At 64.2% G+C, this 40,668-nt stretch carries 35 protein-coding genes, 1 pseudogene and 2 riboswitches (1 of these 38 running past the window's edge); of the genes and pseudogenes, 15 read left to right on the top strand and 21 right to left on the bottom strand.

Annotated features, from left to right (window positions below; genetic code table 11):
- Positions 1-647: N-acetylglucosamine-6-phosphate deacetylase (locus OCW50_RS15090; RefSeq protein WP_262298135.1), on the top strand; the 647-nt coding region annotated here is incomplete at its 5' end.
- A gap of 406 nt (positions 648-1,053) precedes the next feature.
- Here the strand turns inward: OCW50_RS15090 and OCW50_RS15085 are convergent.
- The 6 genes from OCW50_RS15085 to OCW50_RS15060 all read right to left on the bottom strand — a co-directional run bounded on the left by OCW50_RS15085 (position 1,054) and on the right by OCW50_RS15060 (position 7,503).
- On the bottom strand, positions 1,054-1,911 hold the full coding sequence (locus tag OCW50_RS15085; protein ID WP_262298134.1) for a calcium-binding protein: 858 nt from the start codon (positions 1,909-1,911) through the stop codon (positions 1,054-1,056).
- 90 nt (positions 1,912-2,001) lie between these two features.
- Positions 2,002-2,202, bottom strand: coding sequence for a CAP domain-containing protein (locus tag OCW50_RS15080; protein ID WP_262298133.1), 201 nt, complete (start codon positions 2,200-2,202; stop codon positions 2,002-2,004).
- A gap of 426 nt (positions 2,203-2,628) precedes the next feature.
- Positions 2,629-3,675, bottom strand: coding sequence for an XdhC family protein (locus OCW50_RS15075; protein WP_262298132.1), 1,047 nt, complete (start codon positions 3,673-3,675; stop codon positions 2,629-2,631).
- A 38-nt stretch (positions 3,676-3,713) separates the two neighbouring features.
- Positions 3,714-6,014, bottom strand: a complete 2,301-nt coding sequence (locus OCW50_RS15070; protein WP_262298131.1) for a xanthine dehydrogenase family protein molybdopterin-binding subunit — start codon at positions 6,012-6,014, stop codon at positions 3,714-3,716.
- On the bottom strand, positions 6,011-6,994 hold the full coding sequence (locus tag OCW50_RS15065; RefSeq protein WP_262298130.1) for an FAD binding domain-containing protein: 984 nt from the start codon (positions 6,992-6,994) through the stop codon (positions 6,011-6,013). The genes OCW50_RS15070 and OCW50_RS15065 overlap by 4 nt, the downstream gene beginning before the upstream one ends.
- Positions 6,991-7,503 (bottom strand): (2Fe-2S)-binding protein, encoded by a 513-nt coding sequence (locus tag OCW50_RS15060; protein WP_262298129.1) that lies wholly within the window; start codon positions 7,501-7,503, stop codon positions 6,991-6,993. The genes OCW50_RS15065 and OCW50_RS15060 overlap by 4 nt, the downstream gene beginning before the upstream one ends.
- A 256-nt stretch (positions 7,504-7,759) precedes the next feature.
- Between OCW50_RS15060 and OCW50_RS15055 the strand changes: the two genes are divergently transcribed.
- Positions 7,760-8,338 carry a TetR/AcrR family transcriptional regulator gene (locus tag OCW50_RS15055; RefSeq protein WP_262298128.1) on the top strand — a complete coding sequence of 193 codons (579 nt, stop codon included), beginning with the start codon at positions 7,760-7,762 and terminating at the stop codon, positions 8,336-8,338.
- A 92-nt stretch (positions 8,339-8,430) separates the two neighbouring features.
- Here the strand turns inward: OCW50_RS15055 and OCW50_RS15050 are convergent, their stop codons facing one another.
- The 4 genes from OCW50_RS15050 to OCW50_RS15035 form a co-directional block, all read right to left on the bottom strand.
- Entirely contained in the window at positions 8,431-8,916 is a 486-nt protein-coding gene (locus tag OCW50_RS15050) for a transglutaminase-like cysteine peptidase (RefSeq protein ID WP_506323696.1), read from the bottom strand.
- Positions 8,917-9,260: 344 nt separating this feature from the next.
- The gene (locus OCW50_RS15045; RefSeq protein WP_262298127.1) at positions 9,261-9,701 is read right to left on the bottom strand and encodes an Ivy family c-type lysozyme inhibitor; all 441 of its coding nucleotides are present in this window, start codon (positions 9,699-9,701) and stop codon (positions 9,261-9,263) included.
- Between the two features lie 258 nt (positions 9,702-9,959).
- A complete protein-coding gene (locus tag OCW50_RS15040; RefSeq protein WP_262298126.1) occupies positions 9,960-11,192 on the bottom strand; it encodes an anion transporter in 1,233 nt (410 codons plus the stop codon).
- The gene (locus OCW50_RS15035; protein ID WP_262298125.1) at positions 11,192-12,478 is read right to left on the bottom strand and encodes an MFS transporter; all 1,287 of its coding nucleotides are present in this window, start codon (positions 12,476-12,478) and stop codon (positions 11,192-11,194) included. Before OCW50_RS15035 ends, OCW50_RS15040 begins: the two co-directional genes overlap by 1 nt.
- 162 nt (positions 12,479-12,640) lie before the next feature.
- Positions 12,641-12,729: riboswitch (glycine riboswitch) on the top strand.
- 467 nt (positions 12,730-13,196) lie between these two features.
- On the opposite strand from OCW50_RS15035, the gene OCW50_RS15030 reads away from it, so the two are divergent.
- From OCW50_RS15030 to OCW50_RS15015, 4 genes are all read left to right on the top strand, one after another.
- Positions 13,197-15,614 (top strand): penicillin-binding protein 1A, encoded by a 2,418-nt coding sequence (locus tag OCW50_RS15030; RefSeq protein WP_262298124.1) that lies wholly within the window; start codon positions 13,197-13,199, stop codon positions 15,612-15,614.
- Positions 15,615-15,630: 16 nt separating this feature from the next.
- Positions 15,631-16,230 carry a penicillin-binding transpeptidase domain-containing protein gene (locus tag OCW50_RS15025; protein ID WP_262298123.1) on the top strand — a complete coding sequence of 200 codons (600 nt, stop codon included), beginning with the start codon at positions 15,631-15,633 and terminating at the stop codon, positions 16,228-16,230.
- Between the two features lie 34 nt (positions 16,231-16,264).
- The gene (locus OCW50_RS15020) at positions 16,265-16,912 is read left to right on the top strand and encodes a trimeric intracellular cation channel family protein (RefSeq protein WP_262298122.1); all 648 of its coding nucleotides are present in this window, start codon (positions 16,265-16,267) and stop codon (positions 16,910-16,912) included.
- A gap of 136 nt (positions 16,913-17,048) precedes the next feature.
- Positions 17,049-17,137: riboswitch (glycine riboswitch) on the top strand.
- 451 nt (positions 17,138-17,588) lie between these two features.
- Positions 17,589-18,245, top strand: coding sequence for a L,D-transpeptidase (locus tag OCW50_RS15015; protein WP_506323697.1), 657 nt, complete (start codon positions 17,589-17,591; stop codon positions 18,243-18,245).
- A gap of 584 nt (positions 18,246-18,829) precedes the next feature.
- Here OCW50_RS15015 and OCW50_RS15010 read toward each other — a convergent pair.
- Positions 18,830-19,414 carry a helix-turn-helix domain-containing protein gene (locus tag OCW50_RS15010; RefSeq protein ID WP_262269695.1) on the bottom strand — a complete coding sequence of 195 codons (585 nt, stop codon included), beginning with the start codon at positions 19,412-19,414 and terminating at the stop codon, positions 18,830-18,832.
- A 193-nt stretch (positions 19,415-19,607) separates the two neighbouring features.
- Between OCW50_RS15010 and OCW50_RS15005 the strand changes: the two genes are divergently transcribed.
- Complete coding sequence (locus OCW50_RS15005; protein WP_262298120.1) at positions 19,608-20,108, top strand: fasciclin domain-containing protein; 501 nt, start codon at positions 19,608-19,610, stop codon at positions 20,106-20,108.
- Between the two features lie 111 nt (positions 20,109-20,219).
- A complete protein-coding gene (locus tag OCW50_RS15000) occupies positions 20,220-21,005 on the top strand; it encodes an SDR family NAD(P)-dependent oxidoreductase (RefSeq protein WP_262298119.1) in 786 nt (261 codons plus the stop codon).
- Between the two features lie 178 nt (positions 21,006-21,183).
- On the opposite strand, the gene OCW50_RS14995 is transcribed toward OCW50_RS15000, so the two are convergent.
- Both OCW50_RS14995 and OCW50_RS14990 read right to left on the bottom strand, forming a co-directional pair.
- Complete coding sequence (locus OCW50_RS14995) at positions 21,184-22,158, bottom strand: quinone oxidoreductase family protein (protein ID WP_262298118.1); 975 nt, start codon at positions 22,156-22,158, stop codon at positions 21,184-21,186.
- 193 nt (positions 22,159-22,351) lie between these two features.
- Positions 22,352-23,305, bottom strand: a complete 954-nt coding sequence (locus OCW50_RS14990) for an alpha/beta hydrolase family protein (RefSeq protein WP_262298117.1) — start codon at positions 23,303-23,305, stop codon at positions 22,352-22,354.
- 91 nt (positions 23,306-23,396) lie between these two features.
- Between OCW50_RS14990 and OCW50_RS14985 the strand changes: the two genes are divergently transcribed.
- A complete protein-coding gene (locus OCW50_RS14985; RefSeq protein ID WP_262298139.1) occupies positions 23,397-24,290 on the top strand; it encodes an AraC family transcriptional regulator in 894 nt (297 codons plus the stop codon).
- A 39-nt stretch (positions 24,291-24,329) separates the two neighbouring features.
- On the opposite strand, the gene OCW50_RS14980 is transcribed toward OCW50_RS14985, so the two are convergent.
- Positions 24,330-25,049, bottom strand: coding sequence for a Crp/Fnr family transcriptional regulator (locus tag OCW50_RS14980; RefSeq protein ID WP_262298116.1), 720 nt, complete (start codon positions 25,047-25,049; stop codon positions 24,330-24,332).
- Positions 25,050-25,507: 458 nt separating this feature from the next.
- On the opposite strand from OCW50_RS14980, the gene OCW50_RS14975 reads away from it, so the two are divergent.
- Positions 25,508-26,467, top strand: coding sequence for a helix-turn-helix domain-containing protein (locus OCW50_RS14975; protein ID WP_262298115.1), 960 nt, complete (start codon positions 25,508-25,510; stop codon positions 26,465-26,467).
- Positions 26,468-27,047: 580 nt separating this feature from the next.
- On the opposite strand, the gene OCW50_RS14970 is transcribed toward OCW50_RS14975, so the two are convergent.
- From OCW50_RS14970 to OCW50_RS14955, 4 genes are all read right to left on the bottom strand, one after another.
- Positions 27,048-28,034 carry an ABC transporter permease gene (locus OCW50_RS14970; protein WP_262269685.1) on the bottom strand — a complete coding sequence of 329 codons (987 nt, stop codon included), beginning with the start codon at positions 28,032-28,034 and terminating at the stop codon, positions 27,048-27,050.
- The gene (locus OCW50_RS14965) at positions 28,031-29,131 is read right to left on the bottom strand and encodes an ABC transporter permease (protein WP_262298114.1); all 1,101 of its coding nucleotides are present in this window, start codon (positions 29,129-29,131) and stop codon (positions 28,031-28,033) included. Before OCW50_RS14965 ends, OCW50_RS14970 begins: the two co-directional genes overlap by 4 nt.
- Positions 29,124-30,653, bottom strand: a complete 1,530-nt coding sequence (locus OCW50_RS14960) for a sugar ABC transporter ATP-binding protein (protein ID WP_262298113.1) — start codon at positions 30,651-30,653, stop codon at positions 29,124-29,126. The genes OCW50_RS14965 and OCW50_RS14960 overlap by 8 nt, the downstream gene beginning before the upstream one ends.
- Positions 30,654-30,734: 81 nt before the next feature.
- On the bottom strand, positions 30,735-31,865 hold the full coding sequence (locus OCW50_RS14955) for a sugar ABC transporter substrate-binding protein (protein WP_262269682.1): 1,131 nt from the start codon (positions 31,863-31,865) through the stop codon (positions 30,735-30,737).
- 956 nt (positions 31,866-32,821) lie between these two features.
- Here OCW50_RS14955 and OCW50_RS14950 point away from each other — a divergent pair.
- From OCW50_RS14950 to OCW50_RS14930, 5 genes and pseudogenes are all read left to right on the top strand, one after another.
- Positions 32,822-33,697: pseudogene (locus OCW50_RS14950) on the top strand (AraC family transcriptional regulator); the annotation flags it as partial.
- A gap of 195 nt (positions 33,698-33,892) precedes the next feature.
- The gene (locus tag OCW50_RS14945) at positions 33,893-34,969 is read left to right on the top strand and encodes an ABC transporter substrate-binding protein (protein ID WP_262298112.1); all 1,077 of its coding nucleotides are present in this window, start codon (positions 33,893-33,895) and stop codon (positions 34,967-34,969) included.
- 82 nt (positions 34,970-35,051) lie between these two features.
- The gene (locus OCW50_RS14940; RefSeq protein WP_262298111.1) at positions 35,052-35,867 is read left to right on the top strand and encodes an ATP-binding cassette domain-containing protein; all 816 of its coding nucleotides are present in this window, start codon (positions 35,052-35,054) and stop codon (positions 35,865-35,867) included.
- Positions 35,864-37,123 carry a sugar ABC transporter permease gene (locus OCW50_RS14935; RefSeq protein ID WP_262298110.1) on the top strand — a complete coding sequence of 420 codons (1,260 nt, stop codon included), beginning with the start codon at positions 35,864-35,866 and terminating at the stop codon, positions 37,121-37,123. The genes OCW50_RS14940 and OCW50_RS14935 overlap by 4 nt, the downstream gene beginning before the upstream one ends.
- 21 nt (positions 37,124-37,144) lie before the next feature.
- Entirely contained in the window at positions 37,145-37,873 is a 729-nt protein-coding gene (locus tag OCW50_RS14930) for an SDR family oxidoreductase (RefSeq protein ID WP_262269678.1), read from the top strand.
- Positions 37,874-38,367: 494 nt separating this feature from the next.
- Here OCW50_RS14930 and OCW50_RS14925 read toward each other — a convergent pair whose 3' ends face one another.
- The 3 genes in view from OCW50_RS14925 to OCW50_RS14915 are tightly spaced (at most 31 nt apart) and all read right to left on the bottom strand, a layout consistent with a single transcriptional unit that may run on beyond the window.
- Positions 38,368-39,105: a glycerophosphodiester phosphodiesterase family protein gene (locus OCW50_RS14925; RefSeq protein ID WP_262298109.1), complete on the bottom strand. Its 738-nt coding sequence runs from the start codon at positions 39,103-39,105 to the stop codon at positions 38,368-38,370.
- 31 nt (positions 39,106-39,136) lie between these two features.
- Positions 39,137-40,027, bottom strand: a complete 891-nt coding sequence (locus OCW50_RS14920; protein WP_262298108.1) for an ABC transporter permease subunit — start codon at positions 40,025-40,027, stop codon at positions 39,137-39,139.
- Between the two features lie 7 nt (positions 40,028-40,034).
- Positions 40,035-40,668 carry the 3' portion of an ABC transporter permease subunit gene (locus tag OCW50_RS14915; protein WP_262298107.1) on the bottom strand. The gene runs 374 nt beyond the window's last position, so only the last 634 of its 1,008 coding nucleotides appear in the window; the start codon falls outside the window, past its right edge — the gene reads right to left on this strand; it ends in the stop codon at positions 40,035-40,037.

Raw genomic sequence — 40,668 nt, 5'->3', positions numbered from 1 at the left:
GCCGCACCCTGGTGACGCTGGCGCCCGAGCGCAACAGCCTGGAGGCGATCGCGCGGCTGGCGGAAGCGGGCGTGCTGGTCTGCGCCGGCCATACGGCGGGCGATTATGCCACGGTCATGGAGGCGGTCCGCCACGGCCTGCGCGGCTTCACCCATCTCTACAACGCGATGCCGCCGCTCGCCGGCCGCGATCCGGGCCCGGTGGGCGCGGCCCTCGACAGCCCGGACACCTGGTGCGGGCTCATCGTCGACGGACGCCACGTGAGCGACGCCGCCCTGCGGGTCGCCATCGCGGCCAAGGGCCACGAGCACATGATGCTGGTGACCGACGCCATGGCGGTGACCGGCACGGACCTGACCGGCTTCGAGTTGCACGGCCGCACGATCTACCGCCGGGACGGACGGCTCACCACGGCGGACGGGACGCTCGCCGGGTCCGACCTCGACATGGCGGGCGCCGTGCGCAACAGCGTGGAGCGCCTGGGCCTTGCCCTGCCGGACGTGCTGCGCATGGCATCGCTCATCCCGGCCCGGTTCCTGCGCCTGGACCATGAGATGGGCCGCATCGCCCCGGGCTATCGCGCCGACCTGGTTCTCCTCGACGAGGCCCTGCAGGTGAAGCAGACCTGGATCGGCGGAATGACTTAGGGCTGCCTCGAAAACGTGACTCGGCCCTAAGTATGCCACGCGTTGGCCCGCGCCTTGCGTAAGGAGAGATCGATCACCTCCATAGTCCGGGCCACATCCCGTGCCGGAGAGACAGCAACACGATCGACAATCGCCCTTGCCTCCTCCCAGGCCGGGCCGCGGGCTCTCCGGAGAGCGTTGAGGTCCAGGCCACGGAGGAGTGGCCGCCCGACTTGCGGGCCTTCAGATCACCCGCCGCCTTGTGGAGCGACTGGCTGCCGATGAACGTGAAGGCCCGAGTGCCAGAACTCTTCGTATCACGTCGACGCGTTTGAGGGTGCCGCCAGCGCTCCGGATGCGCTGCGGCGCTTGGTCGGCGCCGCAGTGCGAACGCGTTCCGTTCTGCGACGGAAGGGGAACTCGACCCTCAGAGGATGAAGTCGTCGGTCGAGGGCATCTGCCAGCCGGGCAGCTTGATCGCGAAGTCGGCCTTCCCGTCGCCGTTCGTGTCGCCGGAGATGTATGTGTCGCCCCAGTTGCGCCCGTAGACGACGCCGGGATGGTAGTAGTGGAGTTCGCCCGGCACATTGTGGAACCGCTCCGTACCGATGAACGTGAACGCCTGATCGCCTGGGAGCTTGGTCATCGCGTCGATGGCGGAAAGGTCGATCCTGTCCCTGCCCTGAAGGGTGTAGGGATCGTCGAACGAGTTGAAGTCCTCGATGATGTCGCCCTGAGCATCCTCCGCCGAGTTGAACACGAAGGTGTCGCTGCCCCTGCCGCCCGACAGGTGGTCCTTGCCGCCCATGCCGTTCAGGATATCGTTTCCTCCCGAACCCCATATGTGGTTGGACCCGGCGTTGCCGGTGATCCTGTTGTTCAGGTTGTTGCCCGTAGCGCTCACGCCGGCCGATCCGGTGAGGGTGATCCTCTCCACCTGCTCACCGGCCATATAGGCCCCAACGGAGGAGTAGACGTGGTCGTATCCCTCGCCGAGCCTCTCGCCGATCTGGTCGTTGACGCTGTTCATGTGGTAGATGTCGTTTCCGGCACCACCATACATCACGTCCACTCCGTCCGATCCGCGGATCACATCGTCGCCGTCGGTGCCGAGGAAGGTCCCGACCTTGTCGTACGACTCTGCCCGCTCCGCGTCGGTCGGTTTGGCAAATGCTTGGGTGAGAAACACGACGCTCTCGCCGTCGAGGGTGCCTTGTCCGAGAACGATCCCTGTCTCGTCGAACGAACCGCTGAGAATGTTGGCCCGGTCCAGGGGCGACTTCATCAGGTCGTCGAACAACTGGCGGGTCGTCGTCTCGGACAGGGTACCGCTCAGGTAGGCGACGTTCTCGCCCTGATCCAGCCATGCGTAGCCTTAGTTCGTCAGCCGCTCGCCGGCACTTGAATCGTTCCAGCCTGTGTGGGAAACCGTGTCCGCGCTGTCCATCCACCGGTTGTGGGAATCGGCCGCGTACATGAGTTCGCTGTCGACGATGAACGGCCGGATCCCGGCGACCGCGCGGGCATCGTTGACGAGTTGGAGGAAGTAGGCCTCAGCGCTTGATGGTACCCGCATCTTCTGTCCCCTTTGTCTGCCGGGTTAACGGCCCCGGTGACGACCGGGGCTGCTCGTCTTAAAATATGAAGTCCGGGTCCGTGAAGACGTGTTCGCCGGTTGCTTTGGGATCGTACCGGTAAAGAGGGGGTGCGTGATCAAGCCTACGGGGGAGAACCCCGGTCATCAGAAAGCCAAAACCCCGGCGCCGCGATGGGACAGCTGCACGGGGGTCGCTGGATCAAGGCCATCTGAGCAAGACCTTGTGGCGAGGATGGCATGGCATGATCAACGGACGCCTCATGCAGAACGAGGCCGCCATTCGCTCAGGAAAACGATGCGGACCGCCGAGCCTGCATTCGAGCATGTACTCCGAAGGGCGCTGTAAAAACTGACCTCGTCGGGCAGCCCAGCGGCTATACTCAGCCGATGTGACATCCCCTTCGTTCACTGAGGTGGCACTTGGCGCACCGATGCTTGTTCTGTGGCGACAACGAGCCGGTAGCGATCAACCACCTGGGCGAGCGCTGAAAGGGCCAAGGTCATGGGATCGCGTGCAGACGGGATCAAGCCGAGTGGCGCCGTGATGCAGGCTAGGTCCTCCTCTGAGGCCCCGCGTTCGCGCAGCTGCTCCAGGCGGCCCGCATGGGTCCGACGGCTGCCCATTGCGCCGATGAAGAACCAAGGCTGGGTGATCACTCGTTCGAGAAGCGAGTGCTCCCATGCATGATCGTGAAACAGGAACACGACCGCACTCCAGGGATCTGCCACCAGGGTCGGTGACGGACCCGAGCTCGAAAGAAGGTTCGTATTGGCTCCTAATCGGACGCCAGACGCTATCAGACGCTCATCCGGTGTCAGCAGCGCCACCTGGGCTCCGGAGGCCAACCCGAGTTGGATCAACGCCAAGCTCTCGACACCATGGCCGACGACAACCAGCCTGAGCAGTGGCGCGTACCACGAGACGAACGCCTCACCTCGCCAGCCGGTCCGGAGCTGGCCGTTCTCTGCCAGGACGAGCAGGCCGCCCGATATGCTTTGAGACAGAGTGAGTGGCTGCCTCGCCTCAAGGCATGAGACCGCCCGTCGTATGGCCTCCGCATCGGACATGGGAAGAAACAGCAGATCCACGCCCCCGCCGCATGGGAGCCTGATGTCGATATAGGGAGAGCCGGCACCGTAGCGGACTTGCCGCGGCCGCCCATCCCGTATGGCCTCCATGGCCTCGGCGACAACGGCGGCCTCAATGCATCCGCCCGAGAAGGAACCAGCAAAGCGACCGTCCTCCGCCACACCCATGAGCGTCCCGACGGGTCGGGATGAGGAGCCCGTGAGACCCGTGATCGTGACCAAAGCGGCGCGCTGACCGCGCCGATCCGCCTCCGCCATGAACCGCAGGATCTCGAGCGGAGTTGCGGCGCCGGCAAACGCGGGCGCTGCTGGTGCATCATCCGGCAGGTCTGTCCTCCAAAGGACAGGTGCGCGTTCAACCATTGCCCGATCCCATTGAGCGAGCCCGAGAAAAGATCACCTCACAACAGGCTTTCCAGTGTGATCGGAAGGCGCCGGATACGCTTGCCGGTTGCGTGGAACACGGCGTTCGCAATGGCCGGCGCGACACCGACAATTGCAAGCTCACCCACCGCCTTTCCACCCAGCGGTGTTGCGTCAAAGTCGGGGATTCCGACCGAGATGGTCTCGATGTGCGGGATGTCGGCGTTCGTTGCGATCCGATAATCCGCAAGGTTTGCGCTCAGGATGCGTCCATTGCGCGGGTCAGTGATGCCTTCCTCCAGCAGCGCCATGCCAATCCCCATCACGATGCCGCCTTTGAACTGGCTGTCGGCAAGCTTCGGATTGTAAAGCCGCCCGGCATCGAGCGCGGAGACGACGCGCGACACGCGGATTGTACCGAAATCCTCGTCCACCCTCACCTCGACGAAGTGGGCGCAGAACGAGTGCCGGGATTTCGGGATGCTTGTCCCTCTCTCCATTCCGCCCAAGGTGGTGAAGAACTTCAGGCGTTCGGCGCTTGACCGCTCCTTCCGCGGCAGCGTGTCACGGGTGACCTCAAGAACATCCCGCCCGGTCGCCGCCATCAGTTCGGCAATGCTGATCCCCTCGCCGCTCGGCGGCGCGATTCTTCCGCTATCGATGATCAGGGTGTTGGCGCGGTCCCGCAGGGGCGAATTGGGATCTGTGAGGCCGAGCGCAATCAGTTCCTCCCGTGCTGCGAGCGCGGTCGTATGGACGGCGGCGGTCATCAGATTGGCAAGCTGGGAGCCGCCGGCCACCGGTGCGCGAGGCAGGCGCGAGTCCCCGAGCCTTGTCGTCACCTGTTCAACAGGGACGCCAAGGGCGTCGGCGGCCGTCTGCGCGAGGATCGTGTACGTGCCCGTCCCCATGTCGATGGCACTTGACAGCACCTCGACCGAGCCGTCGGCGAGGATTCTCACCATCGCCTCTCCAGGGCTCGAATAGACCGGGTGCGTTCCGCAGGCCATGCCCCAGCCGATCAGCTGACGGCCGTCCCGCATCGATCGCGGCACGGGATTGCGTTGCGCCCAGCCGAATGCCTGCCCTCCCGCGGCATAGGCCTCCCGGAGGCGCCGCGACGACCACGGCTTGCCGGTTTCAGGATCGACATCCGGCTCATTGCGCAGACGCAGCTCCACTGGGTCGAGCCCAAGCTCGATGGCGAGTTCATCCATCGCGCATTCGAGTGCGAAAGCACTTGGGTTCTTTCCCGGTGCGCGGAAGGCACCCGGGGTCACGGTGTGCACCGGCACGATCCGCTGGCGCGAGCGGAAATTCGGAACGGCATACATCATGGACGTGACGACACCGAGCGTCTCGATGAACGTTGCGTTCGCGGCGGTTTCATTCGACCCGTCGTGATCGATGGCGAGAAGCTCCCCGTCCTTTGTGGACCCGAGCTTCAGCGTCTGCCGCGTGGCCGGCCGGCCGCCATAGGCGGTAAAGGTCTGCGGCCGTGATACGGCGAGCTTGACCGGCCGGCGCAGCATCCTGGCCGCAATAGCGGCCGCCGCGGAGTGCGGCAGCGCCTGGCCTTTGGAGCCAAATCCGCCACCGACGAACGGTGAGACGACGCGGACATTCTCGAACGGCAGACCGAACCACGTCGCGTAGTGGTTGGCCATGCCGTCGACCCACTGGCTCGGTTCATAGACGGTGAGGCGATCGTCGGCCTCCCAGTGGGCGATCAGACCGTGCGGCTCGATCGGGACATTATACTCTCGAGGCGTCTCATAGGTCGCCTCGATCACCACGGGCGCTGCTGCGAGCGCACCGTCCGGGTCGCCCCAATCCTTGTCCAGAGGAACAGGATTGCCGTGACCGGCCCGCGGATCATCGTGTGTTGCGATGACCGGCCCGGGCTCAACTTCGACCCGTACGAGGTGTGCTGCCGCCTGTGCCTGCTCCAGGGTGTCCGCGACCACGGCCGCGACAATCTCGCCGTTGTGGTGGATATCAGTGGCGAACGGGGTGTAATCGTCGCCGTCCGGCTCATTGCCAAAGAAGTCCGGCTGCGACTTGAGCATCAGGCTGTATCCGGCATCAAGCACGAGGCGCACGCCCGGACTTGCCTCTGCGGCACTCCGATCGACCGCCACAATCCGCCCGGCCCCAACCGTGGACTGGACAATCACACAATGGAGAAGGCCTTCCAGCCGATGCTCCAGAGCATACGTCGCGGTGCCCTGAACCTTCTGGGGGCCGTCCGTGCGGACGATCTCACGGCCGAGCGGGCCGCCGGACGGAGACCCGTCCGAGGCATCGCCATGTTTCACCCGGGGTTCGATGACGGTCATTGGATGCCTCCAGCCTTCAGAATTGCCCGGGCGACGACGCGCGGCACAAGTTCGATCTTGTAGGCGTTGCCACCATGGGATGTCGCGCCATCGACGGCAGCGAGGCTCGCCTCGCGGACAGTGCCTTCATCCAAGCGGCGGCCACGCAGGGCATCCTCGACCGCTGTGGCACGCCATGGCTTCGTGGCGACGCCCCCAAGCGCCACACGGATGTCTCGGATCGTCACGCCATCGGCCTCGAGGTCCAGCCCGACAGCCGTACTCGCAGCCGCGAACTCATAGGATTGGCGGTCGCGGACTTTCAGGTAGGTGGAGTTCGCGGCAAGCGGCGTTGCCCGGACCGCCACGGATGTGATGATTTCGCCGGGCTCCAGGATAGTCTCCCGCTCGGGCGTCGCGTCCGGCGTCAGGAAGAACTCCTCGATCGGAATGGTGCGGGTGGTGGTCTGGATGGCCGCTCCCAAGGCCGTCAGTGCAACGGCAAGGTCGCCAGGGTAAAGTGCAATGCAATGGTCGCTGGTGCCGAGAACCGCATGATCGCGGGTGATCCCGCCGATGGCTGAACAGCCGGAGCCTGGATTGCGCTTGTTGCAGGCCGGAAAGCCGGCTGGATCGCGGAAGTACGGGCAGCGGGTGCGCTGAAGAAGATTTCCGCCAATGGTCGCCATATTGCGGAGTTGCCCCGATGCGGCCAAGAGCAAGGACTCTGCGATGGCAGGAAAGTGCTGCCGAATGCTCGGATCATCAGCCACGCGACTCATGGTGGCGAGTGCTCCGATCATCGCTCCGTTCTCGCCCACGGTGATCATGTCCAAGTCGGGAAGCCGTGTCAGGTCGATGACTGTTTCCGGACGTGCGACCTCGCATTTTGCAAGGTCGAGAAGCGTCGTGCCGCCGGCCAGCAGCATCGCGCCGGGACGCCGGGCAAGCGTTGCGGCCTGTTCAAGGCTGGTTGCGCGGGAGTAATCGAAGTTCATCATGCCGCTGCCTCTGCTGCCTCTGCTGCCTCTGCTGCCTCTGCTGCCTCTGCTGCCTTGCGCACGGCCGATACGATATGGGGATAGGCCCCGCAGCGGCAGAGATTGCCCGCCATGAACTCACGGATCTCATCGTCGGAGCCGGCTTGTCCCTCGCGAATGCACGCAACCGCCGACATGATCTGGCCTGGCGTGCAGTAGCCACATTGAAAGGCGTCCTCTTCCATGAAGGCCTGCTGGACGGGGTGCGGGGTGCCGTCCGGTCCGGCCAGTCCCTCAATCGTCGTGATGGCGCAGCCCTCGGCCTGAACCGCGAGCGTCAGGCAGGCGAGAACCCGCTGCCCGTCGACATGCACCGTGCATGCGCCGCACTGGCCTTGATCACAGCCTTTCTTGGTGCCGGTCAGGTGAAGGTGCTCCCGCAGGGCATCGAGCAGTGTCACGCGGGGTTCCAGGGTCAGGGTCCTCTCCTCCCCATTGATATCCAGTTTCACTGGTCTCGCACTCGCCATGAGCTACCTCCCCTTGGGAACGTAGGTTCTCCGCTGTGCTCCAGGGATCGACCGCCCTCCGCCTTGCCTGCCGATGACAGGGGGGCATTTGAGTGCCATAAGATCCGTGGAAGCTCTACCTAAACGGAGGCCTCTCCGTTTCGATCGAGATAGAGGCCGCGAATCCGGGATCAAGGCCGGTCCAAAGAAATTCGTAGAGAGTTGAGAACGGGCGGGTTTGGTGCGGTCGGACAGAAATCCTCAAGAGACGGCCCCGATGGAGGCAAAGCCATTGCGGGCGGATGCGCGGCGCAACCGCGACCGACTGATCGCGGTTGCCGCCAAGGCCTTTGCAAGCTCCGGCGTCGATGCGTCGCTCGAAGCAATCGCCCGCGAGGCCGGTGTCGGGTCGGGCACGCTGTACCGTCATTTCCCCACCCGCGAGGTGCTGATTGAGGCGGTCTACCGCCGCGAAGTGGAGGGGCTGGTAGCCGCAGCGGAGGAACTGGCCCGAACCAACGAACCCGATGAGGCCCTGGCTGAATGGATGCAACGTTTCGTTGGATACATGGCGACCAAGCGTGGGATGCGCGATAGCCTGCGCCTTCTCCTCGAGTCGAATTCGCCGCTCTTTGCGCAGACGTCCGGAGCCGTCCCTTTGGCGTTCAGATCACTCATGGAAAGAGCAACTCAGGCGGGTACGATCCGGCCGGATGCCAACAGCGCCGACGTCCTGCATGCGCTCTCGAGCATCTACTCTGCATCGGACGGGCCGGATTGGCAGGATCGCTCGAGGAGGCTCGTGAGCCTCATCATGGACGGCCTCCGCTATGGAGCTTCGCAACAATCAAAATGAAGATGCGAGGATCGTCTCCCGACGTCGTGCTCACCGCCCCCCTCACAGAGTGCCGGAGCAGCGGTAACTTGGCAGCGGTTACTTGGCAGCGGTTACTTGGCAGCGGTCGCGGTGGGTGCGATCTGATCCCCAAACCAGACCCAGGCCTTGCCGTCCGTTCCCTCACCCTTGACGTAGACGTACCCTGTTTGCCGCCAGGGCAGAACCGCATCCCTCTTGTTGTCCAGGATGAGATCGCCCCGATCCGTGCGCACCCTCAACAGCGCATGCCCGGCGCCCAGTTCATCGATGACAACCGTCATGCGCATTGCTCGTCGCGGCAGTCCCCGTTCAACCAGGAGCTTGCGCTTGAGCAATTGAATGTCCTCGCAGTCTCCAAGACCGTCGTCTGGATAATCCCAGCGATCCGGGACGCCCCAGTGATCCTGGTCGGCCACCGGCACGATCGTGAGGTTGACGTGCTTGTTGACCTCCTGAAGAGAGGCCCAGATGTCATCGGTCAGCGGAATGGTGTCCGGCTCGGAGGAGTCGATCGAGCACTCCCGGGGATGCTGTTCGCAGAACTGCATGAAGGCCAATGTCGGTCCGGCTTCTCCGGCAGAGCGAAGTTCCTCGCTGACGATGGGCGGAACCACCGGAGCGGGTTCGGGCGTTCCGGCGAGGACGGGGTGAGCGCCCCAGAGACACAGGAGAGCGGCGGCCTGGCTGGCCCGCCTCAGGACACGATCGACACACGTCTCCTCTTGGGCGCGACGCCCTCTCGGTGCATTCCGGCGCATATTCTGCTCGCGTGGCTTATGGCTTGGGCATTGGTCCACACGCAGTAGACCTGCACAGCGACGAGGCAGGAAGCACTTGAATGCCTGTTTTTGGTTCGCCACCCGCTGATAATGTGCGCTTTTGCCTGTTGATCAGGCAAGAGTCACTCCTGAAATTCCCTGGCCATGAACTGCCGCTCAGCCGGTGTCGGATGTCCGAGCTCCACGATCTGGCCGCTTGTCTCTCTCGCCTTGACCATCGCTACGGCACGCGATCCATCAGCCGCGACCAGGAAGGTGAGGTAATTGTCAGCGCAATCGTGCGGTTTGCAGATCGCACCCGTCAAGTACATCCTGCTGTCCACCGCCACCTGCTCAACTGGCATGCCGGTCCCATCAAACCGGCCAAACCAGGGCGTGCGCTTCAACCCGGCCGGCAGGATCTTCAGGTATGCCCTATAATGCGCGGGATTCTTCTTGCGCAGGTCCCACGGATAATGCGGGATGCCAGGAGAGGCCGCCTGGACGGAGATCCCCGGCCCCAGAAGCGATCCGGCGACCAGAAGGCCGGCACCCATAACCTGCCCGAGAAACCGAATTGCCATTGCCGCCCCTTCGCTCTCGTGCCGGCCTTTTGACCGTGCCACGGATCGTCCGGGAGTTTACTCCCGCCGCATCATCAATCTACGCCACATAGCCGGCTGATCCAGCCAAATTGCCGATAGAGTCAATGCCGAGGTCTGCATTGCCACGGACGTCGGTGGGGTCGGAGTTGCGCAATCCCTGACCGTGTCTCCTGTCCCCCTGACCATGGGACCTTTGCTCCGGAGCAGGTTGGTCGGCCTGGTCCTCGACGGCATGCGCTATGACCCGGACAGGCTCGACAACCACCATGCTCCGACCGCCAGCGTCAGCAGAGTCACCGGCACGCCGATGCGCAGGTAGGCGCTGAATCCGATCTCGACGCCAGCCGCGCGTGCCTTCTCGGCCACGATCAGGTTGGCGATCGAGCCCACGATGGTCAGATTGCCGGCCAGCGTCGAGGCCATGGCGATCACCAGCCATATCCGTTGCTGGTCAGGCAGTCCCTGGATAAAGGGCTTGAGCACGAGCACGGCCGGTACATTGCTCACCAGGTTCGACAGAGCGGCCGTGACCCCGGTCAGAACCCAGGTGTCGGCCAGTTTCAGGTGATGAACCGCCTCAATCAGGTCGGGCGACAGCAGGGCCTTCTCAGCCCCGGCCACCACGATGAACAGCCCGGCGAACATCAGCAGCAACGGGCCGTCGATCTGACGATACACCTTTCCCGGCTTCACCTGCCGCGTCACGAGCAGCAGCGCCGCCCCGGAAATGGCCGCCTTGGCGACCGGAATGCCGGCGAAGAACGCAGCGACCACACCCGCGGTGACGAGGATGGCCTTGCTCATCTGCGGCTTGTGGATCCGGGAGGCTCCCGGCTCGGCGGTGAGCCCCTTCCGGCTTTGGAACTCGTTCGAGCATAGAAACCTGACCAGGACCATGACGATCAGCAGGCCTGCGATCGCCACCGGCGCGAGGAAGGTCGCAAAGGCCGCATAGGGGATCTGGGAGATCACCCCGACGATCATGTTCTGGGGATTCCCGGTGATGGTCGCGACACTTCCCACGTTTGACGCCATGGCCACAGCCAGGAGATAGGGCACGGGCCGGCGGCCGAGCCGCGTCGTCACATCGAGCACGAGCGGCGCCATCACCAGACAGACGGCATCGTTGACGAGAAAGGCCGAGAGAACGCCTGTGGTCAGGACGACAACGGACAGCAAAACCACGGGTGAGTGGGCATGAGTGATCGCCCAACCGGTCACCAGGCGAAAGAACCCGGACAGCCGCAGATGCGCCACGATGATCATCATGCCGAGAAGCAGCGTGATCGTGTCGAGATCGACAGCCCGGTAGGCTTCCTCGGGTGTGAGAACACCCGCTGCAAGCATGCCTGCGGCCCCAAGCAGGGCGATGCCGGCGCGGTCGAGGCGAAGCCCCGGAATGCGCCCGAGCGCAACGCCGCCGTAGGTCAGGATGAAGATGGCCGCACTGGCCAGGCTGCCGATCTCCATCACCGGGTTCCGCTCGGCAGAGCCTTTGTGTCGAGAGCCGTCTGCTCTGCGGTCGCATCGGGGACCGGGATCCTGGTCTCGGGCATCATCGTCCAGAACAGGACAAGACCTGCTCCTGCGACACCGGCCAGCACCAGGAAGGCTGCCGAGTAGCCTGCTTTCACGACCAGGATGCCGGCGAGGGTCGTGGACAGCGAGGCTCCGATGCCCTGTGCCGTCGCGACCGCTCCCTGAGCCACATTGAACCGGCCGGTGCCCTCCATCAGATCGGACACGATGAGCGGAAACAGCGCGCCATACAGACCAGCTCCAATGCCATCGAGCAACTGCACGCCAACGAGCCAGTAGGGATTGTCGGAGAAGGTATACAGCACGCCACGGATCGGCAGAATCAGGAACCCGGCCAGGAACAGCGGCTTGCGGCCCCACCGGTCCGCCTTGTGGGCCACCAGCATGGCCATGGGCACCATCACGACCTGGGCGGCCACGATGCAGGCCGACATCAGGGAGGTGCCCAGGTTCCTGTCCTGGAGCGCCAGCTTCTGTCCGACCAGCGGCAGCATGGCGGCGTTTGCGAGATGAAACAGCGCGGCACAGACAGCAAAGATCAGCAACGGCCGGCAGGTGACCAGGATCTTCATCCCGGTAGGCTGGTCGCCCGCCGGGATCGTGCCGTCCCTGAAGCCCCGTGCCTGCTCATGATTGATCACATGGGCCGGCACCATCAGCACGCTGATCAGGCTTGCCAGTGCCATCGCGGCCATGAGGAAGAACACGACGATCGGGCCCCACAGGTACGCGGCCGCGCCAGCGGCGGCTGCCGCGAAGGCATTGCCGGCATGATTGAACGCTTCGTTGCGACCGGTGCGGCGGGCGAAGTGAGCGTGACCGACGATGCCCAGGGTGATCGCCGCGATGGCCGGTGCGAACACCGAGCCGGTGGCGCCTACCGCCGCTTGGGAGATCGCGACGGGCCAGAAGGACGAGAGGAAGGGCAGCAGCAGCGATCCGGCCGTGACCACAAGCGCCGCAATCACGATCACGGCCCGCTTGGCGTGCGTGGCATCGATCAGCGCTCCAGCGGGCGTTTGAGCCACGAGGGCCGCCAAGCCGGCCATGGTCATGATCAGACCGATTTCGGCTTCGTTCCAGTGCCGGATCGTCAGGAGATAGACAGCCAAATAGGGGCCTAAGCCGTCACGCACATCCGCCAGGAAGAAGTTCAGGGCGTCGAGCGAGCGCTCGACCCGGACCGAAGCTTGAACGGAACCAGCAATGTCAGGCATCGCTATCTCCTCGGGACGGCGCGGACTTGTCTGGAGGGGCCGGCACGCAAGGATGGGAACCCCCAAGGTTGACCACTGTTCCGGATCGGATCTGCGGCTTTCGTACCCGCCTGCCTTCTGCCAGCGAACACAATTCCGCCACAAACCGAGCTAGATTGACCGTGGCAATGAGCGGGAGAGAGCCAGTACGCTGGCCGCCGAAGGAGCAACCGCCCCGGAAACTCTCAGGCATCCAGGACCGCTTCGTTGCGCAACACTCTGAAAAGTGGAGCATCCTGCTCCCGCCCATGGTGAAAGTCGCGGCTGCCCTGCGCATCCCGACGAAGCTCTCAGGCCAATGACAGAGGGGGCTCCTTCCGCGGCATCGCCTGCGGACCGTGACGGAGCCCGACAATGCCCTTCCCCCGAATGCCCGCAAGCCATGATGCGTCCCGTTCGCCGTGGCGGCCGACGAGGAACCCGATGCGCCGGGTCCATCCCCGCCCGGATCGCTGACACACGCCGCGACCCGTCCCGGATCGCCGGTCGACCGTCCACGCGACAGGACTCGTGGCCCTGACGCCTCACGCACCGCGTGACGCGTGAACGATCACGGCTGCTTGTTCCCGCGAGCGGTCGCCGGCGGTCGTGCGGAGGGGATCTCCTTTCGTCTTCCCTCGTCATCGAGCGGGTGCCTTCGCGCAAGCGCAAGGACTTGCCCAAACCACGTGTGCCCGCGATGCGCTTCGTCCTCCGCTTCCTCGGCTTTGCCACGGCCCTGGTCTCACTCCTTCTGGTCAGCGGCTCGCTGGCCGTCGGAGCCCTGCTCTGGCATCTCTCCGCCGACCTTCCCGACCACGCGCAGCTCGCGCGCTACGAGCCCGCCGTGACGACGCGCCTTCATGCTGCCGACGGCAGGGTCATCGCCGAATATGCGCGCCAGAACCGTCTGTACCTTCCCTTGGCGGCCGTGCCGCAGCGCATCGTCGCCGCCTTCCTGTCGGCTGAGGACCGGCATTTCTACGAGCACAACGGTATCGATCCCAAGGGCATTGGACGCGCGCTGCTCGCCAATCTCGTCGGCAACGCAGGCCGGCCGCAGGGCGCATCGACGATCACCCAGCAGGTCGCGAAGAACCTGCTGCTGTCGCGCGAGCAGACCTACAGCCGCAAGCTCAAGGAGATCCTGCTCGCCTTCCGGATCGAGCAGACGTTCAGCAAGGACCGCATCCTCGAGCTGTATCTCAACGAGATCTACTTCGGCATGGGCCATTACGGCATTGCCGCAGCGGCGCTGGGCTACTTCGACAAGTCCGTGCACGAGCTGAGCCTGGCCGAGGCGGCCTATCTCGCGGCCCTGCCGAAAGGACCGAACAACTACCACCCCGTCCGACAGCCCGAGGCGGCGATGGCCCGCCGCAACTGGGTCTTGGAGCGGATGGCCGCCAACGGAGTCATCGCGCAGGACGATGCCGATGTCGCGATGGAAGAGGCGCTCGTCGTCAACCCGCGCTCGGTATCCCCCCATGAGGCCCAGGCGGGCTACTTCGCCGAGGAGGTCCGGCGCGACCTCGCCAACCGCTACGGCGAGGCGACACTCTACGAGGGTGGCCTCTCGGTCCGCACGACCCTCGACCCGAGGATGCAGGCGGCAGCCCGCAAGAGCCTTGTCGACGGCCTGGTCCGCTTCGACGAGGCCCGGGGCTGGCGTGGAGCCGAGACACGGCTCGCCTCTGTCGAAACCGACTGGGGCGCAAGGCTTGCCGAGCTGCCGGCAATGGAGGACATCCGCCCGTGGCGGCAGGCCGTGGTGCTCGCGGTCGACGCCAAGGGCGCCCGCCTCGGCTTGCGGCCGGAGAGGGATGCGACCGGGGTCGTCGAGACCGGCCGCCGCACCGGACGGATCGCGAGCCAAGGCATCCGCTGGACGGGCAAGGGCCGCGTCAGCGACGTCCTGCGCGTCGGCGACGTCGTCCATGTCGAGCCGATCAAGAAGGCCTCCGACGAATACCGGCTGCGGCAGATCCCCGAGATCTCCGGAGCCTTGGTGGCGCTGGAGCCGGACAATGGGCGCATCAGGGCCATGGTGGGCGGCTTCTCGTTCAGCCAGAACGAGTTCAATCGCGTCACCCAGGCCTGGCGCCAGCCGGGCTCCACCTTCAAGCCGGTCGTCTACGCGGCGGCCCTGGACAGCGGCTACACACCCTCCAGCCTGGTGCTCGACGCGCCCCTGTCCATCGAGCAGGGCGCCGGCCAGGCGCCGTGGTCCCCCGGCAACCACAATGGCCGCTACGACGGTCCGTCCACGCTTCGGATGGGGCTGGAGCGCTCGAAGAACGTGATGACGGTGAGGCTGGCGCGGGACGTCGGGATGCCGCGCGTGTCCGACTATGCCCGCCGCCTCGGCATTCAGGACGACCTGCCGCCGCTGCTCGCGATGGCGCTCGGGTCCGGCGAGACGACGGTGCTGCGGATGACCGCGGCCTATGCGATGGTCGTCAACGGCGGGCGTTATATCCGGCCAACCCTGATCGAGCACATCCAGGACCGTCACGGCAAGACCATCTTCCGGCACGACCGGCGGGCCTGCACAGGCTGCTCCGCATCCTCTTGGCGCGACCAAGCGGCTCCTCGGCCGGCCGACGACACGGAGCCGGTGATCGATCCGCTGACGGCCTATCAGGTCACGTCCCTGCTGGAGGGTGTGGTCGAGCGCACGCTGCCGCGCGTGTTCTCCGGCTACGACCGCCCGCTCGCCGGCAAGACCGGAACGACCAACGATGCCAAGGATCTGTGGTTCGTCGGCTCGACGCCGGAACTCGCTGTCGGTGTGTTCCTCGGCTACGACCGCCCGCGCTCGCTCGGGAAGACCGCGTACGGTGCCGGGCACGCCGCGCCGATCGTCCGCGCCTTCCTGGAGCAGGCGCTCGCTGGCAAGCCGCACACCGCCTTTCGCGTCCCGGCCGGCATCAAGCTGATCCCGGTTGATCCCTTCACGGGGACGCGCAGCGCGCCCGGCGCAGGCGCGATCCTTGAGGCCTTCAAGCCCGGCACCGAGCCGCCGGCAGCGGCGCCTCCTCCCGTTGCAGACGGGAGCCCGGCCGACATCCGGAACCGGGAGGCCTATGCGCCTTCCGGCCCCACCTACGTCCGCTGATGCGACGGGTGACACGATGGCATGGTCCCTGTTTCAGCTCGCCGTCGAGCGCGGCCCCGCCCGCATCCGGCTCGCGTCCCTCGGGTTCGTCGGCCTTTTCGCCGCGATCGCGGTGCGGCTGGTCGCGTTCGGGCACGGCATCGCGGTTAAGCCGCTCCAGGGCGCCATGGCGGTGGCGGCCCTGGTCAATGGCGGCGACCTGATCACCCCGACCCTCTTGGCCGGACGCGGCCCCGGCCACCGCCTCCGGGCCAGGGCCGTCATCAAGCCGGAAACCGCCGCCGCCATGCGCGACCTGATGCGCCTGAACGTCGACGCGGGATCCGCCCGGCGCGCCGCGCTCGATCCGATCCGGATCGGCGGCAAGACGGGAACCTCCGAGAAGGTCGTTGGCGGTGTCTACTCCAAGGAGAAGGTAATGACCTTCTTCGTCGGCATCGCACCCATCGACGCGCCGCGCTACCTGTTCCTGACGATCCTTGACGAGCCGCGCGGCCTGCCGGAAACCTTCGGCTTCCGCACATCCGCATGGAACGCCGTCCCGGTGACGCGGCGCGTCACGGGTGAGGCCCTGCCCCTGCTCGGCGTCCAACCCTGGACGGCCTCCACGAATTGATATTGATCCCTTACCCCATGATGGACCGCTCCTGATGTTCGACACCTTCACCGCCCTGCTCGACTGGTTCGGGATTGTCGTGTTCGCCACCACCGGGGCGCTGGTCGCCTCGCGCAAGCAGATGGACCTTGTCGGCTTCGTGCTGCTCGGCACCGCGACCGGGATCGGCGGCGGAACGATCCGCGACACGCTCATCGACGCGCTCCCGGTGTTCTGGGTGCGCGAGCCGGCGTATTTGGTCACGTGCGTGCTGGTCTCCTGCGCGGCGTTCTTCCTCGCTCACATCCCGCACTCGCGGCTCAAGCTCCTGCTGTGGTGCGACGCGGTCGGCATGGCCCTGTTCGCCGTGACCGGCGCCGAGAAGGCGCTGCTGGCGGACGCGGGTCCCATCGCGGCCGTCGCGATGGGCGTGATCACGGCCACCTTCGGCGGCATCGTCAGGGATATTTTAGGCGGCGAAAGCCCAGTCATCCTCAGCCGCGAGATCTACGTGTCGGCGGCGCTGGGCGGAGCGGTGATCTTCGTCGCCCTGGCGCTGGCCGGGATCGCGCGCGAGTACGCGCTGGCCGGCGGCTTCTGGGCCGCGTTCGCGATCCGGGCTGCCGCGCTGCGCTGGGACTGGTGCCTGCCGCGCTATCGGCCGCGACCCGGGCGCACGCGGGATGAAATCGATCCCCGTTGATTCGGCAGGTTCCGGGGGCTGTTCTCTATGTGCCCTTCCGGCAACAGGCCCGTGCCTTGTGGCTCGCGTCGGCAGTCAGGGGGAAGGGTCGCGTCCAAGCTTCACAATTTGGCCCCAAACCGACGTAGGTTTCGAACCACTGCAAGCGGGAGAGAGCCAGCGTGCTGGCCGCCGAAGGAGCAACCGCCCCGGAAACTCTCAGGCACCCAGGACCGCTTGCCCGTGCAACACTCTGAAAAGCGGAGCGTCCCGCTCCCGCCCAAGGTGTAAGTCGCCGCCGATCGCCGGCTGCGATGAAGCTCTCAGGCCAATGACAGAGGGGGCTCGCATGCCATCCGCGTGCGGAGCCTTTTCGGAGCCTGATCGTGCCTTCTCCATCCAACCCGCCTATGTGCCAACGCCGGGCCATCCCGGCTCACGCAGCCGCGCCCTTTGGAAGCCGGCACGCTTGTAGGCCGGCGCGACCAGTCACCGCCTGAACCTCGCCTCCGTCCCGCCTGTGCGCCGTTCCGGCAGCGCGGATCCGCGCTCGCGAATTGCCGCCTGCACGGGCGGACGCGAGCGCGCGCGGGCCATCCACCAACCTCCCGTCAGAAAGCACACTCCTCCCATGTCTCCTTTCCTTCTCCTCCCCTGTCGTTCGTCGTCCCCGCACCTCGTCGCGATCTGTATCACGATGCTGGCCCTGGCCCTGTCGGGCTGCGTGTCGACGCAGGCTCCCCAGGACATCGCCCTCAAGGGCCCGGACCCGGTTTACGTCGCCATGTACGGGCCACAGCCGGAGGAGAAGTTTCCCCTCCCGGCCACGGACATCTCGAGCGTCGATCCACAGTTCCTCAGGCGTGAAGTCGCCTACGACACGCCGGAGCGGCCCGGCACCATCGTGGTCGACACCGCCAAACGCCACCTGTATCTCGTGCGGGAGAACGGGCGTGCGATCCGCTACGGCATCGGCGTCGGCGCCGACGGCATGAAATGGGCCGGACGGGCGCAGGTGGGCCGCAAGGCGACTTGGCCGCGCTGGACCCCCACCGCCGCGATGATCAGGCGCGATCCGGAACGCAACCGGCCGTGGGCCAACGGCATGCCCCCGGGACCGAACAATCCCCTCGGGCCGCGCGCGCTCTATCTGTTCCAGGACGGCCGGGACACCCTGTACCGGATCCACGGCACCACGGAGCCCGACACCATCGGCGCGGCGGTGTCGAGCGGCTGCATCCGCATGCTCAACCAGGACATCCTCGACCTGTACGGCCGCGTCCCTGTCGGAGCTCCGGTGGTCGTCCTTTCCGACACGCGGACGGCCGAAGCCTTCCCGGCAGAGCTCACCTAGCGCATCGGACGGACCCAGAGGGCCACGTCAGCGAAAAGTGGCCCCGGTTTTCGCTGGCGCGGCCCTTCGGGTCCGCCTCTTCCGATGCGCCGGTCAAGAGAGGGAGCCTCGGATGAATCCCAAAAGTGGTGTCCACTTTTGGGTCCGAGGCTCTAGCGCATCGCGCGGACCCAGAGGGCCGCGCCGAACGATGCGCCGCTCAAGGAATTGAGCATCGGACATGAAAAGTGGGCCCAGCTTTGGGTCCGATGCTCGTGCGCATCCCGAATGATGCTTTTGAGCCATGAACCCTGACGAAGGGCTGCCATGTTGTGAAGGGCGGCTGGGCGATGCGCCGGGACGGGTCAAGTCCAGGTGTTGGGCGTTGCCGACTGAAGGTCAGCTGACCCCTGGCTGCGGAAGCTCGGCTTTCGTCTGCCTCGTGCCAGAAGCGGCCGCTCAGCGCCTGAGAGCTGCTTCCACTCACGTGGAATCATCTCTCTTCTTTGCCTCGCCGCATTTTTTGACGGTGAACCGGATCCACTTCACCGAAAAATGCTCTAGAGAGGGGAGCCTGCTCACAGTGTCAGCCCAGAATCTGGCCCTCACGGCGTTGTCACCACGATAGCCGAGCAGGGAGCGGGATCCGTGCACCGGTAGCTGTGCGGTGCGCTCGGGTCGAAATAGATCGCATCGCCTTCGTCGAGGACGAATTCGCTGTCGGAGATCCTGAGGACAAGCCGTCCAGTGAGCACGTAGATCAGTTCCGCGCCACCGTGCTGATGCAACTCGGACACCTTCGACGAGGCTGGAAACTCCGCATAGAAGGCTTGCAGCTTGCGGTCGGTCACGGGGAAGTCGAGGCTCTCGAAGAAGTAGGACGGCACATCGTCCCCCGGGCGGTCCGGGAGGCGCATCCGTTCTGACTTCCGCACCACTGCGACCTTGGGCCTGTCAGGGGATTCGACGAAGAAGTAGTCGAGCCCGACGCCGAACACCAAAGCAATGCGCAACAGGGTCGGCAGTGTTGGGATGAGCTGCCCGCGCTCGATCTTGGAGAGCATGGCCGGCGAGAGGCTCGTGTGCTCCCCGAGTTGTACAAGACTGAGCTTCTTTCCCTGGCGCAGAGCTCGGATTTTGGCGCCGATCTCGTATTGCCCCAGCCCGGCCGCCAGCGTCTCCGAAAGCATTGTGCGTCTCCCTTTTCGCCTGAAGCAACTCAGACGGCGTTCTTTTGACTATAGAGAAACGCTATGTTCATGTCACGATAAATTGAGTGGCACGAAAATCAGTTTTCTCTCTAATTGATCATCAGAGGCCGGTATCATGGCTCTCCGCGGTCGCCGAGGGGCGGCCGAGCCACCCTGTGAAGGAACATGAACGATGAATATCGAGATCAGGACTCTGGCAATCGCAACCGTTGCAGCTCTCGGCATCGTAGCCGGCGAAGCAAGTGCCCGTGCCGCCGACCAGGACATCGTCGAAACGGCTGCCGCGGCCGGCCAGTTCAAGACCCTTGCGGCCGCATTGAATGAAGCGGGTCTCGTCTCCACGCTCAAGGGCTCGGGCCCCTTCACGGTCTTCGCCCCGACCGATGCAGCCTTCGCCAAGCTGCCCGCCGGAACGGTCGAGAACCTGCTCAAGCCCGAGAACAAGGACAAGCTCACGGCCATCCTGACCTACCACGTCGTCCCTGGACGCGTGATGGCGGCCGACGTCGCCAAGCTCCAGGAGGCGAAGACGGTGAACGGCAAGACTCTGAACGTAAGCACGAAGGGCTCGGGCGTCATGGTCAACGACGCCAACGTCACGCAGACAAATATCGCGGCCTCGAATGGCATCATCCATGTCGTCGATACCGTGATCCTTCCGCCCAACAATTAATTCCGCGATCTGGAGCACCCTGCCCGGTGCTCCAGACTTCTTCTGTACGCCGGTGCCACTCTGGCCTGCTTCGCTACGCTGTCGGAGGGCCCGTCATTCGGCGACAAGCCCATGCCGCAAGAACCGGAAATCGCGATGTCGCCAGGCGCCTCAAACCCATGGATCTTGAGTAGTCTTGAGCGGCCGGCCCGGGCTGTTGTTGTCGGCGCGTCCGGCGGCATCGGGTCCGCCGTCACAGACCTTCTTGCATCCGAAGGGTTCGACACCGTTCATGCGCTTTCCCGCTCAGAGGTGAGCCGGAGCCTGGCTGGTGTGCAGGAGGGACGGATCGACATCGAGAGAGAGGCAACCATAGCCGCGGCAGCCGAGCAGCTTGCTGACGGCGCTCCCCTGCGCTTCATCCTTGTGGCGACAGGACTGCTCCACGATACCGCTCTCCAACCAGAGAAGACCTATCGTAACCTCGATCCGGAGCATCTTCTCCGGAGCTTCCGCATCAATGCGATTGGTCCGGCGCTTGTGGGCAAGCACATGCTTCCGCTTGTGCCGAAAACGGGCAAGAGCGTCTTTGCGGTCCTCTCTGCGCGCGTCGGCAGCATCGAAGACAACCGGCTTGGGGGCTGGTATGGCTACCGAGCGTCGAAGGCGGCCCTGAACCAATTTGTGCGAACCTTTGCGATCGAACTTGGCCGCCAAAGACCGGAGGCGCTCTGCATCGCCCTTCACCCTGGAACGGTCGATACAGCTCTCAGCCATCCGTTCCAGGCCGGCATCGACGCCGACAAGGTCTTCTCGCCCGAGTCGTCTGCCCAGCGGTTGCTCGCCGTTACGAATTCCCTGACGGCGGCGCATAGCGGGCAATTCTTTGCTTGGGACGGGCAACCATTACGCTTCTGATAGAGAGCCTGAGGTGTCCTTACAGCCCGCCAAGGTCTCCTTTGGCCCGGTCTCTGCCGATCACCCGCCCTTCGAGAATGTCCGGTGTTCGTCTCTTCAGCTGACCCTTGGCCCGTTTCAGCTCAGCGCCACGAGCCGGCCTTAACGGCCGGGTCGATCCAGGCGTTCGGCCGAACCGCTATACGGTCAGGATTGTTGATCCGGTGGTCTTGCGAGCTTGCAGATCCCGGTGGGCCGTGGCCGCTTCCCGTAACGGATAGGTTTGGTTGATCTCGATCTTGACCGCGCCCGAGAGCACCACCTCGAACAGGTCCTGGGCCATGGCCAGAAGATCGGCCCGCTTTGCTGCATACGTTCCCAAGGTCGGGCGTGTCACATACAGCGAGCCCTTCTGTGCCAGGATACCCAGGTTGAGCGGTTCGACAGCCCCGGAGGATTGCCCGAACAGCACCATGAGCCCGCGAGGGGAAAGACAGTCGAGCGAGGCGGAGAATGTGTCCTTGCCCACAGAGTCATACGCCACCGGAACCATGCTGCCATGGGTGATCTCCCTCACCCGCTCGACGAAGTTCTCGCGCGTGTAGACAATCGGATGGTCGCAGCCGTGGGCGCGAGCGAGTTCAGCCTTCTCGTCGCTGCCGACGGTGCCAATGACGGTTGCGCCCAGCGCCTTGGCCCACTGGCACGCGATAAGGCCGACCCCACCCGCCGCGGCATGAAACAGGATGGTCTCTCCTTCCTTGACCATGTAGGTCTGCCGGATGAGGTACTGGGCCGTCATGCCTTTCAGCATCATCGCGGCCGCCTGTTGATCGGAGATCCCGTCCGGCAACACGACCAGGCGATCGGCCGGCATGATCCGCTCTTCGGAATAGGCGCCTTGAGGACCGCCCGAATAGGCGACGCGGTCACCGACCTTCACGTCCGTCACGTCCGGACCAACCGCCTCGACCACACCAGCAGCTTCCGTGCCGAGGCCACTCGGCAGGGAGGCTGGGTAGGCGCCCGAGCGCACATAGGTATCGACGTAATTGAGGCCGATGGCCGTGTGCCGGACACGCGCTTCACCGAGCCCGGGCTGACCGACGTCGACTTTCTCCCAGACGAGAACCTCGGGCCCTCCGGTCTCATGGAAGCGCATGGCGTGGGTCATGGTGTCGTTCCCTTCTGTGTCGATGTGCGGCCCCAGCTTAGGAGAAGGGCGAAGGTCTGCAAGAGGCCGCGTGCTTGCCTCCTCGAGCAGTGTCAGGTTTCTCACAGAGCGGAGTTCCCTCGCCTGACCAACGGGAAGAGGTCTGACGGCACTCGAAACAGTGCCGCCATTCCTTCCTTCCAGCGGGTTGAAGTCACCTGGAGGACTTTTCTTCGACCTGTCCGAGGCCGCTCGCTGGGCCGGCGAGTGCCGCGCAGGCGAAAGCCCAAGCCGCAGCATCATAACCTAGCACGGTTCTCAACCAAGCCAGGGTCATCCGCTTCGTTGCCTCAAGCGCGTCCGGCGCCTCCACCTCGGTCTCCTTGGCGTCGAGCCCGGCGATGCCACCCAGGCCGTGGCCCACACCATGAAGGGTGAGCAGCGCTCGTGCTCCGGGCCCGTCGTGATAAGCATCAGCATGCCACTCAGGACCGCGCGGCGTGAAACGTGGATTGTCATCTGCCCCGCATACGACGAGGCTCGGCGTCACCAGGTGAGCAAAATCGAGATCGAAGAATGGAAAGCGTGCCGCATTCTCTTCCGTCAGATCCTTTCCGCCCCGGCCAGGCGCCGTAAGCAGGATGCCGGCCGAGATGCGGGGATCGTAAAATTCCTCGCCATGCAGGCGCGCGCCCAAGAGTAGGCTGACGGTGTGGCCACCCAAGGAATGCCCCGCCACGGCGATGCTTCCATGGTCGAGCCGCCCCGCCACGGCCGGCGCTTGCTCTTCGATCTCGGGCAGTCGATCGAGGATCGCCCTCACCTCCTCGACACGCTCGCGCCAGAAGAACGGCGCCCCCTCTGTCTCTGCCGGAAGCCCACCGACGCGGGAACTTGCATGCGTCGGCTGAATGACGGCAAACCCGCGCTCCGCCCAGAACAGCGCCAACGGTGCGTAACCGTCTTTGGACGGGAGGTAGTTTGAAGGCCCATAGCCATGCGACAGGATAACGATTGGCAGTTTGTTGCCGCTTGCCGGTGCGGTCAAGCGCAGTTCCAAAGCTTGCCGCCCCGAAAGATCGAGGCGGATCGGCGAGTAGGCGACGGTGAGGGCAGCGTCCGAGGTCGGGATATGAAGAGCGGTATCGATCAGGTTGTTCGTCGTCATTGGAAGTCTCCGGCTGAGAACACCAAGATGGACGAGACCGATCGGACGATCTATGTTCGATCATCCTTGTCTATTGAGCCAAAGTCCAGAAATGTCGGATCCGCTTGCCGAAATCGTCTCGCTTCTCAAGCCCGTCCCTTCGATTGCTAAGGTGGTGACGGCGGGCGGTACTTGGCTCGTGGAGCGCCGGGAGCTCGGAAGCCCGTTCTATTGTGCGATCGTGGAGGGACACTGTCTGCTCACAATCAGCGACCAATCACCAATTACGCTCGCCGCTGGGGATTTCGTTCTCGTCCCGCAAATATATGCCTTCACCATGAGCAGCCTTCAGCCACCGCCGCGAGGGACGCTGCCGCAACGGCTGGAGACGAGCCCCGGTGTCTTTCGCCTGGGCGATCCGGCGGCGGCGGCCGAGGTTACGGCCCTGGTAGGTCATTGTGCCTTCACGGCGAACGACGAGCAGTTGCTGGGTTCGCTGCTGCCGGATATCGTTCATGTTCAGAATGAGAGCAGGCTCATGGATCTGGTGCGGATGATCCATGCCGAAACAGTCGGTCTGCGAGCAGCCCGAGAGATGATCCTGACCCGGTTACTGGAGGTCCTGTTCATCGACGCACTACGCAGCGCGGGAAACCCGACGATATCTCCCGGATTGCTGCGCGGTCTTGCCGACAGCCGACTGGCTCCTGCCCTGCGACACATCCATGAGAACCCAGGCGGTGACATCTCCGTCGAGGAGCTGGCTGAAGCGGCTGCGATGTCACGCTCGGCCTTTTTCGACCGCTTTCGGCGCGAGGTGGGCGTGCCGCCCATGGAATATGTGACGAGCTGGCGCATGGCACTCGCCAAGGACATGCTACTTCGCCGGGCGGCGCCGCTCATCGAGATTGCCGCGCGGGTCGGCTATGCCTCCGCCAGCGCCTTCAACGTGGCATTCACCCGGTCTGTGGGGATGACGCCCGGCGCCTTTGCGCGGAGTTGCTGACGGGCAGGGCGACGACCCACTTTCGGGACCCATCCCGCCTCACTCTGCGGTGAATGTATGTGGCAGCAAGCGCTCAAAGGTTGTCCGTAGCCTCCGGTAGCACTCGCAGGAGCTTTGTTCGAGCTTAACACTGTCAGCTATGGTGATGCCGCCCCTCACCTGTTGGATCACTCCGGCGGCCTGGAGTTTGCCCATGATGGTGGTGACCGTGGAGCGTTGCACACCAAAACGTTCCGCCAGAAGCTCGTGAGTGAGCGGCAGGACGACTTCATCCGTTCTGTGACGGGTGCTCAGGATCCAGCGGCACAGGCGCTGCTCGACACTGTGAACCGTATTGCACGCGACTGATTGCAGGATGCGCGCCTGCATGGCCTCGGCGAAGCGGTTTATCAGCCGTGCGACCAGGGGACGTGCTTGGAGGACCGCTTGTAGCTGATCCAAGGAGATCCGAGAGGCGGCCCCCCGCATCTGCACAACGTAGTTTCCAAAGGCCTGGCGCGTGACCGATGCTGGAATAAGACCCACCACACCTTCCCGGCCGCAGACGGCCATCTCCGCCGTGCTGCCATTTTCCATGACGGCAACCAGAGAGATCACAGCATCATGAGGAAAGTAGGCATAGTGCAGTGCCTCGCCCGCCTCGCAAATGATCTGCCCTCGTCTCAGGCTGACCATCTCGAGATGGGGCTCAAGGTAGACGCGATCGTCCGGCTCCAAAGCGACCAGGAGCCGGTTGGCGTGACGGCTCGCTCGTCTCACGCTATCTCGCATGCCAGATGATCAGCTTGCCGGTGGGTGGCTTGGGACACGGCCATCCTGTCATTGAGTCCAAACTCCATGCAGGCGCCACCACAGATTATTGCTCGATTTTCGATGTGGTTTCTTGCGCATCAAAGTAACATCGAATTCGGCCCTGGATCAGCACACGCCTGTGGCGATAAAGTCGCCAAGCGGCCGGGACTATCCTCCGATTCCAGATGATCGGAAGACGGCCTGACTTGACGTTATGACGTCGCCCGTCCAAGCTTGAGCATGACCGGAGAGGTGCGGCGTGTCTTGGTGTGAGACGAACTGCAATATGGACGTCGGCGAACTGCATCGCCGTATTCGTATGGGCAGGCGCTCGAATGATCTCTGGGCTGTGTAACTGAGGAACAGTCTCTGATGAGATTAGCCGCTGACCGGGCCTGACAGTATCTTGATCGTCTAGGAGGCTCATGCAAACCCGCATCGAGATGAGCGCTCTCGCCACTCCTGCGCATCAGTTCGCGTACTGGCGTGAGATTGTTTGTGAGACTTGGTTCGGGCTGTGGGCTGAGCGAACTGACTCAGGCCCGTTCCATGCAACGATCGAGTTGCACGGGATCGGTGACGTGCAAATGGCCAAGGCCTATCTGCCAGAGCATCGCATGGGCCGCAGCGCGTCTGAGGTCGCGCGCCTTTCACAAACGGCGTATTGCCTGCATCACCTGCACGGAGGAGCGGTGCACGGGGTCTACCAAGGAGTGGAGTACGAAGCTGGTCCTGGCGATCTCTTGCTGTTCGATACGGCTGAACAGTGCGACAGCTTTGTGATTACGCAACCTGTCCAGTCAACCATCCTGCATGTACCCCGCAACCTTCTTGACAGGCACCTCACTTCCCGGGCCCGGACCCTGGTTCGCGTGCAGGGCGGTGATGGAATGGGAGCCCTGCTCTCAGGCTATCTGGTGACACTGTCACAGATGATCCCTACCTTGCCGCCAGAGGCGATGAGCAAGGCCGGCTCGATCTTGTGCGATCTAGCCGCAGCGGCCTTCCTGCCGGCGGGATCAATCAGTTCCGATCAGGGTGGAATTCGACAGGCACGGCTTGCGGCCGCCCGACAGTTCATCACGAACAATCTGGCCGATCCGGAACTGAGTATCGGCAAGGTCGCGGCCCATATGAAGGTCTCGGGGCGGTACGTGCAGAAACTGTTCGAAAGCACCGGGAGCACATTCAGCGAGTTGCTCGTGTCGGCGCGGTTGGACGCCTGCCACCAAGCTTTGACTGACCCTCGGCAGAGCAGGCGCACCATCGCCGACATTGCATTCAGCAGTGGGTTCAACGATCTCTCCTGGTTCTACCGGTGCTACAAGCAGTACTGGAGCGAGACACCAGGTGACACCCGAGCACGCACCTGCCGGCCATCCTGAGGCGTCCAGTCCCAACAATCTCAAGCCTGTGGGATTGTGACTTGCTCCATTCACATCAACGTTCTGGCGGAAGATATCCCCATCCGAAAGGTCAGGGTCAACCATTCACCTTCTAGAGCCTCGGACGTGAAAAGTGGACACCACTTTTGGGTCCGAGGCTCCCTCTCTTGACCGGCGCATCGGATGAGTCGGACCCAGCGGGCCGCGCAAGCGACCCGAAGGGCCACGCTAGTGAATACCGGGTCCACTTTTCGCTGACGCGGCCCGCTGGGTCCGTCCGATGCGCTAGGTGCCCAATCAATGTCGGCTCTTGAGTGCGAAAGCGGACCAAACGCCTACGTCTCAGGAGTGCCAAGCCCGGACCTTCAGCTTGATGCCAGAACTCGCAAGTAGGGCAAGGCGCATTCACCCCAGCGGTGATGATCGTGGATAAGGCAATTGTCGGTGAGTGGATCCGGTTCACCGCAAGGCAATGCGGCACAACGCAGAAGAGAGGTGATTCCACGCCCATGGAAACAGCTTGAGTGCAAACCGGCCTCTGGCGCTCTCTTGACCTTCGATGAGATCGAATGACCAACGATCATCCCGTTACACGGCCTCCACGCCCGTAGACGAGCAGCATGGAGATGATGACGCAGCCATAGATGATCTGCCGACCGGCCTCGGGCATCTGCATGATGGAGAGCACCGAGTTCAACAGCACGATCAGGATGACGCCTACAAGGGTGCCGAGATAGCGCCCGCGTCCGCCGAGGATGTTGGTGCCGCCGATCACCACGGCGGCAATGGCCGGAAGAAGATAGGCATCGCCCATGCCCTGATAGGCCTTGGTGGAGTACCCGGCGAGCAAAACGCCGGCAAGGCCGGCCGCCGCACCCGAAAGCGCGAACGCGATGAGGATCACTCGGTTCGTGTCAATACCCGAGAGATAGGCTGCCCGCTCGCGATTGCCGATGGCATAGATGGCGCGTCCGAGGGTCGTGCGCGTGAGGATCGCAACGGCAACGATGGAAACCGCGAGCCAGACGAGAAGCGCAACCGGAATCACGCCGCCGATGCGGGAAACGGCAAGGTACTGCATCAGGTCCGTGGCCGCCGTCGCCGGGGCGAAGCCACCCGTATGAGCCACCATCAGACCCCGCATCACGGCATTCATGCCCAACGTGAAGATCATGGACGGCACGCGCAGATATGCCACGCCGAGCCCGTTGACGATGCCGACGAGGAGACCGACACCGATGCCTGCCGGGATAGCCCAGGGACCGCCGACGGCCGTTGCCATCATGGCGGCTGCGGTCAGGGTCCAGGGAACCGAGAGGTCGATGTGGCCAAGCAGGATGACCACCATGAGCCCCGCCGACACGATACCGAGGAAGGATCCGACCTGAAGCTGCTGCAGGAGGTATTGCGGCTGCAGGAGCGGCGCATTGCCTTGCGTGTAGACAGTATAGCCTGTCCCGACGAGCAAGATGAGCAGGACAAAGCCGGCCGCGAAGATCACAGGCTTATCGTCGGGCCCGAGGCGCAGACGTCGTGGCGCGATGATCGTGTCGGTCGTTCTGTTCACCGGAACACCTCGAGCTTGTTCTTGAGACGCAGCAGCTTCAGTCCGCCGAGGCTCACGGCGGCGAGAAGCACGATCCCTTCAAACAGGGGCTGCAGCAGGGGCGCCACGTCGAAGATGCGAAAGTTGAAGGAGATCGTGCGCAGCACCATAGCGCCGATCATGGATCCGATGGCGCTGCCGGTGCCGCCGAGGAGCGAGGTGCCGCCGATGACCACGGCCGCGATGGAATTCAGCGTATAGGCGCCCGCCTGGGGAATGTCGGCATTGCCGGACGAGGTCTGGAGCGCCAGGAACAGGCCGCCGAGACCGGCGAAAAGGCCAGCCAACGTGAAGGCCGCGAGTTTCGCCCGGTTGATCGGCAGCCCCGACATGTAGGCCGCGCTCTCGGACGACCCGATCGCATAGACCGTGCGGCCCGTAACGGTACGGGTGAACGGCACCCAGATCAGGATGATGATCAGCGCGAGCAGGACGAGCGGAACCGGGATCCACGCGAAGGGCTGCAGCCACGCCGCCTCGCCATCGTCGAAGAGACCGAAGGTTGCCGCGAATTCGCGCAAGTCGCTGGTGACAGCCCAGGACAGGTCCTCCTGCACCTTGCCGCCGGGTGTCGGCCGCAGGATGAGGGCGAGCCCCATGTAGATCGCACTCGTGGCAAGTGTCGCGATGATGGGCTGGATGCGCCCGTAGACCACGACGCATCCGTTGACGAAGCCGCATGCGGCGCCGGATGCGATGCAGACGACGATGCCGAGCGCGATCTCGGCCGGGCTCCCGTCGACGAGGTGGCTTGCGACGCAGCCCACGAGTGTCATCACGGCGCCGACCGAAAGATCGAGCCCAGCCATGAGCACGGGCACCGTCTGCGCCATCGACACGAGCGCCAAGGCAAAGACCTCGTTGGCGTTCTGGATCAGGATCTGTCCCGTGAATCCGCGGGGATGATTCAGCTGATAGAAGAGGTAGAGCCCGAGGAAGAGCGCGAGCGCGCCGAGGATGCCGGCGTGCTGCCGCCACCGCAGGCCCAAGCCCTCACCCCATCGGCGGGTCTTCAGTTGCGGCTCCGCGGCAGTCGGAGTGAGCACCGTATCAGACATGAGCCGGCTCCCGCTGCTCGACGATGTTGAGTGCGCTCGCGATGAGGTTGCGCTCCGTGATGGCCTCGCCTTCGAGCTCGCGGACGACACGGCCGTCATACATGACCGCGACGCGGTCGCAGCAGCCGATCAGTTCCTCGTAATCCGTCGAGTAGAACAGGATGCAGGCCCCTTGCTCCGCAAGCTCGCGCATGAGCCGGTAGATCTCCTGCTTCGTCCCCACGTCGATGCCTCGCGTCGGGTCGTTGAGAAGGATGATATCGGGATTGGTCGCGAGCCACTTGGCGATGACGACCTTCTGCTGATTGCCGCCGGACAGGGTCGAAACCGGATCACCGGAATTGCCTGTCTTGATCCGCAACTGCTCGATGGCCCGCTCCACGGCCCTCCTGGTGCGGCCCGCATCGATGAACATGCCATGCGAGAGACGGTCGAGCGAGGCCATGGAGATGTTGTCGGCGATCGACATGGAGAGGATGAGTCCCTCGCTCTTGCGATCCTCGGGCACGAGAGCCATCCGGGCCTGTCCGCTCTTTGCGGCCTTGGGCGATGTCGCAGCCGTTGGCTCGCCCTCAAGCGTCACCGTCCCGCGAACACCCCGCAGCACGCCGAACAGTGCGAGCAGCAACTCCTTCTGACCCTGCCCGTCGAGACCGCCCAATCCCACGATCTCACCTCGCCCCGCCTCGAGCCCGACGCCGTTGAGACGGTCCTCCCAGGAAAGATCCCGGATCGTGATGAGAGGCGCCGGACGTGTCCGCCTGAGCTTTGGCGGAAACTGTCCCTCGATCTCGCGGCCAATCATCAGGCCCACGATCTCGTCATTGCTTCGCGAGCCTTTGGCGAAGGTTTCGATATGCCGCCCGTTGCGGAACACGGAGCAGCGATCCGCCAGCGCCTCGATCTCGTGCATGCGATGAGAAATGTAGAGAATGCTCAGGTCGCGCGCCTTCAGCTCGAACAGCATGCGATAGACCCGGTCCACGTCGGCGGACGTCAGGGCCGAAGTGGCCTCGTCGAGAATGAGAAGCTTCGGATCGCGGCCAAGCGCCTTCGCGATCTCGACCATCTGTCGCCGTGAAAGCGGGAGGTCAGAGACGCGGCTCAAGGGGTTGATGTCCTCGCAGCCGATGCGGGCGAGCAGCTCCTCCGAACGCAGACGCTGCGCGCGGCCGTCGATGAACCCGAAGCGGCGTGGCGGGCGCGACAGGGTGATGTTGTCTGCCACCGTGAGCTCCGGCATGAGTGAGAGCTCCTGAAAGATGCAGACGATCCCGGCCCGGTTCGCAGCCGCCGGATTCGGAAACGTGACGGGTGCGCCTTCGAGCGTCATGCGGCCCTCATCCGGCTGCACCACGCCCGTCATGATCTTCATAAGGGTCGATTTGCCGGCGCCGTTCTCTCCCAGGACGGCATGAATCGACCCGCGGTTGCAGGCGAAATCCACATCCCGCAGGGCATGGACGCCGCCATAGCGTTTGGAGATGTTCTCGAGGGCGAAGAATGACGCTGGTGCGGGCATGGGGCCTTTTCAACAATCAGAGGAGGGTCCAGCCCGGACTTTTGTCCGGACCAGATCCGATGTGCCTCAACCGCGTGCCTCTTACTGCGTGTTCTTGGCGTCCTTCGCCATGATCTCCGGTGCCGTCACGTTGACGCCGCAGGCCGGAAATTCGTTGGCTGCGAAGAAGTTATCGGAGAGGTTCGACCAGTAGTTCACGTTGTCCTTGAGGGTCGTGTAGTCGACGGCCGGGATCGGCACCGAGATGAGCTGAGGCATCGGGTTGCCTTCGAGCGCCGAGATCGCGGCCTTCATGGAAATGGCGACGAGACCCGGCGACTGGCTGTAGGAGAACCCTTTCAGTCCTTCGCCCGCATGCTGTGCGATGAGCTTGCGGTAGCCGTTCTCGCCCTCGCCCGCCATCGGCACGAAGGGATGCTTTGCGTCCATCATGGCGCGCACGGATCCCGTGGAGCCGCCCTGTGTGAACACGGCCTCGAACTTGCCGTGTACGGCGAGCGCATCGGCGGTCGCCTTCTGGGCCGTGCCATCGTCCCAGTTGCCCACCACCTCAACGATCTGGAACTTGCCTTCTTTCTCCATCACTTCGCGGAAGCCGAGATGGCGGTCGCGGTCCACGGAGTTGCCGGGCAAGCCCCGCACTTCGAGGATCTTGCCGTCGCGTTTCTGACCCAGCTCCTTAAGGAGATGCCGCGCCGAGAGGCGTCCGATTTCGAGCTGGTCTTCATTGACCTGCATGACCTTGTCCGTGTCGAGCACGTTGTCGAAGGGCACGATCACGACATTGTTGCGATCAGCCAGACGGATCACGCGATCGAAACCCTCGGGCGCCACTGCGATGGTGATGATGGCATCGTAGCCCTGGTTGATGAAGTCTTCGATGGCCCCGAGCTGCGCGGCGACATCGGTGCCGGTCGAGACGACCTTCAGCTCCTTGATCTTGTCCTTCATGCCAGGCTGCTCGGCATAAGCCTTGGCGGTCTGGATCATCTGGATGCGCCAGGTATTGCCAACGAAGCCGTTCACCACGGCGATGCGATAGGGGCCGGGCTTCTTGTCCCATTGCATGTACTTGGTCTGGGCACTCCATGGCTTGAAGCAGCTCGGATCCGGCCCTGGACCCGAGACGGACTTGGGAGCTGCAAGGGACGCAACAGACGAGAGCAGTAGGCCGGAAAAAGCGAGTGCAGACAGGCGAGCGGCGCGTGCCATATAATCCTCCTAGGACGGCGTTCTTCCCAGATCTGGTTCCTCTGTTGCGAACCTGGATCGATTAACATGTTAGTTCCCGCCGCAGGGTAAAACAAGCAACCCTGCCAAACTCGGCTGGATAAGAAGGAGAGCCTTCCCAATGTCGGGTCCGGCGGGACAGCCGTAAATCTGTTTCATGGGCGGATTCCGAAGAAGAGGTCTCCAGCGGCTAGAGGAGAACGCCCGGCCAGGGTCAATCTGGGATCAGCCTCATTCGAAAGAACCTCGTCTCGGAAGGTCTGCTTGCCCTGTGACTGCGGACGTTCGGCTTTCGTCGGCCCCGTGCCATGACGAGACCTTCCCATCTTGACCGATGGGGCCTCCCGAACAGGGTCGCCGCGGCTGAGGATGCGATCCTCTGCACCCGCTCGATGGATGATTGCGGCTGCTCACCGATGCTCGTTCAGGGTGGGAGCCGACGGCGATCAGGTTCCTGCGGCCGTACACAGGCGGGGCCTTGGGCGCTCCCCAAAGGTGGTGTGCGCAGGTGATGCGCGGCGTCGCGGCGACGCGCCACGACGATTCCTCTGCGGTCCGTGATGATCCCGATCCGGGACGGAGGTCGTTCTTGGTCTGCCGGGGCGCGACGGCCTCAATGAAACATCATAACAGACACGCAGAGATCGGCCCATCCTGGGCGGTCACGCGGGTCACGATGGACCCGGCCGGCTGCCTCAGGCGAGGCCAGCACGACAGGAGGAACACGGGCCGCCCGGCATTCCGGAAAAGGATGCTGCATCCATAGCGATGAGACCTTCGTCGCCGGATGTCAAAAAAGTATCGGCGAGACCTTAAAAACGTGCTGGCACGTGCCGATCCCGGAGATTACCGTGAGTGCCAGCAAGAGCCGAGACAAAGTCGGCCGGCTGGGAGCGAAGGGCGCTGCGGCCATCCGCATCGCCCTGGAGGAAACGGACATGGAGCCGGATCTCGAAGTCGTTCAGATAAGGCCTGGCGAGTCGTTCGCCGCCTGGTCGCACGGCTATCCCTACCGCACGGTGCGCTGGCACTTTCATCCCGAATACGAACTGCATCAGGTGGCTGCCACCAAGGGGCGCTATTTCGTCGGCGACTTCATCGGGGAATTCGAGCCCGGCAATCTGGTGCTCACCGGACCGAACCTTCCGCACAATTGGGTGAGCGATGTTCCGAAGAACATGGTCGTTCCCCTCCGCTGCCGCATCATCCAGTTCAGCGAGTGCTTCATCAGCGGAGCCACGACGGCGCTGCCTGAACTCGCGGCGCTGTCGCCGGTCCTGGAATCCTCCCGGCGCGGCGTTCTCTTCAGCCGGGAGACGAGCCATGAGATTGCCCCCCTGATGGTCGAGATGATGGGCGCACAGGGCGTGCGCCGCATTGAATTGTTCATGTCGATCGCCGGATTGCTGAGCCGCGCGAAAGGATCGCGGATGCTGGCCAGCGCCAGCTACCTGCCTGACCCGTCGGGGTACATGTCCGTCGGGATCAACAGGGCGCTCGCCTTTATCCGCGAGAACCTGACACAGCCCTTCGGCGAGGCGAAACTCGCGGCGATTGCCGGCCAATCGACAAGCGGTTTCTCGCGCGCCTTTCGCCAGCACACGGGCATGTCCCTGGTGCAGTACGTCAAGCGGCTGCGGATCAATCTCGCGTGCCAGATCCTGATGAGTGACGAGCAGGCCTCGATCACCGGCATCTGCTACGAGGTCGGCTACAATAATGTGTCCAATTTCAACAGACAATTCTTGGCCGAGAAGGGCATGACGCCCTCCCGGTTCCGGCGCCTTCTGCTCGACAACGGCCACGCGGCCAAGAAGGACAAGACGACCAAGTCTTCTCAGGGAGGCGCCAGACAATACCACCTCGATCCACGAGTGAACGGCCGGGCCGCGCACGAGGGCCCGCGGGACGAAGTGCTCCGCTGAGGGCGCACCGGGGAGCGGCACGGTCCTGTCCACGAGACAGGCGGTCCGCCCGCCCGACAACAAGGACGAATGGGAGAGAAACGAATGATCAAGTCTTCATGGAAACTCGGCAGCCTTGCGGCGCTGACTCTGTCCCTGCTCGCCGGAACCGGCGCTGCCATGGCCCAGAACGCGAAGGTGACCAACACCACGGTGGCCTTCCTGATGCCCGATCAGGCCTCGACCCGCTATGAAGAGCACGACTTCCCCGGCTTCAAGGCCGAGATGGAGAAGCTCTGCCCGACCTGCAAGGTCATCTATCAGAATGCCGATGCGAACGTGTCGCGCCAGCAGCAGCAGTTCAACTCCGCGATCTCGCAGGGTGCGAAGGTGATCGTGCTCGACCCGGTCGATTCCGCCGCGGCCGCCTCGCTCGTGAAGCAAGCGCAGGGCCAGGGCATCAAGGTGATCGCCTATGATCGCCCGATCCCCGATGCGAAGGCCGATTTCTACGTCTCGTTCGACAATCAGGCCATCGGCAAGTCCATCGCGGATTCGCTGGTGCAGCACCTGAAGAAATCCAATGTCACCGTCGGGGGCGGCATGGGCGTCCTGCAGATCAACGGCTCGCCGACCGACGCGGCCGCGGGCCTGATCAAGAAGGGCATCCACGAGGGCCTCGACAACAGCGGCTACCCGATACTGGCGGAATTCGACACGCCGGAATGGGCACCCCCGAAGGCGCAGCAATGGGCCAGCGGCCAGATCACCCGCTTCAACAAGAACATCCTCGGCGTGGTGGCGGCCAATGACGGCACGGCCGGCGGCGCCATCGCGGCGTTCAAGGCTGCCGGCATGAACCCGGTTCCGCCCGTCACCGGCAACGACGCGACGATCGCGGCCTTGCAGCTGATCATCGCCGGCGATCAGTACAACACGATCTCCAAGCCGAGCGAGATCGTAGCGGCCGCCGCCGCGAATGTGGCCCTTCAACTCCTGGGCGGCGAAGCGCCGAAAGCCGACACGATGCTGTTCAACACGCCGTCCAGGCTGTTCGTGCCTGCCGTCATCACGGCGGAGAACCTGAAGGCGGAGATCATCGACAAGAAAATCAATTCAGCCGAGCAGCTCTGCTCGGGCCGCTATGCGGATGGCTGCAAGAAGCTGGGCATCATCCAGTAAACGGCGAAATCCGTCCGGCTGCCCGACCGGCAGCCGGACGTCACGCGTGGCGCCGGCACGTCGCCTGCGGAGTCGAGGAAGAATGGACAGAACCCAGGAGCAGCGCGACACGCGCGAACCAGTGCTCAGCCTGCGCGGCATCTCGAAGCATTTCGGTGCCGTTTCGGCTTTGACCGACATCGACCTGGACGTGCATGCGGGTGAGGTCGTGGCCCTTGTCGGCGACAACGGCGCGGGCAAGTCGACGCTCGTCAAGATCCTGGCGGGAGTGCACCAGCCGAGCTCCGGATCGATCACCTTCCGCGGCAAGCCGGTGACACTCCCGGATCCCAGCGCGGCGCTCGCCCTCGGGATCGCGACCGTGTTTCAGGATCTCGCCCTGTGCGAAAACCTCGATGTGGTCGCCAACATCTTCCTTGGCCGCGAGCTCAGCCCCTACCGGCTCGACGAAGTGTCCATGGAGCTGAAGGCTTGGACCCTGCTCAACGAATTGTCCGCGCGCATCCCCAGCGTGCGCGAGCCCGTGGCCTCTCTCTCGGGCGGCCAGCGCCAGACCGTCGCCATCGCGCGCTCGCTGCTGCTCGAGCCCAAGCTCATTCTGCTGGACGAGCCCACGGCCGCCCTGGGCGTCGCGCAGACGGCCGAGGTGCTCGACCTGATCGAGCGCGTCCGCGACCGTGGACTCGGGGTCATCATGATCAGCCACAACATGGAGGACGTGCGCGCCGTCGCGGACCGCATCGCCGTGCTCAGGCTCGGTCGCAACAACGGCGTCTTCGAGCCCGATGCGTCGAACCAGGAACTCGTCAGCGCCATCACGGGCGCGGCGAACAACTCGGTCTCGCGCCGCGCCAGCCGACGCCAAGCGCAAGGCCCGGCACCGGAGGAACGCCCATGACCAAGGGTGCAGAGCAGAACGCGCAGGCCGCCCCGCTTATCGACCGCAGGGACGAGCGCGTGAAGCACGCGGAAGGCATCGGTGGCTCAGCCCGCGCCTTTTGGGACAGGATCCGCTCCGGCGATCTCGGGTCGCTTCCGGTGGTGGTCGGCCTGGCGATCATCTGGACGGTCTTTCAAAGTCTCAATCCCGTGTTCCTGGCGCCGAACAATCTCGTCAATCTCCTGTTCGACTGCTCGACGGTCGGCGTGATCGCGCTCGGAATCGTGTGCATCCTGATCGTGGGCGAAATCGATCTGTCGGTGGGATCGGTCAGCGGCTTCGCATCCGCGCTCATCGGCGTGCTGTGGGTCAACCAGGGCTGGCCCGTCGCGATCGCCATTCTGGCGGCGCTCGTCTTCGGCGTTCTGATCGGCGCGCTCTATGCGGTCCTGTTCAACCGCTTCGGCATGCCGAGCTTCGTGGTGACCCTCGCGGGCCTTCTGTCCATCCTGGGCCTGCAGCTCTACCTGCTCGGCTCCACCGGCTCGATCAACCTGCCCTATGAAGCGCCCCTGGTGAATTTCGGCCAGCTGCTTGTGATGCCGGATCCCGTGTCCTACGCCCTTGCGGCTCTCCCCGGGATCGTGATGTTCGTGCTGGGCCACCGCATTGCGGCCCGGAGGCGCGAAGCAGGATTGTCGCCTCAGCCGCTGACCAGCCTGCTCCTGCGCTGCGTGCTGGTCACGGTCGTTCTCGAACTCGTCGTTTATTACCTCAACCTCGACCGCGGCATCCCCTGGATGTTCGGCCTCTTCGTGGGCCTCGTCGTGGTCATGAACTATGCCCTCACGCGCACGAAATGGGGCCGCCAGATGCTGGCCGTCGGCGGCAATCGCGAGGCCGCGCGCCGCGCGGGCATCAATGTGCGCTTCATCTACATGACCGCGTTCATGCTCTGCTCGGGTCTCGCCGCGGCCGGAGGCATTCTCTCCGCCGCGCGCCTCGCCTCCGCGAGCCAGCAGGCGGGCACCGGCGACGTCAATCTGAACGCCATCGCGGCCGCCGTCATCGGGGGAACCAGCCTGTTCGGCGGCCGCGGCAGCGCTTATTCGGCCCTGCTCGGCATCATCGTCATCCAGTCGATCGCAAGTGGGCTGACGCTCCTCGATCTCTCCTCATCGCTCCGGTACATGATCACCGGCGCCGTGTTGGCCATCGCGGTCATCGTCGACTCCTTGGCGCGCCGCTCGCGCGTATCTCACGGCCGGGCCTGAAACCAAGACGAAGGAAAAACCATGGGTGAGAAACTCTCCGGCAAAGTTGCCGCCATCACCGGAGCGGCCTCCGGCATCGGCCTCGAATGTGCCCGGATCCTCCTCTCCGAAGGCGCACGGGTCGTGCTGGTCGACCGCGACGAGGAAGCGTTGAAGACCGTCTGCGCCGAACTGGGCCCGCAGGCCCTCCCCCTGCGCGTCGACCTGACCGATCCAGCGAGCGTCTCGCGCATGATGCCGCAGATCCTCGAGCAGGCGGGCCAGCTCGACATCTTTCACGCCAATGCCGGCTCCTATATCGGCGGGGAGATTCTCAAGGGTGATCCGGATGCCTGGGATCGCATGCTGAGCCTCAACATCAATGCCGCTTTCCGCTCCATCCATGCGGTGCTTCCGCACATGGTGGAGCGCAAGACCGGCGACATCATCGTGACGAGCTCCATCGCCGGGCTCGTTCCCGTCGTCTGGGAGCCGATCTACACCGCCTCCAAGCATGCCGTACAGGCCTTCGTGCACACGGTCCGGCGGCAGGTTGCCCCGCACGGCCTGCGCGTCGGCGCCGTCGCACCCGGACCCGTGGTCACGGCCCTCATCAAGGACTGGCCGAAGGAGAAGCTCGAGTCGGAGCTGGCGGCAGGCGGCCTGATGCAGCCGGTTGAAGTGGCCGAAGCCGTCCTGTTCATGCTGACGAGGCCTCGGAACGTCACCATTCGCGATCTCGTCATCCTGCCGCAGAGCAACGACCTGTGATGCGCGCCGGCGCAGGGCGTCGCCCCTCAGACCCCTGTCTGGACGATTGAACGGCCATGGCAAGCCATGTCCCCGGAATCGATGTCGGCACCGGCAGCGCTTCAAACAATCGGGATGGCCGGCACAAGGCCGGCCATGACGTGAGAGGGGGGTGGGAAGGGCCGAGGGTACCATGACCTGGGAGGGTGTTGTCACCGGCCCAGACCACCTCTCCACGTCATCACCGGGCTCGTCCCGGTGAACGCGATCGGAACAACGCAGAGCGCATCGTGCGGACCCTCCGGGTCGCCGACGTGACCCTTCGGGTCCGCCCCGAAGGAAGAGCCGCTTCAGGATGTGAGCATCGAATCCGATCCCAAACCTGGGGCCATGTTTCACGCCCGATGCTCCAAGCTTTTGAAGGCCGGCCTCGCCTGACAGGGAAAGCACTCGCAGGAGAGGCATTCCGATCCCCGAGAGATCCTTGCCCATGGCTGACCCGAGCGGCCCGTGCCTCACCCGTGCTGTGTGCGCACCTGCAGCGCAAGATCGGGGCGATCGCTCGTGATCTGCGAGATCGGCTGACTGAACCAGTAATCGAGTTCGCGGACCGTGTTCGGGACCCAGGCGCCAAGCTTGTCCCGCCCGACGATCTCGACCGCGCGGTCGATCGCCAGCCGAAGCAGCGATTGCTCGACGGCGACGATGCACCCGAGATCGACGAATCGCCGCAGGGTCCGGTCGACGCCGCCGAAGGCTTCGCAGGAGCGGCGGTCGACCGAAGCGAGCCGGCGCATGCCCGGCGCCTTGGCGCGGATCTCCTCGATGACCTCCGGGACGAAGCAGGTCAGGACCACGCGAGACGACAAGCCGCGGGCTTCGACGAGCGCGATGACCTTTTCGAGCAGGCCCGGATAGGGATTGCCGAAGGCATCCATCTTCATCTCGATCTCAAGCTCGATTCCGGTGGGGCCGAAGACGTCGAGGACGTCCGGCAGCGTCGGGATCGTCTCCCCCAGGGTGTCGTCGAGCCTCACCTTGGCGAGGGCGTCCCGCGACAGGTGACCGACAGGTCCCTTGTGGTCCGTCGTACGGTCGAGCAGCGGGTCGTGGATCACCATGATCTCGCCGTCGCTCGACAGATGCACGTCGAGCTCGACCGCATCGACCTTCAGGCCGCAGACATTGCGGAAGCCGCCGAGGCTGTTCTCCGCCCAGATATTGCGCGCGCCGCGATGTCCGATGATTCGCATGGAAGGGTGCCCCGCTTCGGTCTGTTGGTCACTACTTGCCGCTGTCGACCAGTCCCTTCACGAACCAGCGCTGAAGGAGAAGGATGACGATGGTGGGCGGCAGCATGGTGAGGAAAGCCGCATTCATCAGCAAATGCCATGTCGGCAGCGAATCCGGCCGCGGCATCAGCTTCTTCAGCCCGATCACCGCATTGGCCATCGCCGGATCGGTGGTGAGCAACAGCGGCCAGAGATACTGGTTCCAGCCCATCAGGAAGAGGATGATCGCCAGCGCCACGACGTTCGATCGCGACAGGGGCAGGAGGATCAATCGAAAGAACTGCCACGGGCTTGCTCCGTCGATGCGCGCCGCCTCGCAGAGCTCGTCGGGAACGGTGAGGAAAAACTGGCGGAAGAGGAAGGTCGCCGTGGCGGAGGCGATCAGCGGCAGGATCAGCCCTGAATAGGTGTTGACCAGATTCCAGTCGAGATCGATCAATGCCTGAATGCCGAGCCAGGAGCCGAGGATGTTGAGCGGCAGAGCGACGTTCGCCGCCGACTCGTAGGTTGGCACGATGCGCACCTCGATCGGTAGCATCAGCGACATGAAGATCAGCCAGAAGGCCGTCATCCGGAAGGGAAAGCGGAAATAGGTGACGGCGAAGGCCGCGATCACCGAAACGGCCAGCTTTCCGACCGTGATGCCCGTGGCGATGATGAAGGAGTTGAGGAGCAGCCGCCCGAAATCGGCATTGCTCAACACGGTCCGCATATTGGCGAAGAACTGGCTGCCGGGGAGCCAGGACATCGGCACGCGCATGATCTCCGCCTGCGAGAGCGAGCCGGTGACGAAGACGAAATAGATCGGCAGGCAGACGAGCGCCGCGCCGACCAGCAGGATGAGGTGGCAGACGGCATCGAGGATCGGCGTATGTTCGTTCATCGTCGGCCTAGACGCTGTAATTGACGCGGCGTTCCACGTAGCGGAACTGGGCGATGGTCAGAAGCAGCGCGAGCACCATCAGCACGACGGATTGCGCGGCGGAGGAACCGAGGTCGAGCGTGACGAATCCGTCCAGATAGACCTTGTAGACCAGGATGGAGGTCGCGCCGGCCGGGCCGCCACGGGTGGTGGCGTCGACGATGGCGAAGGTCTCGAACAGCCCGTAGACGAAGTTGATCACGATCAAGAAGAACAGGGTCGGCGTGACCATCGGCAACGAGATGCGCAAGAAGCGCTGGATCGGCCCCGCGCCGTCGAGATAGGCGGATTCGAGGATCGACTGGGGCACCGAGAGCAGCGCCGCGACGAGGAAGATGTAGTTGTAGCAGATGTGCTTCCAGGAGGCCGCCATGACGATCAGGGCGAGCGCATGCCAGGAATTGCGGTTCGGATCCCAATCCAGCCCGAGCCCCTGCAGGGTGTGGGCAATGGGGCCGACCCGGGGGTTGAACAGGAAGGCGAGCATGATGCCCGCGATAGCGGGGGCGATCGCGTAGGGCAGCAGCAGCACGGTCCGGTAGGCGCTGCGGCCCCGCAGGATATGGTTCGAGGCGAAAGCGAGCAGCAGCGCGATCGACAGC

This window comes from Microvirga sesbaniae, from assembly GCF_025460805.1.
Lineage (GTDB): Bacteria > Pseudomonadota > Alphaproteobacteria > Rhizobiales > Beijerinckiaceae > Microvirga > Microvirga sesbaniae.
Note: the sequence above shows the minus strand (reverse complement) of the source record. Positions and strands in the feature narration are given on the sequence as shown.

What these genes read in the sequence shown, in the direction of transcription:
- OCW50_RS15085 (WP_262298134.1), bottom strand. Translation starts at nt 1,911, where the DNA reads ATGAAGTCGCCCCTGGACCGGGCCAACATTCTCAGCGGTTCGTTCGAC.
- OCW50_RS15080 (WP_262298133.1), bottom strand. Translation starts at nt 2,202, where the DNA reads ATGCGGGTACCATCAAGCGCTGAGGCCTACTTCCTCCAACTCGTCAAC.
- OCW50_RS15075 (WP_262298132.1), bottom strand. Translation starts at nt 3,675, where the DNA reads ATGGTTGAACGCGCACCTGTCCTTTGGAGGACAGACCTGCCGGATGAT.
- OCW50_RS15070 (WP_262298131.1), bottom strand. Translation starts at nt 6,014, where the DNA reads ATGACCGTCATCGAACCCCGGGTGAAACATGGCGATGCCTCGGACGGG.
- OCW50_RS15065 (WP_262298130.1), bottom strand. Translation starts at nt 6,994, where the DNA reads ATGATGAACTTCGATTACTCCCGCGCAACCAGCCTTGAACAGGCCGCA.
- OCW50_RS15060 (WP_262298129.1), bottom strand. Translation starts at nt 7,503, where the DNA reads ATGGCGAGTGCGAGACCAGTGAAACTGGATATCAATGGGGAGGAGAGG.
- OCW50_RS15055 (WP_262298128.1), top strand. Translation starts at nt 7,760, where the DNA reads ATGGAGGCAAAGCCATTGCGGGCGGATGCGCGGCGCAACCGCGACCGA.
- OCW50_RS15045 (WP_262298127.1), bottom strand. Translation starts at nt 9,701, where the DNA reads ATGGCAATTCGGTTTCTCGGGCAGGTTATGGGTGCCGGCCTTCTGGTC.
- OCW50_RS15040 (WP_262298126.1), bottom strand. Translation starts at nt 11,192, where the DNA reads ATGGAGATCGGCAGCCTGGCCAGTGCGGCCATCTTCATCCTGACCTAC.
- OCW50_RS15035 (WP_262298125.1), bottom strand. Translation starts at nt 12,478, where the DNA reads ATGCCTGACATTGCTGGTTCCGTTCAAGCTTCGGTCCGGGTCGAGCGC.
- OCW50_RS15030 (WP_262298124.1), top strand. Translation starts at nt 13,197, where the DNA reads ATGCGCTTCGTCCTCCGCTTCCTCGGCTTTGCCACGGCCCTGGTCTCA.
- OCW50_RS15025 (WP_262298123.1), top strand. Translation starts at nt 15,631, where the DNA reads ATGGCATGGTCCCTGTTTCAGCTCGCCGTCGAGCGCGGCCCCGCCCGC.
- OCW50_RS15020 (WP_262298122.1), top strand. Translation starts at nt 16,265, where the DNA reads ATGTTCGACACCTTCACCGCCCTGCTCGACTGGTTCGGGATTGTCGTG.
- OCW50_RS15015 (WP_506323697.1), top strand. Translation starts at nt 17,589, where the DNA reads ATGCTGGCCCTGGCCCTGTCGGGCTGCGTGTCGACGCAGGCTCCCCAG.
- OCW50_RS15010 (WP_262269695.1), bottom strand. Translation starts at nt 19,414, where the DNA reads ATGCTTTCGGAGACGCTGGCGGCCGGGCTGGGGCAATACGAGATCGGC.
- OCW50_RS15005 (WP_262298120.1), top strand. Translation starts at nt 19,608, where the DNA reads ATGAATATCGAGATCAGGACTCTGGCAATCGCAACCGTTGCAGCTCTC.
- OCW50_RS15000 (WP_262298119.1), top strand. Translation starts at nt 20,220, where the DNA reads ATGCCGCAAGAACCGGAAATCGCGATGTCGCCAGGCGCCTCAAACCCA.
- OCW50_RS14995 (WP_262298118.1), bottom strand. Translation starts at nt 22,158, where the DNA reads ATGACCCACGCCATGCGCTTCCATGAGACCGGAGGGCCCGAGGTTCTC.
- OCW50_RS14990 (WP_262298117.1), bottom strand. Translation starts at nt 23,305, where the DNA reads ATGACGACGAACAACCTGATCGATACCGCTCTTCATATCCCGACCTCG.
- OCW50_RS14985 (WP_262298139.1), top strand. Translation starts at nt 23,397, where the DNA reads ATGTCGGATCCGCTTGCCGAAATCGTCTCGCTTCTCAAGCCCGTCCCT.
- OCW50_RS14975 (WP_262298115.1), top strand. Translation starts at nt 25,508, where the DNA reads ATGCAAACCCGCATCGAGATGAGCGCTCTCGCCACTCCTGCGCATCAG.
- OCW50_RS14965 (WP_262298114.1), bottom strand. Translation starts at nt 29,131, where the DNA reads ATGTCTGATACGGTGCTCACTCCGACTGCCGCGGAGCCGCAACTGAAG.
- OCW50_RS14960 (WP_262298113.1), bottom strand. Translation starts at nt 30,653, where the DNA reads ATGCCCGCACCAGCGTCATTCTTCGCCCTCGAGAACATCTCCAAACGC.
- OCW50_RS14955 (WP_262269682.1), bottom strand. Translation starts at nt 31,865, where the DNA reads ATGGCACGCGCCGCTCGCCTGTCTGCACTCGCTTTTTCCGGCCTACTG.
- OCW50_RS14945 (WP_262298112.1), top strand. Translation starts at nt 33,893, where the DNA reads ATGATCAAGTCTTCATGGAAACTCGGCAGCCTTGCGGCGCTGACTCTG.
- OCW50_RS14940 (WP_262298111.1), top strand. Translation starts at nt 35,052, where the DNA reads ATGGACAGAACCCAGGAGCAGCGCGACACGCGCGAACCAGTGCTCAGC.
- OCW50_RS14935 (WP_262298110.1), top strand. Translation starts at nt 35,864, where the DNA reads ATGACCAAGGGTGCAGAGCAGAACGCGCAGGCCGCCCCGCTTATCGAC.
- OCW50_RS14930 (WP_262269678.1), top strand. Translation starts at nt 37,145, where the DNA reads ATGGGTGAGAAACTCTCCGGCAAAGTTGCCGCCATCACCGGAGCGGCC.
- OCW50_RS14925 (WP_262298109.1), bottom strand. Translation starts at nt 39,105, where the DNA reads ATGCGAATCATCGGACATCGCGGCGCGCGCAATATCTGGGCGGAGAAC.
- OCW50_RS14920 (WP_262298108.1), bottom strand. Translation starts at nt 40,027, where the DNA reads ATGAACGAACATACGCCGATCCTCGATGCCGTCTGCCACCTCATCCTG.